The 57,671-nt window shown below is 55.6% G+C and carries 52 protein-coding genes and 1 pseudogene (2 of these 53 running past the window's edge); 22 read left to right on the top strand and 31 right to left on the bottom strand.

Annotated features, from left to right (window positions below; translation table 11 throughout):
• The 10 genes from AC2FIC_RS07735 to AC2FIC_RS07690 all read right to left on the bottom strand — a co-directional run.
• Positions 1-1,652, bottom strand: the 5' portion of a protein-coding gene (locus tag AC2FIC_RS07735; protein ID WP_496691369.1) for a beta-galactosidase. 346 nt of this gene lie to the left of the window's left edge; the window shows 1,652 of its 1,998 coding nt (coding positions 1-1,652); it begins with the start codon at positions 1,650-1,652; its stop codon lies off the left edge, out of view.
• Entirely contained in the window at positions 1,616-3,262 is a 1,647-nt protein-coding gene (locus AC2FIC_RS07730) for an amino acid ABC transporter permease (RefSeq protein ID WP_496691370.1), read from the bottom strand. Before AC2FIC_RS07730 ends, AC2FIC_RS07735 begins: the two co-directional genes overlap by 37 nt.
• A 65-nt stretch (positions 3,263-3,327) precedes the next feature.
• Complete coding sequence (locus AC2FIC_RS07725) at positions 3,328-4,077, bottom strand: basic amino acid ABC transporter substrate-binding protein (protein WP_282027178.1); 750 nt, start codon at positions 4,075-4,077, stop codon at positions 3,328-3,330.
• Between the two features lie 22 nt (positions 4,078-4,099).
• Positions 4,100-5,146 carry a LacI family DNA-binding transcriptional regulator gene (locus AC2FIC_RS07720; RefSeq protein WP_496691371.1) on the bottom strand — a complete coding sequence of 349 codons (1,047 nt, stop codon included), beginning with the start codon at positions 5,144-5,146 and terminating at the stop codon, positions 4,100-4,102.
• On the bottom strand, positions 5,146-5,898 hold the full coding sequence (locus tag AC2FIC_RS07715) for a sugar phosphate isomerase/epimerase family protein (RefSeq protein WP_496691372.1): 753 nt from the start codon (positions 5,896-5,898) through the stop codon (positions 5,146-5,148). The genes AC2FIC_RS07720 and AC2FIC_RS07715 overlap by 1 nt, the downstream gene beginning before the upstream one ends.
• Before the next feature lie 83 nt (positions 5,899-5,981).
• Positions 5,982-7,064: an ABC transporter ATP-binding protein gene (locus AC2FIC_RS07710; protein ID WP_496691373.1), complete on the bottom strand. Its 1,083-nt coding sequence runs from the start codon at positions 7,062-7,064 to the stop codon at positions 5,982-5,984.
• 3 nt (positions 7,065-7,067) lie between these two features.
• On the bottom strand, positions 7,068-8,723 hold the full coding sequence (locus AC2FIC_RS07705; protein WP_496691374.1) for an alpha-amylase family glycosyl hydrolase: 1,656 nt from the start codon (positions 8,721-8,723) through the stop codon (positions 7,068-7,070).
• Between the two features lie 9 nt (positions 8,724-8,732).
• Positions 8,733-9,881, bottom strand: a complete 1,149-nt coding sequence (locus AC2FIC_RS07700; RefSeq protein ID WP_496691375.1) for a carbohydrate ABC transporter permease — start codon at positions 9,879-9,881, stop codon at positions 8,733-8,735.
• Positions 9,882-9,884: 3 nt separating this feature from the next.
• Entirely contained in the window at positions 9,885-10,892 is a 1,008-nt protein-coding gene (locus tag AC2FIC_RS07695) for a carbohydrate ABC transporter permease (RefSeq protein ID WP_282021727.1), read from the bottom strand.
• 66 nt (positions 10,893-10,958) lie between these two features.
• On the bottom strand, positions 10,959-12,227 hold the full coding sequence (locus tag AC2FIC_RS07690; protein ID WP_282021726.1) for an ABC transporter substrate-binding protein: 1,269 nt from the start codon (positions 12,225-12,227) through the stop codon (positions 10,959-10,961).
• A 223-nt stretch (positions 12,228-12,450) separates the two neighbouring features.
• Between AC2FIC_RS07690 and AC2FIC_RS07685 the strand changes: the two genes are divergently transcribed.
• The 7 genes and pseudogenes from AC2FIC_RS07685 (at position 12,451) to AC2FIC_RS07655 (ending at position 18,334) form a co-directional block, all read left to right on the top strand.
• Entirely contained in the window at positions 12,451-13,482 is a 1,032-nt protein-coding gene (locus AC2FIC_RS07685; protein ID WP_496691376.1) for a LacI family DNA-binding transcriptional regulator, read from the top strand.
• 2 nt (positions 13,483-13,484) lie between these two features.
• Positions 13,485-14,786: pseudogene (locus AC2FIC_RS07680) on the top strand (GH1 family beta-glucosidase); the annotation flags it as partial.
• 42 nt (positions 14,787-14,828) lie between these two features.
• On the top strand, positions 14,829-15,809 hold the full coding sequence (locus AC2FIC_RS07675) for a glucokinase (protein ID WP_496691630.1): 981 nt from the start codon (positions 14,829-14,831) through the stop codon (positions 15,807-15,809).
• A 36-nt stretch (positions 15,810-15,845) separates the two neighbouring features.
• Complete coding sequence (locus AC2FIC_RS07670; protein WP_496691377.1) at positions 15,846-16,772, top strand: carbohydrate kinase family protein; 927 nt, start codon at positions 15,846-15,848, stop codon at positions 16,770-16,772.
• A gap of 16 nt (positions 16,773-16,788) precedes the next feature.
• Entirely contained in the window at positions 16,789-17,454 is a 666-nt protein-coding gene (locus AC2FIC_RS07665; RefSeq protein WP_496691378.1) for a D-lyxose/D-mannose family sugar isomerase, read from the top strand.
• A gap of 127 nt (positions 17,455-17,581) precedes the next feature.
• A complete protein-coding gene (locus AC2FIC_RS07660) occupies positions 17,582-17,851 on the top strand; it encodes a hypothetical protein (protein ID WP_271948726.1) in 270 nt (89 codons plus the stop codon).
• A gap of 9 nt (positions 17,852-17,860) precedes the next feature.
• Positions 17,861-18,334, top strand: a complete 474-nt coding sequence (locus AC2FIC_RS07655) for a hypothetical protein (RefSeq protein ID WP_496691379.1) — start codon at positions 17,861-17,863, stop codon at positions 18,332-18,334.
• 3 nt (positions 18,335-18,337) lie between these two features.
• On the opposite strand, the gene AC2FIC_RS07650 is transcribed toward AC2FIC_RS07655, so the two are convergent.
• The 5 genes from AC2FIC_RS07650 to AC2FIC_RS07630 form a co-directional block, all read right to left on the bottom strand.
• A complete protein-coding gene (locus tag AC2FIC_RS07650; RefSeq protein ID WP_496691380.1) occupies positions 18,338-19,510 on the bottom strand; it encodes an acetate/propionate family kinase in 1,173 nt (390 codons plus the stop codon).
• Positions 19,503-20,897 carry a bifunctional enoyl-CoA hydratase/phosphate acetyltransferase gene (locus AC2FIC_RS07645; protein ID WP_496691381.1) on the bottom strand — a complete coding sequence of 465 codons (1,395 nt, stop codon included), beginning with the start codon at positions 20,895-20,897 and terminating at the stop codon, positions 19,503-19,505. The genes AC2FIC_RS07650 and AC2FIC_RS07645 overlap by 8 nt, the downstream gene beginning before the upstream one ends.
• 520 nt (positions 20,898-21,417) lie before the next feature.
• On the bottom strand, positions 21,418-22,494 hold the full coding sequence (locus tag AC2FIC_RS07640) for a helix-turn-helix domain-containing protein (protein WP_496691382.1): 1,077 nt from the start codon (positions 22,492-22,494) through the stop codon (positions 21,418-21,420).
• Between the two features lie 54 nt (positions 22,495-22,548).
• Positions 22,549-23,289 (bottom strand): hypothetical protein, encoded by a 741-nt coding sequence (locus tag AC2FIC_RS07635; protein WP_496691383.1) that lies wholly within the window; start codon positions 23,287-23,289, stop codon positions 22,549-22,551.
• A complete protein-coding gene (locus AC2FIC_RS07630) occupies positions 23,286-23,882 on the bottom strand; it encodes an RNA polymerase sigma factor (RefSeq protein ID WP_496677248.1) in 597 nt (198 codons plus the stop codon). Before AC2FIC_RS07630 ends, AC2FIC_RS07635 begins: the two co-directional genes overlap by 4 nt.
• A 186-nt stretch (positions 23,883-24,068) precedes the next feature.
• Here AC2FIC_RS07630 and AC2FIC_RS07625 point away from each other — a divergent pair, with 186 nt between their 5' ends.
• On the top strand, positions 24,069-24,263 hold the full coding sequence (locus tag AC2FIC_RS07625) for a hypothetical protein (protein ID WP_496691384.1): 195 nt from the start codon (positions 24,069-24,071) through the stop codon (positions 24,261-24,263).
• 151 nt (positions 24,264-24,414) lie between these two features.
• Here the strand turns inward: AC2FIC_RS07625 and AC2FIC_RS07620 are convergent, their stop codons facing one another.
• The 8 genes from AC2FIC_RS07620 to AC2FIC_RS07585 all read right to left on the bottom strand — a co-directional run bounded on the left by AC2FIC_RS07620 (position 24,415) and on the right by AC2FIC_RS07585 (position 34,939).
• Positions 24,415-25,926 (bottom strand): M81 family metallopeptidase, encoded by a 1,512-nt coding sequence (locus AC2FIC_RS07620; RefSeq protein ID WP_496870120.1) that lies wholly within the window; start codon positions 25,924-25,926, stop codon positions 24,415-24,417.
• The gene (locus AC2FIC_RS07615; protein ID WP_496691386.1) at positions 25,926-27,572 is read right to left on the bottom strand and encodes an amidohydrolase; all 1,647 of its coding nucleotides are present in this window, start codon (positions 27,570-27,572) and stop codon (positions 25,926-25,928) included. The genes AC2FIC_RS07620 and AC2FIC_RS07615 overlap by 1 nt, the downstream gene beginning before the upstream one ends.
• A gap of 11 nt (positions 27,573-27,583) precedes the next feature.
• On the bottom strand, positions 27,584-28,507 hold the full coding sequence (locus AC2FIC_RS07610) for an oligopeptide/dipeptide ABC transporter ATP-binding protein (RefSeq protein WP_496691387.1): 924 nt from the start codon (positions 28,505-28,507) through the stop codon (positions 27,584-27,586).
• The gene (locus AC2FIC_RS07605; RefSeq protein WP_496691388.1) at positions 28,504-29,484 is read right to left on the bottom strand and encodes an ABC transporter ATP-binding protein; all 981 of its coding nucleotides are present in this window, start codon (positions 29,482-29,484) and stop codon (positions 28,504-28,506) included. Before AC2FIC_RS07605 ends, AC2FIC_RS07610 begins: the two co-directional genes overlap by 4 nt.
• Positions 29,481-30,338, bottom strand: a complete 858-nt coding sequence (locus tag AC2FIC_RS07600) for an ABC transporter permease (protein ID WP_496691389.1) — start codon at positions 30,336-30,338, stop codon at positions 29,481-29,483. The genes AC2FIC_RS07605 and AC2FIC_RS07600 overlap by 4 nt, the downstream gene beginning before the upstream one ends.
• A gap of 12 nt (positions 30,339-30,350) precedes the next feature.
• The gene (locus tag AC2FIC_RS07595) at positions 30,351-31,289 is read right to left on the bottom strand and encodes an ABC transporter permease (protein ID WP_271948705.1); all 939 of its coding nucleotides are present in this window, start codon (positions 31,287-31,289) and stop codon (positions 30,351-30,353) included.
• An 86-nt stretch (positions 31,290-31,375) separates the two neighbouring features.
• Positions 31,376-32,941, bottom strand: coding sequence for an ABC transporter substrate-binding protein (locus AC2FIC_RS07590; protein ID WP_282021720.1), 1,566 nt, complete (start codon positions 32,939-32,941; stop codon positions 31,376-31,378).
• A gap of 21 nt (positions 32,942-32,962) precedes the next feature.
• Positions 32,963-34,939 carry a CocE/NonD family hydrolase gene (locus tag AC2FIC_RS07585; protein WP_496691390.1) on the bottom strand — a complete coding sequence of 659 codons (1,977 nt, stop codon included), beginning with the start codon at positions 34,937-34,939 and terminating at the stop codon, positions 32,963-32,965.
• Between the two features lie 128 nt (positions 34,940-35,067).
• Between AC2FIC_RS07585 and AC2FIC_RS07580 the strand changes: the two genes are divergently transcribed.
• Positions 35,068-35,829 carry a helix-turn-helix transcriptional regulator gene (locus tag AC2FIC_RS07580; protein WP_281972993.1) on the top strand — a complete coding sequence of 254 codons (762 nt, stop codon included), beginning with the start codon at positions 35,068-35,070 and terminating at the stop codon, positions 35,827-35,829.
• A gap of 151 nt (positions 35,830-35,980) precedes the next feature.
• Entirely contained in the window at positions 35,981-36,130 is a 150-nt protein-coding gene (locus AC2FIC_RS07575) for a hypothetical protein (protein ID WP_496788911.1), read from the top strand.
• Between the two features lie 69 nt (positions 36,131-36,199).
• On the opposite strand, the gene AC2FIC_RS07570 is transcribed toward AC2FIC_RS07575, so the two are convergent.
• Both AC2FIC_RS07570 and AC2FIC_RS07565 read right to left on the bottom strand, forming a co-directional pair.
• A complete protein-coding gene (locus tag AC2FIC_RS07570; protein WP_142636086.1) occupies positions 36,200-38,026 on the bottom strand; it encodes a BCCT family transporter in 1,827 nt (608 codons plus the stop codon).
• 485 nt (positions 38,027-38,511) lie between these two features.
• Entirely contained in the window at positions 38,512-38,721 is a 210-nt protein-coding gene (locus tag AC2FIC_RS07565) for a hypothetical protein (RefSeq protein ID WP_496691391.1), read from the bottom strand.
• Between the two features lie 33 nt (positions 38,722-38,754).
• Here AC2FIC_RS07565 and AC2FIC_RS07560 point away from each other — a divergent pair, with 33 nt between their 5' ends.
• The 4 genes from AC2FIC_RS07560 to AC2FIC_RS07545 all read left to right on the top strand — a co-directional run bounded on the left by AC2FIC_RS07560 (position 38,755) and on the right by AC2FIC_RS07545 (position 42,422).
• Positions 38,755-39,513: an IclR family transcriptional regulator gene (locus AC2FIC_RS07560; RefSeq protein WP_282021716.1), complete on the top strand. Its 759-nt coding sequence runs from the start codon at positions 38,755-38,757 to the stop codon at positions 39,511-39,513.
• Between the two features lie 81 nt (positions 39,514-39,594).
• The gene (locus tag AC2FIC_RS07555) at positions 39,595-40,995 is read left to right on the top strand and encodes a selenium-binding protein SBP56-related protein (protein WP_496691392.1); all 1,401 of its coding nucleotides are present in this window, start codon (positions 39,595-39,597) and stop codon (positions 40,993-40,995) included.
• A gap of 21 nt (positions 40,996-41,016) precedes the next feature.
• Complete coding sequence (locus tag AC2FIC_RS07550) at positions 41,017-41,667, top strand: hypothetical protein (RefSeq protein WP_496702083.1); 651 nt, start codon at positions 41,017-41,019, stop codon at positions 41,665-41,667.
• A 446-nt stretch (positions 41,668-42,113) separates the two neighbouring features.
• Positions 42,114-42,422: a DDE-type integrase/transposase/recombinase gene (locus AC2FIC_RS07545; protein WP_496691394.1), complete on the top strand. Its 309-nt coding sequence runs from the start codon at positions 42,114-42,116 to the stop codon at positions 42,420-42,422.
• On the opposite strand, the gene AC2FIC_RS07540 is transcribed toward AC2FIC_RS07545, so the two are convergent.
• The 4 genes from AC2FIC_RS07540 to AC2FIC_RS07525 all read right to left on the bottom strand — a co-directional run bounded on the left by AC2FIC_RS07540 (position 42,333) and on the right by AC2FIC_RS07525 (position 46,838).
• Positions 42,333-43,220: a LysR family transcriptional regulator gene (locus AC2FIC_RS07540; protein WP_496870100.1), complete on the bottom strand. Its 888-nt coding sequence runs from the start codon at positions 43,218-43,220 to the stop codon at positions 42,333-42,335. The two genes, AC2FIC_RS07545 and AC2FIC_RS07540, sit on opposite strands and share 90 nt — an antisense overlap.
• 201 nt (positions 43,221-43,421) lie before the next feature.
• Positions 43,422-44,105: an IS6 family transposase gene (locus AC2FIC_RS07535; RefSeq protein ID WP_496691395.1), complete on the bottom strand. Its 684-nt coding sequence runs from the start codon at positions 44,103-44,105 to the stop codon at positions 43,422-43,424.
• Positions 44,106-44,392: 287 nt separating this feature from the next.
• The gene (locus AC2FIC_RS07530; protein WP_496709085.1) at positions 44,393-45,460 is read right to left on the bottom strand and encodes a ParB/RepB/Spo0J family partition protein; all 1,068 of its coding nucleotides are present in this window, start codon (positions 45,458-45,460) and stop codon (positions 44,393-44,395) included.
• Complete coding sequence (locus AC2FIC_RS07525) at positions 45,453-46,838, bottom strand: AAA family ATPase (protein WP_496691397.1); 1,386 nt, start codon at positions 46,836-46,838, stop codon at positions 45,453-45,455. Before AC2FIC_RS07525 ends, AC2FIC_RS07530 begins: the two co-directional genes overlap by 8 nt.
• Before the next feature lie 581 nt (positions 46,839-47,419).
• Here AC2FIC_RS07525 and AC2FIC_RS07520 point away from each other — a divergent pair.
• A complete protein-coding gene (locus tag AC2FIC_RS07520) occupies positions 47,420-48,679 on the top strand; it encodes a replication initiation protein (RefSeq protein ID WP_496691398.1) in 1,260 nt (419 codons plus the stop codon).
• Positions 48,680-48,718: 39 nt separating this feature from the next.
• Here the strand turns inward: AC2FIC_RS07520 and AC2FIC_RS07515 are convergent, their stop codons facing one another.
• Both AC2FIC_RS07515 and AC2FIC_RS07510 read right to left on the bottom strand, forming a co-directional pair.
• Positions 48,719-51,025, bottom strand: a complete 2,307-nt coding sequence (locus tag AC2FIC_RS07515) for a Tex family protein (RefSeq protein ID WP_496691399.1) — start codon at positions 51,023-51,025, stop codon at positions 48,719-48,721.
• A 64-nt stretch (positions 51,026-51,089) separates the two neighbouring features.
• The gene (locus AC2FIC_RS07510) at positions 51,090-52,112 is read right to left on the bottom strand and encodes an Ldh family oxidoreductase (protein ID WP_496691400.1); all 1,023 of its coding nucleotides are present in this window, start codon (positions 52,110-52,112) and stop codon (positions 51,090-51,092) included.
• A gap of 157 nt (positions 52,113-52,269) precedes the next feature.
• On the opposite strand from AC2FIC_RS07510, the gene AC2FIC_RS07505 reads away from it, so the two are divergent.
• The 7 genes from AC2FIC_RS07505 to AC2FIC_RS07475 all read left to right on the top strand — a co-directional run.
• Positions 52,270-53,115 (top strand): helix-turn-helix transcriptional regulator, encoded by an 846-nt coding sequence (locus tag AC2FIC_RS07505; protein ID WP_496691401.1) that lies wholly within the window; start codon positions 52,270-52,272, stop codon positions 53,113-53,115.
• Positions 53,116-53,325: 210 nt separating this feature from the next.
• A complete protein-coding gene (locus AC2FIC_RS07500; RefSeq protein ID WP_142640307.1) occupies positions 53,326-53,952 on the top strand; it encodes a hypothetical protein in 627 nt (208 codons plus the stop codon).
• A 73-nt stretch (positions 53,953-54,025) separates the two neighbouring features.
• Positions 54,026-54,625: a hypothetical protein gene (locus tag AC2FIC_RS07495; RefSeq protein ID WP_282021702.1), complete on the top strand. Its 600-nt coding sequence runs from the start codon at positions 54,026-54,028 to the stop codon at positions 54,623-54,625.
• Positions 54,626-54,648: 23 nt separating this feature from the next.
• Positions 54,649-55,242, top strand: coding sequence for a hypothetical protein (locus tag AC2FIC_RS07490; RefSeq protein WP_282021701.1), 594 nt, complete (start codon positions 54,649-54,651; stop codon positions 55,240-55,242).
• 36 nt (positions 55,243-55,278) lie between these two features.
• Positions 55,279-56,586, top strand: coding sequence for a hypothetical protein (locus tag AC2FIC_RS07485; RefSeq protein ID WP_496691402.1), 1,308 nt, complete (start codon positions 55,279-55,281; stop codon positions 56,584-56,586).
• Positions 56,587-56,627: 41 nt separating this feature from the next.
• Positions 56,628-57,308 carry a hypothetical protein gene (locus tag AC2FIC_RS07480; protein WP_496691403.1) on the top strand — a complete coding sequence of 227 codons (681 nt, stop codon included), beginning with the start codon at positions 56,628-56,630 and terminating at the stop codon, positions 57,306-57,308.
• A 5-nt stretch (positions 57,309-57,313) separates the two neighbouring features.
• On the top strand, positions 57,314-57,671 hold the 5' end (the start) of the coding sequence (locus AC2FIC_RS07475; protein ID WP_496691404.1) for a hypothetical protein. Its footprint extends 2,939 nt past the window's final position; the window shows 358 of its 3,297 coding nt (coding positions 1-358); its start codon is at positions 57,314-57,316; the stop codon falls past the right edge of the window.

Genomic DNA, 57,671 nt, shown 5'->3' with positions numbered 1-57,671 from the left:
TTAAAATCAAAGGTTCCGGTGCTCTCGAGGCTTACGGATTCACCCGCCAGATCCGGCAGGGATTCGACGCGTACGACTTTTATCCCTGCAAGATCGGCCAACTCACCGGGAGCGAGATTTTCAGGGGTCCACATGTCCACAGTCTTGCTGCCCGCACGGGCACCGATCAGCAATTTGGCCTGGCTGTGGTGCAATCTCTTTGCCAGATCGGGCGAGATGATCATGTTTTGCGGCAATACGATCAATGAATACCCTGTCAGATCATCATCGGGACCAACGAAATCCAGATCGACCCCCAATGCACGCAGGCCAGCATACCAAACCCGGAAAATCCCGGCATTCGGGAATGCGTCATCTTGCGGCAGGATATCTGCAGCCCAAATGGATTCGTAATCCAACAGAATTGCCACAGCTGCCTTCTGCCGGGTGACTTCCGGCAGGGCAGCACGCTCTTGTGCAACCTGCGCCAGTTCCAGCGCGGCCTGATCCGGGCTGCCATCCGACCGCAGAAGCGCCGTGTGGAATTGTTCCTGCGCGAACTTCGCCTGACGCCATCGGAAGAACATCACTGCCTGTGCACCGTGGGCAAAAGCGGCCCAAGTCCAAAGCCTGACCATCCCATCCGCAGGTGAGGGGTTCTTTTCGGCCCAGTCCACCGGACCGGGCTGTTGTTCCAGAACCCACATTCGGCCCCTGCCCTGGCTGCGATACAAATCGCAGTGAAACCCCTGATAGTCCGGCGCGCCTGTTCGCAGGTATCGACGTTTGTCTTCATCAGACAGCGACGATCCCAACAGGTTGCCAAGCGGATAGCTGTCAAAACCGACTACATCCAGATCCGCCGCAACAGCGTGATGGTCGAACTCAAAGCTGCCTGCCATGAAATTATGGGTAATATCGCGCCCCGGCGCAAACCTGCGCAGAATATCCGCCTGAGCACGATTGAAATCCCGCACCCGATCCGAAGAATAGCGGGCAAAATCCAGAGCATGGGTCGGGTTCGGGCTGGCCACCAAACTTATAGGCAGTTCGATCTGATCAAAATCGGAATAGAGCGACCCCCAAAACACTGTCCCCCATGTTCGGTTAAGCGCCTCAATCGTGCCATAGCGGTCTTGCAACCATCTGCGAAAACCGGTGCGAGCGGCATTGGAATAGCTCAGAACCGTATCGTGATCGTTATATTCATTGTCGATCTGCCAGGCACGAACAAATGGATTTTCGCCATATCGACGGGCATATTCCGTGGTGATCCGACGGGCCTCGGTCAGGTAGATATCGCTGGAAAAACAATAATGTCGGCGCGACCCGAACCCACGCACCCGGCCATCCGGCCCCACTGGCAGGATCTCAGGGCAGTCATCCACTAGCCATTTCGGAGGTGCAGCCGTAGGCGTCGACATCATCACGCGCAAACCGGCATCGCCCAGAATTCCAATTACCTCGTCCAGCCAGCCCCATTCAAACCGGCCTCTTTCCGGCTCGATCAGGCCCCAGGTGAATTCAGCAATCCGAACCCAATCCAATCCCATATCGACCATGCGCTTAGCATCGTCGCGCCACAGCGATTTGTCCCATTGCTCGGGGTAATAGCAAACGCCCAGCTCAAGCCTGCTCATCGGTTTACCCGTGCGCTGCGGCGTTCGATCCATTTGAGGAAACTAGCGCAACCAAGCGTCACCACGACATAGAGGATCGCCGCTGTGTTGAATGGCGCGAAGGGCAGAAAACTTGAGGCCTGAAACTCGCGCATGCGTTGGGTCATGTCGCGAACCGACAGGATAGACAGCAATGAGGTATCTTTGATCATCGCGATAAACTCATTGCCCAAAGGCGGCGTCACGATGCGCAACGCCTGCGGCAGGATGATCAGCCGGGCAGTTTGCCAGCGGGACAGCCCAAGCGAGCCGCCTGCTTCGATCTGACCTCGTGGGATGGCCTCAATCCCTGATCGGAAAATCTCGGCCATATAGGCCGAATACCCTATGGAAATGGCGATGATGCCGCGAGTCATGTTGGTCATGTCGATGCCGCCACCTGTCGCATCCTTGACCGCACCGGCAAGCGGCAAGCCGATATAAAGGATGATGACCAGCATTGGAATGCCGCGAATGGTATCGACAAAAAACTCGGCCCCTACAGCCAGCGGATGCAGCTTGTGCTGTGCGCCTCCGACCGTCAGTGTCAGAAGCAAAAACCCAAAAACCGCAAAAGTCAGCGCCGGGTTACGAAACTTGTCTGGCAGAAAACTGGATTGCCAGATCACCGGATAGCCCTGCGTATGAATGCCAGCCGGAACAAAAGCACCAGATACGCTGTCGACGGTTGTGATCTGATCCAGTGCAGAGACGGCATCGGGGGCGCTGCGAATGCGATACTGTTGGCCTTCACCTCCGTCGAACTCTCCGAAGCGGATCAAATCCGCCTGGGCCTGCGGCGTACCCCGAACAATGGCAATTCTTGCTTCAGTACTGCCAACCAGAACAAAGCTCACCTTTGGTTGCATAAAAAAGAACGCCGACACGGCCAATAGTGTCAGGCTGATGGACCCATAGACAACGGTTGTTCGAGCTTTGGGCTTGAAGGACTGCAAACCGACCCAGACCAGACCCATAATGGCCGCAAAGATATAGGCAAAGATCGCTGCACGGAACGTTATCGCGACCCCGGTCGCAAATTGCCAATGCGCCAGAAACATCAGGTAAAACAAAACCAGCCCGGTCAGCAGTTCGAGTCCAATCTGAACATAGACTTTCATGGATTGTGGGAAACGGGCCGTAAGAGGGATCACCGCAACCACCATCGCAAACCCTACCAGCAGGGCCTGTAATCTCATTTGCACCTTTGCGACGATCTCGGGGAACAAGACCCAAGGTTGCGAAGATCGGTCAATGAACTCAGACGTGTTTTCGCTGAGCGCATTAAAGAAGACGGATTCCGCAAAGGGCATCAGCACCTGAGGCTGGACAAGTCCAAGGATCGCCAACCCGACCGAGGCCGGGATTGCCAAAACCGCCGCAATCCTCAACCAGTTCGGCGCTATCGTTTGAAACCGGATGTGGCGCGCCGAGAGATAGGCCAATATGGCCACAGCCAGTATCAGAAGAAACCCAACAAAAATGGGCCCCGCATTTTCACCAATCCCCAAAATGGCAACCAATGACCTCAGATATTTCGAGGATGAGGCAAACAGGTAGATGATGAACGGGGCAGCGGCGAGCAAAACAAGATTACTCGGCCGGATCGAGCTTAGGCGGATCATGGCGTCCCTCGGGTTATGCTTGACCCGGCAGGTTTTCCCGCCGGGTCAGAAAGGGTTTCAACGGCTCATTCAGTGCCCCAGTATTTGGCAACCAATGCGTCCATCGTACCGTCTGCCTGAATGGCGGCCAGCCCTTCGTTTATGGCGTCAACGGTTGCGTCACCTTCCTGAAACACAATACCCAGTGGATCAGACTGAAGGCCTGTGATGCCTACAGCCAATTCCCCGGCAAATTCCTGTTCATATGCCGATGCCGAGGTTCCATCAATGATCACCCCCTGTACGTCAGCATTCTGCAAAGCCAGGATCGCTGCAGAGAAATTGTCATACAGGCTGACATTCTCGCGTCCGACCAGCTCTTCGGCCAGCTGGGCATTGGTGGTGCCGGTCTGCGCGGCCAGTTTCTGACCGCCTGCTTTGAAGTCATCCAACGTCATGTCGGCATTATCGACCTGCAGCAGGATGGCCTGGCTAACAATGATATAAGGCTCGGAAAAATCCATGTTTTCTTCGCGTTCAGGCGTGATCGAGACGCCCGAGATCACGAGGTCGAACTCTCCTTGCTGAAGCGCGGCGAAAATTCCGTCCCAGGCTGTATTCACGAAATTCGGAACGCAGTTCACCTTTTCGCAGATCGCATTCATCACATCGACGTCAAATCCCACAATCTGACCCGTGGACTCATCGACCGTCTCCATGGGCGGATAGGTGGCATCTGTTCCAATCTTAAGTACGCGCCCTTCAAGATCCGCTGCAAACACAGCAGGCGCGGCAAGCGCGGTCAGGGCGGCGGCGGCAAATAGGTTTCTTAACATCTCCGGTTACTCCTTTGTTGGTTCAGGTGTTTAGCGCCGCTTCCGGCGCGACTGTGTCAGGTTGCCGCTCGATCAAAATGGCCCTGATCTTTTTTTGTGTTTCGGACGGGTCAACCCCATCCAAAGCCTTGAGCATATACTCACCCAGCAATCGACTGGTTTCCTCAATAGGGACGTAATAGGTGCTGGGCGGAGGGACAAAATAACGGCTAAGTTGCAGATCATCGGTCGAGATCACGGTCAGTTCGCGACCGACCTCAACACCCGCCGCATGGGCAGCAGAAAGCACACCCAGGGTCATGGCTTCGTTCGCGCAGATGATCGCGGTTGGCCTATCGGATAGCCGCATCAAAGCTTCAAAGGCATTATACCCCGTTCGCGCGGTCGTAGGCCCGCTGAAGATCAGGGCCGGGTCAACGACCAGACCGGACGCTCTGAACGCCTGGGCATAGCCCGTTCGACGTTGCGTCGCATAAACCAGATCATCCGGCGGGTTCACCAGGGCAATCCGGCGATGCCCCAAGGCTAGCAGTCGTTGCGTTGCATCGTGACCTGCTGCCTGACTGTCGATATCGACATAGGCATGTGATCTGCCGCTGTCGCTCATACCCATGGTAACAAAGGGAAAACCATTCTGTTGCAGATAGGCAATGCGCGGATCGGCGTGGCGCGTACCCGAGAATATCACCCCGTCTGCCAAACCGTTCTGAACGATTTCCTTCAGCGTCGCCATCGTTCCCTGCAGGCCCGCCACGCTGTGAACGCCAAGCTCATAACGCGACCCTTTCAAAGCCCGCGAAATACCCGCGACAATGCGTGTGAATTCGACGCCTTCCCATTCTTCATCTGAATCAGGTGACACGCTGACCAGAACGCCGATGCGATAGGACTTTTTTGTCCGCAGCTTCAGCCCGTCCAGATTGACCCGGTATCCAAGCTGTTCGGCGGCGGACTGAATCTGCTGCCGCGTTTCTTTCTTAACGGTTTCGGCACCACGCAGCGCGTTCGAGACGGTTCCGACAGAAAACCCCGTCTGCTTTGCAATCGACTTGATCGTCGCGCGCGCCACTATGTCACCTCAACGCTGCGCATTCGCATCAACAGGTCATGTCCCGTCTGCAATGTTTGCGCGTGATCGGCAGTTTCATCATGTTCCACAAAAAGGTCAGCGCAGGGACTGTCAGCCAGAACACGCAGGACTAGAGGCCAGTCCACAACCCCCTGCCCCAGATTTCGCCAGCGCTCGTCGCCTTGTCCGGCCAATGGATCGAAGTCTTTAGCATGGACGGAAACGATCCGGTCGGAATAACGGCTCAGCAGTGCAGCGGGGTCAGAAAGCGCCGAATATAGCCAACCGATATCCGGCTGCCATCCAATGGCCTCATGCGACAGGACCATATCCAATGGCGAGCCCTGCCCTAGATCGGCAAGGTCGAAATCGTGGTTATGATAGGCAAGGCGCACACCGTTGGCTGACAGGGCATCAGCCCATTCCGCCAACCGGCCCGACACTGCCTTCCACCCCTCGGCGGTGCCGGGCCGAGCCTTGGGCGACAGCCAAGGCATGACCGCCACAGGGCATTCCAAAGCTTCAAGTATTCTAAGAATGTCATCAAACCGGGTTTCAAATTCTTCCCAGTCAAAATGGGCCGATCGAACAGTGAAACCAGCCTGTCTAACCACATTGGTAACCTGCGTGGGGGTAAGATCGTGGAACCCAACCGTTTCAATATCGGTGAACCCGCAGGCACGCACCAAGTCAAGCTGGGCCGCCAAATCCCCAACCTGCCGGACTGTGTATAACTGCGCTGAAACTCGCATTTCCACTGTTCTACCACAAAATGAAACGTTTCAATCAAGTTGAAACAGCATCAGGGTCTTGTCAAGAACCGTGTTGGAAAGGGTTATTTCCGCATGGAAACACCCTGATGGAACAAATGAACCTTGTCAGGATTCGCAGAGACCATCACAGTCTTGCCCCGCATATTCTTCTGAACGCCCGGAAGCTTGGCAATAAGGGCATCCGTCCCATCCTCGACCGCGAAGTATAACAGCGTCACCTCGCCCAAAGCCTCGGTAAAGTCTACGACCCCTTCAAGGATTGGGTCGCTGTCCACGGACACAAAATCCTCGGGGCGGACGCCGATATTCACCTGCTTGCCTTCGTCTCCAGCCTCGGTTGGTACCGCTGATATCGCCGTGCCGCCACCGTCCAGCTTGACGACTGTCTGTGCGCCGGTCGCGGTAATGACCCCCGACATCAGGTTCATTGCTGGTGAACCGATGAATTGCGCGACAAACTCGTTGTCCGGCGTCTCATACAGCTCCAGCGGCGTGCCAACCTGAGCGATCCCTTTGTTGGCCAGCACGACGATCCGACTGGCCAATGTCATCGCTTCGACCTGATCATGGGTGACATAGATCATCGTGCTGTCCGGCATCGCCTCTTTCAGGCGGGCGATTTCGATCCGGGTGGCGACACGCAGCGCCGCGTCCAGGTTCGAAAGCGGTTCGTCGAACAGGTAAACCTTGGGGTCACGCACAATGGCGCGCCCGATTGCGACACGCTGACGCTGACCGCCGGATAGCGCTTTGGGCAACCGGTCCAGATAAGGTTCAAGCTGTAGGATGCGGGCCGCCCGATCGACCGCGGCGCCGACTTCAGCCACCGGCATTTTGGCTATCTTCAGCGCAAAGGCCATGTTTTCGCGAACGGTCATATGTGGGTACAGCGCATAGCTTTGGAACACCATCGCGATGCCTCGCTGTGCTGGCGGCACATCGTTCATCACCTGCCCTTCAATCTCGAGCGTTCCGCCCGAGATCTTTTCCAACCCGGCGACCATGCGCAGCAAGGTGGATTTGCCACAGCCCGAAGGCCCGACAAAAACGATCAACTCGCCCCGCTCAATCTCAAGATTGATGTTCTTCAGAACATCCACATTGCCATAGGTTTTGGCGACATCTGTGAGGTTTAGCTCTGACATGGTTTATTCCTTCTCCCTCAACAGCAGGCAGAATTGTGCAGCACCCAGAGACACTGTCCCCGTTCCTGCGACGCCGCCCAACTCTTCCCCGATCACGCGCCAGTTCCCGTCTGGCAAAATTACTTCGGAACGTTCGGTACCGAGGTTAAATGCGCAGAACACCTCTTCTGCATGATCTTCACGCGTGAAGGTCAAAACGGTCCCGATCTGCGTCATGTTCTTTTGCGCCCCCAACATCAAAGCCGGATGGGCATGGCGGAATGCAATCGCACGACGATAGTGGTGAAGCATGGACTTGGGCTCAGCCTCTGATCGGTCCACGGCACGCTCGGCCTGAGGGTCACTGACAGGCAACCAAGGCTTGCCGGTGCTAAAGCCCGATTGTTCATCCTGCGCAGCCCAAACCATCGGCGTCCGGCATCCGTCGCGGCCCTTGAACTCGGGCCAGAATTCGACGCCATACGGGTCTTGCAGATCGTCAAAGGCCACGTCCGCCTCGGGCAGGCCCAACTCTTCGCCTTGATACAAGCAGGCCGAGCCGCGCATGCACATCATCAAAACTGCATGCTGTCTGGCGGCTGCATCGTCCAGACGCCAGCGCGACGCGTGACGTTCCACGTCATGGTTCGAAAATGCCCAGCAAGGCCAGGCATCACCTGCTTTGTCCTCGAGCTGATCAAATACCTGCTGTGCATAGCTGGCAGTCAAAGCGCGCTTTTCAAGGAACTCGAACGCATAGCACATGTGCATGCGCTTATTACCGCTGGTGTATTCGCCCATAATCTCAAGCCCACGCTGTGCGTCGCCCACCTCGCCCAGACAGGCGCGACCTTCATATTGATCGGTCAGGGCCCGCAGGCGTTCCAGAAAGGCAATGTTCTCGGGCTGGCTTTTGGAGAAAAGGTGGTCCTGATGGTTATACGGGTTTACCATCGGCGCGATTGAGGCATTGCGCTGCTCCACGGGCAGGGCAGGATTATCTCGCAACTTTTTGTCGTGGAAATAGAAGTTGATTGTATCCAGACGAAACCCATCGACACCCAGATCAAGCCAGAAACTGGCGACATCCAGCAAGGCGTCCTGCACATCCGCGCAGTGAAAATTCAGATCCGGCTGTGAGGTCAGGAAATTATGCAGGTAATACTGCAACCGCCGAGCGTCCCACTGCCAAGCCGAGCCCCCGAAAATCGACAACCAGTTGTTCGGCGGCGTACCGTCCGGTTTTGGATCGGCCCAGACATACCAATCGGATTTGGCGTTTTCACGGCTGGCGCGGCTTTCGCTGAACCAGGGGTGCTGATCTGACGTGTGCGACAGAACCAGATCGATCATCACCTTCAACCCCTGGGCATGGGCGTGATTCAGCAGGTCCCGAAAATCCTCCATCGTGCCGAACATCGGATCAACATTGCGATAGTCGCTGACGTCATATCCGAAATCCTTCATCGGAGATTTGAAGAAGGGCGAAATCCAGATCGCATCAACGCCCAGAGAGGCAATGTACCCCAATCGCTGGGTGATGCCTTTCAGGTCTCCGATCCCGTCACCATTGCTGTCCTGAAAGCTGCGCGGATAGATCTGATAGATGACGCCACCACGCCACCAGTCAGCGGCCACCTTGGTTGCATTGGAAAGTTCTGTTGTGTTCTGCACGTTCATCAGACGCCTCTATTTGACGGACCCGGCCAGCAGGCCTCGGACCAGGTATTTTTGCATTGCGAAAAAGACAGCCAGCGGCACAGCGATCGAGACGAAGGCCGCCGTGGCAAGGATTTCCCAGTTCCCACCGCGCGTGCCCAACAGCTCGACAATCCGGTTTGTCATCACCGTGGTCTGGCCGGAGGCGTCGATCAGGAACACCTTGGCGACCAGCAGATCGTTCCATGTCCAGAGAAACTGGAAGATCGCAAATGACGCCAGCGCCGGAAAGCTGAGCGGCAGGATCAGTTTGGTAAAGATCTGGAACTCGGTCGCGCCATCAACGCGTGCGTTTTCGATCAGATCGCGCGGCAGCCCAGCCATGTAGTTGCGCAACAGGTAGATGGCCAATGGCATCCCGAACCCGGTATGGGCCATCCAGACTCCCAGATAACCTTTGCCTATCCCGATACTCAGGTGAAATTTCAGCAAGGGGATCAGTGCCAGTTGCAGCGGCACCACCAACAGGCCAACAACCGCAGCGATCAACAGCGCCCGACCGGGGAAATCCATCCAAGCCAAGGCATAGGCGGCAAAGGCGGCCACTAGGATCGGAATGATCGTCGCCGGTATCGTGACCGTCAGCGTGTTGAAAAACGCCCGCCCCATACTGTCAGTGCTGTCTTCAGCAAGCAGGACCTTGTGGTAATTGGCCAGGGTGAACTCGGGAGGCAGTTCCGCCGTCACAAAGACGCGCACGCCGCGACTGCCGGTGAACTCTTCGGTGTTTTCCATCCGGTACTTGCCGTCGGCATCCACCGTAATAGTACCGCCCTTACGCAGTTCCGCGGTATCGCCCGGTACAAAATCATCGATCGCACGAGAACTGATGCCCCATTTCGAGATCGCCGCCTGCGCGCCGGTTTCAAACAGGTTGCCTTCGATCATGTAAACGCCATTCTCCAGCACCTGAGTTTCAGGTGCTGCAGCGCGCAGGGTCAGGTTCTGCTCGGATGGGAACAACGACCGCCACCAGCCGCTTGTGGCAATCTGGTCAGCCGTGCGGAAGGATGAGATCAACAGCCCCAGCGTCGGCACCACCCAGAGCACGACCAGAAAAAGAACCGAGGCATGGACAGCCCAGCGAAGGGCGGGTTTGGTTCCTGCTATATCGCTCATGGCCTACTCCATCTCTTTGCGCGCATTGCGCACATTCCAGACAAGGATCGGTGCCACCAGCAGCATGATCACCATGGCCGAGGCCGAGCCCACGCCCCAGTCATTGGCGCGAAACAGCTTGTCATACATGTAATTGGCCAGAACCTGCGTTTCCCACTGGCCGTTGGTCATGGCAAACACGATGTCAAAGACCTTGAGCACGGTGATGGTGATCGTGGTCCAGACCACCAGGATGGTGGTTTTGATTTGCGGCACTTTGATACGGAAGAAAATCTGGAACGGATTGGCCCCATCCAGAATGGCAGCTTCGATGGTTTCCTCGGGAATACCGCGCAGGGCGGCCGACAGGATAACCATGGCAAAACCGGTCTGAATCCAGACCAGCACCACCATTAGAAAAAAGCTGTTCCAGAAAGGGATGGTCAACCATGTCTGCGGCTCTACTCCTCCGAAAAAGATGTAGAGCGCGTTCAGCATCCCGATCTGGTCCTGCTCAACCGGACGGGTGTCATAGACTAGCTTCCAGATCACCGAGGCCCCCACGAACGAGATGGCCATCGGCATGAAAATCAGAGACTTGGCGATGTTGCCCCAGCGGATGCGGTCGGTCAGCTGAGCCACCAATAGGCCAAACGCTGTCGACATTGCAGGCACCACGATCAGCCATAACATGTTGTTGCGCATGGCTTCCCAGAATTTGGGCTCTTGCGCCATCTGGACATAGTTATCCAAGCCCGCCCACTCGTACCCGCCGCCAGGAATGCGCTGCGTCAACGACAGGCGCAGCGTTTCCACCACCGGGTAAGCCAGATACAGGCTTAATGCAGCCAATGCGGGAAACAGGAACAGCCATGGGCGGATCATGCTCGCTCGGTTGATGTTGCGGCCTGCATTGGGACCGCGCGCCGGGAACAGAATTTTGTCCAGAAACTGATTAGACAGGTAGAAATAGCCCACACAGGCTGACACGCCGATTGCGATGGTCAGCAGGCCCTGAAATGCCGGATGCATGACGCTTCTCCCTTGTGACGGTTAGCTTGGGCAACCCGATGGTGCGGGTTGCCCAACCCCGGACGCTTAGTCCAGCGCATCCCAGGATGACTGAATTTCATCCGCCACTTCTTGGGCAGAGGCACCGCCTGCATAATCAACCATTCCGGTCCAGAATGTTCCGGCGCCTACGCCGCCCGGCATCAGGTCAGAACCGTCAAACCGGAACGTCGTTGCACCAAGAAGAATATCGTTCATCTTTTTCAGCGTGGGATCCGAGAAGACCGAAGTATCTACCCCCTTATGCGGGGTCAGAAATCCGGTCAGCGCCATCCAGGTCTCATGCGCTTCAGGTGTTTGCAGATACTCGATCAGCGCATGTGCACCGGGACTGTCATTGGTGATTGCCCATAAAGTGCCCGCACCCAGAACCGGGCTGCCAAGGTCTTTGCTTTCATAGGCAGGGAAGTAGAAGAAATCCGCATCTTCCCCGACGATGGTGCCCTCTGGAAAGAATGCCGGAATGAATGAGGCCTGACGGTGCATGTAACACTGCGGAGGTGAGCTGAACATGCCTTTCGGGCTGTCGCGGAAATCCGTCGTTGCAACAGCACCGGCGCCCCCTGCGACATAGTCTTCATTGCGGGCAAAGGCCCCGAATTCCTCAATGGCCGCGACGACTTTTGGATCGTTGAACTTCAATTCATTGGCAACCCAAGCGTCGTAATCCGCGGGGGATTGTGTACGCAGCATCATATCCTCGACCCAGTCGGTCGCAGGCCAGCCAGTGGCCCCACCCGAACCCAGGCCAATACACCATGGCGTGCCGCCATCTGCCACAATCTGATCGGACAGAGCCTTCAGCTCTTCCATCGTGGTCGGCACCTCATATCCCGCATCCTCAAAATTCTCGGGCACAAACCACACAAGGGATTTCACATCGACCTTGTAGAAGAACCCATAAAGATGATCCTGACCGTCCGGCCCCGGATAGGTGCCGAGATCGACCCAGGATTGCCCGGCGGCATAGTTGTCGCGAATCCAGTCCCCTGACCCTTCTCCCAGTGGCGTCAGAAATCCGGATTTGGCCATATCCGCCGCCAACCCAGGTTGCGGGAAAACGGCAATATTCGGGGCCGATCCGGCCTCAGCATCAATACGGATTTGCGATTCAAAACTGTCCGAACCGACATAAGCGTATTCATGCCCGGTCGCCGCCGCAAACCCATCCAGAACCTTTTCGACATTCTCTTGGTCCGGCCCCAGCCACGGGCCGAATACGGTAACCTTGTCGGCCTGTGCGACGCCCCCGACCAGGGTAAATGCGGCAACGCCAGCATAAAGCGAGTGTTTCATGAATTTCTCCTCCCAACGATATCTCGCGCCTTAGGTTTCAAATTTCCAAAGCGCTTTGGCTGGAGTGAGTTTATGCGCTAACAGCCTCCACCTGTCAACGATTGCTTTGCGAAGGCCCATAAATATAAATATCAAACGAGATGTTCGTAAAATCTGTTGACCACCGGAGAAAATGCCCGCAAAAACAGGAATACGCAGTAATTTGTAGGCGCTTTGAACAAATATGAACCTAAAGCAGCTCTCTGAAATCCTTGGTTTGTCTCAAACAACCGTCAGCCGCGCGCTGAACGGATACCCCGAGGTCAGCGAAGCCACGCGCACAAGGGTTCAGGCCGCCGCAACAAAACACGGGTACCGCCCGAACAGCCGAGCCAAGGGTCTTGCGACAGGTCGATCACACGTGATCGGGCACGTGATTCCCAGCTCATCCCAGCATGAAATGGTTAACCCAATCTTTGGCGATTTTGTCGCCGGGGCTGCTCGTAGATATGCCGAACACGGCTATGACATGATGTTCACCAGCGCCGATGACACATCTATTGAACGCGCCTATCGCGACCTGTTTCAGCGTGGTGCCGTGGACGGTGTCGTTCTGCAGGGCCCCAAGGTGAACGAGCAGCGGATTGAAGTCCTCAATCGCATGGGCGCGCCATTCATTGTGCACGGACGATCTACTGGAATAGACGCGCCCTATGACTGGGTTGATGTGAACAACAAAAGCTCGTTCATGCGCGCCACCCGGTTTCTGATCGACCTGGGGCATCGACGGATCGCCCTTATCAATGGACTTGAAGATATGGATTTCGCCCAACGCCGCCGGGCCGGTTACCTGCAGGCCCTGAATCAAGCCGGTCTGTCACCGGACCCTGAATTGATGCGCAGCGCCGAGATGACAGAGGTATATGGCCACCACGAAGCGCGCGATATGGTGCAACTCAAGGACCCGCCGACCGCCATTCTGGTCTCGTCAATGATTTCGGCCATCGGAGTTCGGCGGGCATTGAACGAAGCAGGGCTGCAGATGGGCCGCGATGTTTCGGTGATCGCCCATGATGACGACCTGTCCTATCTGAAAAACGGGCAGGATGTACCGATCTTCACCGCCACGCGATCCTCGGTTCGGTCGGCCGGTGAAATAGCTGCCGAAATGCTGATCGAACGAATAAATGCGCCCGAAGACCCGGCCAAAACTAGATTGCTGGAGGCTGAGCTGGTAGTTGGCGGCTCGACCGGCCCCGCCCCCAACAGGTTCTGAATATGATATACAACCGCACTGATTTCCCCAAAGATTTCCTCTTTGGCGTCGCAACTTCGGCCTATCAGATCGAAGGCCACGCACAGGGAGGGGCCGGGCAAACCCATTGGGATACCTTTGCCAGGACCCCCGGCAATGTTGTGCGAAATGAAAACGGGGATCTGGCCTGTGACCACCTGAACCGGTTCCCGCAGGATCTGGATCTGGTGCGCGATGGCGGCTTTGATTGCTACCGGTTTTCGACCAGCTGGGCGCGGGTGCTGCCCGAAGGCCGCGGTCAGGTGAATGAGGCCGGGCTGGATTACTATGATCGGCTGGCCGATGCGCTGCTGGAACGCGGTATCCGCCCCTGCGCCACGCTTTACCATTGGGAGCTGCCCTCGCCGCTGTCCGATCTGGGCGGCTGGCGCAATCGCGATATCGCCGGGTGGTTCGCCGATTTCACCGAGGTCATCATGGGCCGCATCGGCGATCGGATGTACAGCGTCGCCCCCATAAATGAGCCGTGGTGCGTCAGCTGGCTCAGCCATTTCGAAGGGCATCACGCCCCGGGTCTGCGCGACATCCGTGCAACCGCCCGCGCGATGCACCACGTCCTTCTGGCCCATGGCAGCGCCATCGACGCGATGCGGGGCCTGGGCATGTCTAACCTGGGCGCGGTTTTCAACCTGGAATGGGCCGAACCCGCAGATGACAGCCCCGAAGCGCGCCGCGCGGCTGATCTATATGACGGCATCTACAACCGGTTCTTTCTGGGCGGCGTTTTCAACAAGGCCTATCCAGACAACGTTCTGGAGGGGTTAGAGCCCTACCTGCCCGCTGGCTGGCAGGATGATTTCGACATCATCGGTACGCCGGTCGATTGGTGTGGTCTGAACTACTATACCCGCAAGTTGATTGCGCCTTCGGAGACCACCTGGCCCAGTCTGCAGGAAATCGCCGGCCCGCTGCCCAAAACTCAGATGGGGTGGGAGATCGAACCCGCCGCCCTGACCCGGTTTCTGACCCGCACCAAGCAGGATTACACCGGGGACCTACCGATTCTGGTGACGGAAAATGGCATGGCCAGCCCCGAACGGCAGCAGGATAGCGACCGGATCGACTATCTGAACCAACATCTATCGGCGGTACAGGACGCCTTGGCACAGGGCGTGCCGATCAAGGGTTACTTCATCTGGTCCCTGCTGGACAACTACGAATGGGCGCTGGGATATGAGAAGCGGTTCGGCCTTGTGGACGTGGACTTTCAGACGATGGAACGGACACCCAAGGCATCCTACACCGCAGTACAAAAGGCCCTGACGGGAGGCACCGTGTCCTTGCCGCTGGCGCAACCGGCAGGGGCCATGCACGACCATTGGAACCTCGTGGCCGATATCGGCGGCACCAATACGCGGCTTGGCGTGATCACCAATGGTGAGCTGACGGATCTGCGCAAATACCCCACCGGCAAGCTGCCCGAATTGCTCGAAGCCTTTCACAGCCTGCGCGACGAGATCGGAACCGACCCACGGGCCGTGGTTGCCGCCGGGGCAGGACCTGTCCGCAACGGTACAATCAGGCTGACCAACGCCCAACTTGATCTGTCAGAGGATGATATCGCTCAGGCAACGGGCGCCCGGCATACCTTTGTGATCAACGACTTCACTGCCGCTGCGTGGTCTGTTGCCGAAATTTCCCATGACAATGTTGAAGTCTTGCAAGGGGCCAAGCATCCACCGACCGGCACACGTCTGGTCGTCGGGCCTGGAACCGGGCTAGGTGTCGGATCGCTGCTATATTCGAATGGCCGCTATCACACGGTGTCCGGCGAAGGCGGCCATATCGGCCTCTCGCCCCGAAATCAGGACGAGGTCGAAATATTCAACGCCGCGCGGCAGGTAGCCCCCGAGTGTTTCTTTGACGACACCCTGACACTTGAGGCGGAAATGTTCCTCAGCGGTACGGGTTTGCCAATCCTCTATCAGGCCATCGAACTGGCAGGGGGTCGGGCAAAGGCCGAGCCCCGAACAGCGCGCGATATCCTTCAGGATGCACGCGACGGAACCGATGTCCATGCCGTCAAGGCCGCGCATATGTTCACCACACATCTAGGCGCGGTCATGGGCGATCTGGCGGTCGTCATGATGCCTTCCGGTGGCGTGTTCCTTGTGGGCGGCGTGGCCGAAAAGAACCGCTGGCTGTTCAAGGACGCCTTCCGAGACGCCTTTAATGCCGGAGGCCGGTTCAGCGAGTTGCGCCGATCCATGAACCTGTATGTCTCGGAACAGGATGAATTTGGCATTGTTGGCGCTAACAATTTCTGTAAAAATGCGCTAAGGCGGTAGTCTGACCGCACGTTTCAGAAACAGAAAGGTCCCGGCATGATCCTATGCTGTGGTGAAGCCCTGATCGATATGATCGAGACGCCCACGATCTCGGGCGAACTGGGGTTTGTGCCCCATTCTGGCGGTGCGATTTTCAACACGGCTATTGCCCTGGGTCGATTGGATACGCCGGTGGGTCTGCTGACCGGGCTTTCCTCTGACATGTTCGGGCAACAGCTTATGACCGCCCTCAAGGCCAGCCATGTTGACTCCGACCGGGTAATCCACTCGGACCGCCCGACAACATTGGCATTTGTACAGCTCAAGGATGGGCAGGCAGCCTACAGTTTCGTCGATGAAAACTCGGCCGGACGGATGTTGACGCCAGAGGATATGCCAACCCATCTGCCCTCGGTCTCGGCGCTGTATCTGGGCGGTATCAGTCTGGCTTGCGAGCCTTGCGCAGATGCCTATGCGGCGGTGCTTGACCGCTTTGGATCAGAGCGCGCCGTCATGTTGGACCCAAACATTCGCCCGGATTTCATCCGGGATCAGACCCGGTATCGCACCCGGCTGAACCGCATGATTGCGCAAGCGGATATCGTCAAGGTCTCGGACGAAGATCTGGACTGGATCATTCCGGGCCCAGAAAGCCTTGCTGAGAAAGTTCCGCTGTTGCTGCAGGCAGGACCTTCGGTGGTGATCGTCACCCGGGGCAGCGAAGGCGCGATCGGGTATCTTGCGGACGGGTCCGACGTTTCTGTTCCCGTAAAAAAGGTCGAGGTCGTCGACACCGTTGGCGCCGGTGACACTTTCAACGCAGGCGTCTTGTCCGCCCTAGATCAATCAGGCCACTTAACAAAACTCGAATTGCGCACATTGCCAGCAAACGCCTTGCGCGCAGCCCTTTCGAAAGGGGCGGAAGTCGCCGCTGTAACCGTCGCGCGCGCCGGGGCAAACCCGCCCTGGGCACATGAACTCTGACCCAACGAAGAAGCCGATGAAACGATCAGACATCAACGAAATCAAATCCGAGGCCGAGGCCTTTATCCGTTCCTTTGGCGCGGTGCTCCCGCCCTTTGCGGATTGGTCGCCCGAGAAAATGCGCAGCGAACAGGCCGCCGGTATCCGTGAACGCGGGCTTGGGTGGGACATAACCGACTATGGCCAGGGTCGGTTTGACGAACTTGGCCTGTTCCTGTTCACCCTACGCAATGGCGATGTCAGCGATCTGAACAAGGGGCAAGGCATGCTCTATGCCGAGAAACTGCTGGTGTCGCGGGACAAGCAGCTTTCGCCGATGCACCGGCACATCGTCAAAGCCGAGGATATCATCAACCGGGGCGGTGGCGATCTGGTGATGGAAATCTACGCCTCAGACCCTCAGGGCGGCATTGACCGCGATACCCCTGTGACCGTGCCTAGCGACAACTGCCCTGTGACGCTTCGACCTGGCGAACTGCTGCGGCTAAAGCCCGGTCAAAGCGTGACCTTGATGCCGGGTATCTGGCACGCGTTCTGGGCGGAAAAAGGCGATTGTTTGATTGGCGAAGTGTCTACCGTCAATGACGACCGAACCGACAACGTCTTCGAACAGCCGATCCCTCGCTTTGCGACAATCGAGGAAGACGCCATCCCGGATTTCCTGCTGGTTGCGGATTATTGACATTGGCGCATAGGCGCGCTGGCACCGGCTTTGTACCCGATAAGCCCCTTTTACTAAATCGGAAAATCAGTCTACCATGGGCGATACTGGCACGCTGATAGTGGTCCGCCGGGAAGGAGCCTGAGCAATGGTGACAAAAGCCGAGCTTGAAACAGAGATCGCAGAGTTGCGACGGCAACTTGCCAAGCAGCCAACGACAAAAAACGCTTCGCCAGATAAAGGGGCTGACGCCCCGCCGCACGAAACCATCGCCGACCGGCTTACAGATAACCTCGAATCCTGGTCCACACAGCTTGACGATATACTTGAGGAATTCGAAGATCTGCCGCACAGAAAATCAATTCTGTTTGCCGCTGGTATTTTTGCCCTAGGCTACATGCTTGGCCGGTCACGCTAGGAGACGCCCATGAGCCGCATATCCCGCAATGTCTCAGTCATTTTGCGCGCTGAACGCTTGATCGCACGCGCACAGCTTGCGATCTCCGTGAAACGGGCCGGGTTTTACATAGCCGCCGGAGTGGCGGTGGGCCTGGCGATCATCATGCTGAATCTCGCCGGATTTTTCTGGCTTTCCGCGACCCTGTCGAAACCCGTTGCTGCGATACTTGTGGCGGGGAACAATCTGGTACTTGCTTTGGTTCTGGTTCTGCTCGCCAATTCGATAAACCAACACGGCGATGCCTCGGCCGCAGTCGAACTTCGGGATATGGCGCTGCAAGACATTGAATCCGAAATCAGGGAATCCCTGGCCGAGGTCCAAAACACCGTAGCCGGAATTCGCCGCGACCCGGTTGGCGTACTGGCGCCCGAAGCCATCACGGCCTTGCTGAGCATGCTGCTGAAATACGCCCGGCGCCGGAAAGAAACGCCAAACGAATAAGACCTATTCCAGAAAATTTACCGCAGCCCGCGCGATCACCATCTCCTCATTTGTGGGGATCGTCAGAATCCGGACACGGCTGAAATCCGTGGACAGAACTGTTCCACCATCGGCATTCCTGGCGTGATCCATTTCGATCCCGATCCATCGCATTCCATCACACACCATCTGCCGGATCTGGGCCGCGTTCTCACCAACGCCACCGGTGAAGACAAGCGCATCAATCCCCTCAAGTGCGGCGGACAGGGCGCCAAGCTCTCGCCGGATACGGAAGACGTAATAGTCGATTGCCTTTCGGGCTTCGGGCGTATCAGCGGCCAACAACGTGCGCATATCCGATGATATCCCCGACAGGCCCAGCAGGCCGGATTTTCTGTACAACATTTCGGCAATCTCTTCTGCGGTCATTCCGTCCTGCTGCAGCATATACAGCACGACACCTGGATCCAGCTGACCGCAGCGCGTGCCCATCGGCAACCCGTCAAGCGCCGAGAACCCCATGGTCGAAGCCACAGCGCGCCCACCTGAAACCGCACACATGGATGCCCCGTTTCCAAGATGGGCGATAACCACACGGCCATCATACAGACCCGGTGCCGTTTCTTTCAGCTTGTTCGAAATGTAGTCATAGCTCAGCCCATGGAACCCATAGCGGCGAACGCCTTTGTCATAGTAGCTTTTCGGCAAGGCAAAGGTGTCGTTTACCCACGGATGGGTGCGATGAAACGCCGTGTCAAAACAGGCAACCTGAGTTGTTCCGGGGAAGGCAGCGCTGGCTGCACGAATACCCGAAAGACTGTAGGGCTGATGCAAAGGAGCAAAGGGAATAAACCCTTCTAAAGTGTTGATGACGGTGTCATCCACGCGCACAGGCTCGGAATAGACCGTTCCCCCATGCACTACGCGATGACCTATTGCGCACACATGAATGTCAGGAAGATATTCCCGCGCCATTTCAAGAAATGCGTGGATCGCTTCATCATGGCTTTTGGTGCTCGACAGGGGACGATCTACTGATCTGCCGCCTGCCGACTGGGCCAATAGGCGTGGTGCATCACCTAAACGTTCTATTTGTCCGCGCCACCGCATGCTGGGACGGTTGTCATCAACCAGTTCGTACAGCGCGAATTTCAGTGATGAGGACCCGGCGTTCAGTGCCAGAACATGGTCAGCCATGGAGTTTGCCTTTACTTGCATATGCATGAAGCGCCGCCACCGCGCAGGACGCCAGACGCGAGTCGTCATCATCCGAACGCGAGGTCAGGATAATCGGAGCAGCAGCCCCGACCACGATCCCTGCCGCCTCGGCATGAGAGATGAATGTCAGCTGTTTCGCCACCATATTGCCTGCTTCTATGTTTGGGGCGACAAGAATGTCCGCAGCACCAGCCACCTCGGACGTAATCCCTTTGGTGCGTGCCGCATTCAGATCGACCGCGTTGTCCATAGCCAGGGGGCCGTCAACCAACCCTCCTGTGATCTGACCCCGTTCGGCCATCTTCGACAGCAAGGCGGCATCAACTGACGACGCCATGCGCGGGTTGATCGTCTCAATGGCTGAAAGCACGCCTACCTTTGGGGTCTCAATCCCGATGGAATGTGCCAGATGGATCGCATTCTGAACAATATCAGCCTTGGTTTCGAGGTCAGGGGCAATATTCACGGCCGCGTCAGTGACCATGATCGGACGCGACATCCCCGGAACATCCATAACAAATATATGTGACAGCCTTCGCCCGGTTCTCAACCCGTTTTCGCGGCGCAGAACCGCGCGCAACAAGTCATCGGTGTGCAAATGCCCCTTCATCAGTGTTTGCGCCCTGCCCTCAACCACCAGGTCAACCGCGCGATGGGCGGCGGCTTGGTGGCCATAGGCCTCGATAATTTCAAATCCGGACAGATCGGCACCCAGTGCCTCGGCTGCGGCAGCGATCTTGCCGGGATCACCCACAAGGATCGGCGTGATAATGCTGTTGCTATACCCCAGCAAAGCACCCCCCAATGAGTTTGGCTCTTCAGGTGCAACAACAGCAGTTGGCATCGGGTCAAGGGGTCTGGCTTTCGCCAGCAGCGCTTCGAAATGTCGGTGGCGTTGTACGATAAGTCCCGGCACCTCGATCGAATCGAATTCCATATGCTTTGCGGGCGGCGTGACTCGGACATCTCCGCTCAGGACCAGGGTGCTGTCGCCAACACGCCGAACCTCGGCGGTGCAGATAACATCACCATCGTCAGATTTTTCTGTAACCCGAACAACTGCGGTCAACTCATCTCCGGCCAGAACGACCGCGTGAAACCGCAGATTGGCCGCTCGGGTCTGGGTTCCCGCGCCCGGCAAAATATTCCCCAAGACGGCCGCCACCAGACCGGCGGGCCAAAGCGCAGGGGCCACCGCCTCGGGGTGTCCGTCGCCGTCACCGTCATAGGCCGCCAGATGCAGAGGATTGTGATCCCCCGATGCCGAGGCGAATGCGTAAAGATCGTCAACCGTGCACAATCGTGTCAGCTGGGCTTCGTCTCCGACCTCGAGCTGTGAAAAGGTTCGGTTTTCCTGGATCTTCATTTGGTCAGGCCTTTTTTCAGACGGTGCATCGGCATGCCTCGGAATTGGCGGCGGGTCGGAGCGGGGCATTCTCGGTCACTATTCGACCTGCGCCAAATCCTCCAGATCGGATGACGGATCCATACCTTCGCCAATAACACGTTAACCTACCTCTAGCCGATCCTCTGCTGACGGCAATAGGCCGGACAATGTTTCAACAGCCCAATTTAAAATGATGGTTTGTTCGACAACAGCACTGCCCGGACCCTCCGAAGGAGTACTGCGCCTGAGGTGGCTTGCCATCCACACCGTCAACCAAGAATAGTTTTCACAAATTGCGAGTTAAACTTTTGATTTAAGAACCACTTTTGACATATATACGATCCGGCCAAACACTTTGCCGCCCTTAGACCTGTTTCCACTAGCCAGTAATGCGGGGGCAAAAATGGGACGGGCATTCACGTCTGCACAGGCAAAAACCTGCGGAAGCTGGTATTCAATGCGGCAGACCGGGCATATTGGTCTGATGACCCTGTTTGGGCTACAGCGCCGCTGTCCAAACTCTGTAACGTCCTTGCCCTGTCACCTCGCGGATCAAGCCCCTCCGGCTGAAACGGTCAATGTTGCGCTGAACCGCAGCGCGTGAGGCTTTAGTCAGCTCTTCCGCCAATGGGGCCGAAACCATTGGCCAAGCCGTAAACACGTCGATCAGTCTTGGTGGTGTGCGCCCGCTCAACTCTGCAGTGGTCTCTCTGGCGCGTTGCTCCCAGGCGCTGACCCGGTCCAGGTGCAGCAAGGCGGACAATACCGCCTGCCCTGTTCCCCTGATCCAGGTAGCAAGCTTTTCTGATGGTTCACCAACACCTCTCAACGCACCCGGACCCGACAGAACCAAGGGCATGAACACAGCCCCGCCCCGCCCCATCTTGGCCGCATGACGGGCGGCAATGATTGCAGCCTCGGTATCCTGTCCGATGCCTTGAGACAGGGCCCGCCAGGCATGAAAACCGATGGCGGCCTGCGTCACCGGGTGCAGCCCCTCGGAATTGCGCATGACTTCGGCAAGATCGGCGATGGCTTCGGGGACTTCGTCAATCCCCTGCGCAATTCGATCTAAAAAGGCTGTCAGGCCGGTCTCCCACCCGCCATCCGATGGCGCGGCGCCGGATGTTAGCCGCCGTACGGCCCAACCCGCGCGGTACAGGGCCTGCACATCATCCCCGGTTGCACCAATGCGAAGCCCGGTCCAAAGCGCCAGCCGATCAACGCTGATCCGGTCGCCGGTCCACCATCCCAAATCGGATACATCCATCAGCGCCAGCCGGTGTGTCCACCCATCCGGACCGGCGCGCAAACGTTCGTCCAAGGCGCCAAAACTAACTGCCAGATCGGCCAGTTCCAACGACAGATCTGCCTGCGCCGCACGCCAGTCCCTGGGATCAAACAAAAGACTGCGGTCGACCCTTGGACCGGGCGGCAGGAAATCCTCGACGGCCTCTTCGTCAGGTGGCAGGAACCACAGATCATCCTCATCAGCGTCGTCATCATCATAGATGCTGCGCGGGCCGAGGGGGTCCTCGTCCTCATCCGGATTGGGAATGACGGGTGTGGTGGTCATGTCCGCTATATTTCTGGTATTTCCGCAGGTTCACAAGGCGTTTTTGACGCCACCTCAGCTTGCAAAGGTCGCGGTCAGAATATCCAGCTTACTTTCCAGGTCAGTCTGATCGCTGTCACCAATCAACATATAGCCATAACCGTCTTTGGACCAGGTGGCCGTCGCCAACCCGCTGAGCACTGCCTCTTTCAAATCCTTGCTTGGCGCGCCTTCACCCTGACGAATGACACAGAAGGCAAAAGGCTGGCCCTGTTCATTCGCAAAGACCACTTGAACCAACGGTTTGCCCCTGAAAGACAACACCTGCGCACGCTTCAATTCCATCCCCGGCAACGCCTCAAGAGTGTCACGTCTCAAGGACAGACCCAGCTGTGCCTCGGCCTGATCAAACTGAGTTGTCAACGCCTGTTCCGAGCTGTCCATCCCCGCGATCGTGTCCGCCGCATATAGTGATTGATAGATCGCCGCCTGCTCAGCCCACCCCATGGGCTGAGGCCTGGTTACCAAATATGTGGCCGACACAGAAATCACCGCGACAGATGCAGCTACGGCCAACAGGCGCAGAGGACCGCTACTGGTTTGTATCTCGGCATTTGGGTCAGGCAAAACCATCCGGGGCATCTCGGCCGGGACATGTTCAAACACCGCTTGTACCACCGGTGCGAATGGATCAAGCCCCATCAGGCGCGCCTCAAGCTCGGGTTCGGCCGCAACCGCAGCTTCTATCGCCTGGGCCTCGGCTTCATTCACTTTGCCTTCCAGATACGCTTTGAGAACTTCATCGGAAAACTTCATTTGCGACTCCGTCGAACGGCATCTGCCGCCTCATGCTGCATCACGACTTTCAGTTTTTGTCGCGCATTGGACAGCCTGCTCATGATCGTTCCTATTGGCACCTCCAGCAATGCTGCGGCCTCGCGGTAGCTATAGCCTTCGACATAGACCAGCATCACCGTTTCTCGCTGTGCTTCTGGCAACTGCATCACTTGGGTAAACACTTCGGCGGCGAATATATTCGTTTCCGAGTCCGGTCCGGATGCAATCAGCTCTGACTCTGGGGTCAACGACAGTGCCTGCGCTTTTCGGACCGAGCGGGCACGCAGCTCATTCAACCAGATTGAACGGCAGATCGTCATCAACCAACTGTCCAACCGCTCAAATGACGTGACCTGGTGGTGGCGTTCAAGCGCACGCAGGCAAGTAGCCTGCAACAGATCATCGGCCACATCGGAAGCACCCGACATGGCAAGCCCAAACCGCCAGACGCGCCTCGAATGCGTCTGGATCGCGCCGCGCACGGCCTGCTCGGAACTCAATTCACCGACCATAGTTTGCTTCACGACCTCTATCATTTTCACGAACCAGGTTCGCTGGGTCAGGCCTGACATACCCTGCGCGGGAAAGAAATGGAACTTATGTTGAAAAGGAAAGTACCATGCTGTCTTTAAAATTGCCCGTGATCTGATCGGAAATCCGCAGGCTCTGATCGAAACATCCTCACTTGGAACGGAGTCTACATCCAGACAGCCGGATCAAGGAGATGGGTTTAGGTCACTAAGATACACGTACATAACATGTTCGACATGCAGGCTTCGGTCGATTTGATGCTTGCGATCAAGGACACGATGAAACCCCTCGTCGATCAGGGCATGTCCATGGATGAAGTCCTGGCGCAAAATCCGTTATCCGTCTTTGAGAAGTTCGCCTGGTTTCACATTCCAACCGAGCGGATGACGATGATCATCTATTGTCTGCTGGCAGAGAGCTGAAACTCTCTTGGCCGAAATCACCACCTAGACTTTGGCCGTCGAGAATAAGGGCACAATGCGAGGCAGTTAACCGCCTCGCTCAAAACCCCACACAGCCCGCAAAAGGCGCGCTTCACAGATGATAATGGACCCGCAAGATCAGCGGAATTCGCTAGCCTGTGCCAGTTGAGGCAACGGTAGCGCAGCGAGTGTTAACCAGCCTTCTGGAGATACAAGTGTAGGGGATTTCTTCCAGGTTGCAGAGAAAGGCACCTGGCGAAGAAACGGAACAGATATTTCCTGCAATAGGTTCGAAGTCCGCTCGGAAATGTACGGTGCTTTTTACACAGATAACCGCGTAGTTCTTTGGGTCTAGTCCGATATGAGTAAAATGTGCGCGATCAAGACATTGGTTCCGTATACTTGTGACAACAAGGTCAATACTTGCCTCGTGCCCAACCAAACGTAGGGCAGCTGTCTCGCCCAGCGTAGCTATCCCACCGCCATACATTTTTCCGGTATAGCGACAAAGGCCATCGCCCAAAGCCAGAACTTCAAACTCTGCTTTGACTGGAACGTGCCCAGCCAAGTTGGACTTTGCACCGACCGCAAGTTTTACCCGTGCACCTTCTCCGGCCTCATGGGCTTGTTTTGCACTTTCAGGGTCATGGAACAGACCCATTAAGACACTCTTTGTCCCGCCCTCAATCAGTGCTGCCAGCAGGCCAGTAGTATCTGATGTCCCGCCCGCACCAGCGTTGTCCTGGACATCTGCGACAACAATGGGTTTTCCCCGCCTCTCGCGACATATCGAAACCGTTTCCTCTAGAGACAACATTGAACAATCAAGATCGGCTTCGCGAGATACGAACAAATGCACGACTTCTTCCGCGGCAGCAGCAGCTTTCTGGGCGGTGGCCGCGTAGGCAAGACATGATGGGCCTGTGTCTGAGAAATCCGCCGCGGTGAAGCCGAGGGCAATTTCTGCCAGAATTTCCTGCTTCTCAAATCTTTCGGGCAACTGATAGATCTCGCTGAATGGCTTGGAGCCCGTATGTTGCGCATGCAGAGGGATGAGGTAAGGCACCGGTTGGAAAGCCTTGTAGAGCGTTTCGCCCGCTAGCAACCGCTGCAGGACAGGAACGCATCGTGCGCCCGTTTCCGCCATATCCAAGTGGGGATAGGTTCTGAAAACAGACAAATAGTCTGCATTGTCGACCATCTCAGCCGAGATGTTGGCGTGAAGGTCCAAACTTGCGACCACTGGCACTTCGAAGCCCACAACTTCACGTACACGACGCAGAAGCTCTCCCTCACCGTCAGCGAGGCTTTCGGTGACCATTGCCCCATGGAGATCGAGATAAACGCCATCAATGTCGCCCACATCCCGGATGCGATCCAACAACATCTCGCAAATTGTTTCGAATGCGTGATCGGTTACATGTGCAGACGGCTCGGCAGAACACCACAGGGTTGGTGCGACTTCAAATCCTGCTGCCGCTGCAGCCTTCGCAAAACCGGCGATAGGTAGGTTCATGCCAAACGTTTCCGATATCACCTGCGCACCGTGCAACATGCCGGGCCAGGAATCGGCCATCTCAAACTCGTGCAGACCGGCCTGCGTCACACCAAAGCAATTAGTTTCATGCTGAAAACCCGCGATCGCAATACGCTTGGTCGCCATCATGTGTGCTCGATTTCTTGTTCGGCATGGGGTGCAGAAAAAACACTTTGGCCATTGCGGATCGTTTCAAGCACCCGCGTATCTGTCAAGCGGTCCGGATCGTGCAGTGGATTACGCGAAAGGACAACAAAGTCAGCAACTTTACCCGGTTCGACAGAACCGCGCTGCTCGTCCTTGAAGACTTGCCAAGCAGCGTCGATGGTCTGAGCGCGTAAGGCTGACAGAACGCTGATCTTCTGATCTTCACCGAGCACGCGACCAGAAACGGATTTTCGATTTACCGCACAGTGGGCCAGATGGATCGGACGCGTCGGCGTGACCGAGGCATCATTGTGGATTGTATATCGCAAGCCAAACCGTTCAGCAGACGCCGCAGGGGATATCCGCTCGGAGCGCTGCGGCCCCAAGAATGTATCGTAGTGGCGATCACCCCAAAAATGTATATGAGCCGGAAAGAAGCTGACGGTGAGTTCAAGCTGGGCCATACGCTCCAACTGATCATCCCGCAGAGCCTGACCGTGGATAATGGTGTGGCGATGATCTTGGCGAGGATGCGCAATAAGCGCCTTTTCCACCGCATCTATGAACATCTCGGCACCGGCATCACCATTGCAGTGGCAATGCATTTGGAAGCCCTTGCCATGGAGTTTTCTGACGTCGGCATCTAACTGTTCTTGTGAGGTGTAAACCATCCCACAAGGGTGACAGGGATCGGACGGCTTGAAATACGGGGTAGACAAAAACGCGGTCTGCAACTGAAAAGCCCCGTCCGTGAACAATTTGCGCGGACCCAGTGTGAAATGCGGGTTGCCGGGCCAGTTCGTACCGATCCAATGCTCGGACAATTCGGGTTCCAGACTTCCGACGGGTAAGAGCTCAATGTCTATTCCCGGATCCAGATCCGCGGGCTGGCTGGCAAAGTGTTCCAACATGGTTTGCGACGCCCAGGCGTTTTGGGCATAGGTCACACCATAGGATAGGTATTCGTCACGACAGGCCTCAAAGCCTTGCCAGAACCTTTCGCGGTCGATCAGAAAATCAGTATCGCCCATCTCGCCCATGGCCGATAATCCTTCGATCAATCCCGTCAGGGCTCCGGTCTCAGGATCACGGCCAAAGCGGCCGCCTTCTGGATCCGGTGTTTGACAGGTTAACCCGCGCCTCTGAAGGGCAACAGAATTGGCTACGCCACAGTGCCCCGACGCATGAATAACCCAGATTGGATGACGCTGTGATACATCGTCCAGCTCAGCCCGCGTGGGCATGCGGCCTTCGCGAATGGCAGTATTATCAAACAACACGCCCATGACCCACTCACCCTCGGGCGTCTCGCCAGCCTTTTCCCGAATCCTAGTCAACGCCTGCGCCATGTGTTTGCAGTCCCCTAAAGGAGGCGAAGATAAGTCGACACGGAACAGCCGTATGAACCCTGGATCCGGGAAATGCCCGTGCGGGTCGATAAACGCCGGCATCAGTGTACGACCCTGAAGGTTATACTCATGTGAGTCAGCCGGCATGCGTGCGCGCAGATCTGCTTCAGCACCGACGGCCTGAATTCTTTTGCCCTCGGTCAGAACAGCCTCTGGAGAGGAGTTCTGTGCATCCATAGTCAGGATTGTGCCGTTAAAATATAGTGTGCTTGGCATTGGGTTTCCTACTACGACAGCGGGGCCAGACAACGCAGCCCGTGGCCGCCATTTACTTCCCATTCCGGAGTCTGGGTGCAGATATCCTTGGCAAAGGGACAACGCTCGCGGAACTCACAACCGGACGGGCGTTTGAGCAAACTGGGGGGCTCACCTTTGAGAGCAATCCGTTCCAACCGCGCATCCGGGTCCGGCTCTGGGTTGGCACTCAACAGGCAGCGGGTATAGGGATGGCGCGGCTCGTTAAAGATGGCCTCGGTTGTACCTTCTTCAACCAATCGGCCCAAATACATGATGCCCATTCTGTCAGCCACATGGCGTACGACGCTAAGGTTATGCGTGATAATCACCATCGCAAGCCCCAGCCTTTCGCGCAGGTCGTTAAGCAGGTTCAACAGCTCGCCCTGAACCGACACATCGAGACCTGCAGTGGGCTCATCCGCAAGGATCAATTTGGGTTCCAGTGCCAGTGCACGTGCCACTCCCACACGCCGAGCTTGGCCACCAGATAGCTGATAAGGATAGCGGTCCGCGAAATGCGTGGGCAAGTTGACCATTTCCAAGAGGCGCTTGGCTTCGGCGTCCATGTCACGGTCCTTCATGCCCTGAATGCGGTAAGGCTCGGTAATCAGACTGCGGATGGTCAGACGCGGCGACAGGCTTCCAACCGGGTCTTGAAACATCATCGCCATGTCTTTGCGCAACGGGCGCATGACACTTTCGGGTGCGCCCCGAATTTCCTGACCTTCGAAGGTGACCGAGCCATCTTGCGCAGGTGCTAGCCCGGCAATGGCGCGAATGACCGTGGTTTTACCAGACCCACTTTCACCAACAAGCGCGTAAGTCTCTCCGGGTTCTACGGTAAAGCTGACACCCGCCAGTACATTGACCGGGCCATAGCTGGTATTGAGGTCCTCAACGTTCAGCAAGCTCATGATGCGACCTCCTGATGGTTCAGCCAGCACGCAGCGTGATGGCCTTCTTTCAATTGATCCAGTGGCGGCACTTCGGTGGCGCAGCGCGCCATGGCCTGATCACAACGATCCCTGAAAATGCAGCCACCCGGCAGGTTGGCCAAGTCGGGCACTTCGCCGGGGATGGTTGGCAATACACGGGCACGCTCTTTGATGTGACCGGGGTCGCATTCGATCAGTCGGCGTGTGTAAGGGTGTTTAGGATTGTGAAAAATCTCCCGCACGTCCCCGCTTTCAACAACTGCGCCAGCATACATCACAACAACCCTGTCGCAGAGTTCTGCGATCACGCCCAAATGGTGCGAGATGAACAGGATGGCACAGTGAAACTCGCGCTGCAGCTCTTGCAGGCGCTCAATGATCTGCACCTCCAGCGTCGCATCCAGTGCAGTTGTCGGCTCATCCGCAATCAAAAGATCAGGTTCGGACATCAACGCCATCGCGATGGCGATCCGTTGACGCATCCCGCCAGAGAATTCATGCGGATATTGCGCCAGACGCGCCTCAGGGTCAGGAATGCCAACAGCGCCCAACAATTTGGCCGCGTGCGCCAACTTGTCAGCCTTGGACTGTCTGGATCGGTGCTGAATATCCAGCATCTGCTGACCGATAGTCAGAACCGGGTTGTGCGTTTGCATCGGATCCTGAAAGACGATGGATATATCCGCCCCGCGCAGGTCCCGCATGTGCCGATCAGAAGCTTGCAGCAAATCCTTCCCCTTGAACCTAATTTCTCCTTCACGGAACCGGGTATTGGGCGCGGTCAAACGCAGAATGGATGAAATCAATGTGGATTTACCACAACCGGACTCTCCCACGATGCCAACGATTTCGCCTTTGTTGACGTTGAATGTGATGTCCCTCAATGCCCTGAGGTCGCCACGGCCTGTTTCGTAATCGACGCAAAGCTGGTCGATTTCCAGAAGTGTCTCGGTCATCGCTGTTTCCTCAGTTTCGGGTCAACTACATCGCGCAGGCTTTCACCCAGAAACGTGAAGCCAAGCGTTGCCAGAATGATCGGCAGGCCTCCGCCAACAACCAACCAAGGAGTTTGGCGGATCAGGGAATAGCCATCCTTAAGCAAAGAACCCCAGCTCGGGGTCGGAGGCTTAACGCCCAGACCCAGGAAGGACAGGCCGGCCTCAAGCGCGATGACTGTAGGGATATCCATTGCCGCCAACACAGCCAGAACGCCAATGATGTTGGGCAGCATATGAACGCCTAGAATGCGCGCCATGCTGGCCCCCATTGAACGTTCAGCCAGGATGAACTCAGAGTTGCGGAGTGTCAGCGTTTGGGTCCGCGCCACACGCCCATATGTTGGGATCGAGGTCGCCATGACGACAAACACGACCGTCTGCAGACTGGGCCCGATCAGGGCCACAACGGCCAGCGCGAACATCACTGTCGGAAAGGACCGGATGGTATCGAAGAACAGCATTAGAAGATTATCGAGCCATTTCGGCCCATACCCTGCAATCATGCCCAGTGTCAGGCCAATCGCCATTGCTCCGAACACAGCGGGCAATGCCACCTTGAGCGCTACTTGGCCCCCCGCGATGACCCGCGAAAACGTATCGCGCCCTAACTGATCTGTGCCCAGCAGGTGTGCTGTGGACGGTCCCTGCAAGCGGGATTTGATATCCATCGCAATCGGATCATAGGGTACGATCCAATACGCAAAGATTGCGCAGAAAACGATGACACCGACGATGATTAAGCCCATGAGACCAAGCGGGTCGCGCGCAACGCCGACTATGATCTGGCCCATTTCGGAACGAGATTTTTCCATGTGCCTGCCTCCTCAATGAGCCGTGCGCGCGCGTGGATCAAGCAGCGCATTGATCAGATCGGCCAATGCGGTCGACACCACGAACAAAGCTGTTGATACTAGGACAGAGCCCATCACAATCGGGTAGTTTCGGGTCGTAATGCTGTCGATGACCAGTTTGCCCAAACCAGGTCGGGCAAAGACGATTTCAGCGAAAACCGCCGAGCTGAGAAGAAAACCCATCCCAACACCGATCACGGTAACCACGGGCAAAATGGCGATCCGCAGCGCGTACACCATGACTACGCGACGTTCGGCGATACCAAAGGCTCGGGCCGTGCGGACATGGCTTTCACCCATAACCTCCAGCATCGAGGCGCGTACCAACCGGGCAATATAGCCAACCCAACTGAGCCCGATGGCAAAGGCGGGCAGGACCAGATGGTCAAGACGGTCAAGGAAGCCTTCCCCGGCACCGATCGCGGGAAACCACTGTAGATGCACCGCAAAAACCAAAAGAGCCAGGAGCGCGACAACAAAGGCCGGAGCGGCCACAAAACTGACAGATATCGCGGCGGCAACCCGGTCGATCAACGTATTGGGATGCGCAGCCGCATAGGCGCCGAGTGCGATGCCCAGCGTAGCTGACCACAGGATCGACGCGAAAATCAGTTCCAATGTGAATGGTAGTTGCTGGAACACGATGTCAGTCACGGAACGACCCGAAAAGACATCGGTTCCCAAGTCACCCTGCAAGAGGTTTCCGTAAAAAATCAAAAGCTGTTTCCAGATTGGCTGATCCAGCCCCAACGCTACTGTGAGTTGGGCCTGAAGCTCGGGCGTGGCGCGTGGACCGAGCATGATTTGGACCGGATCGCCTGGCACGGCGCGGATCATCAGGAACATGACGGTGACCGCCACGAACAGGATAAGCAGCGACAGCCCGAAGCGACGGGTTGCGAATTTCAGCATGGCCAACTGGCTCCTTTTGGCTTGATGGCGTTGGTGTTGGTACGGCGAGCGTTACGCACCCGCCGCACCCGGTCGACCTGGGGAGATCAGGTCGCCTTGCCAAAATAGCGAAGCAGGGACAGGCCATCTGGCCGCAGCGCTGGAATGACGCGTGCGCTGTGAATTACCGGTGTCGCCTCGTGAGTGATAAAGCGATAAGCACCGCTTTCTTCCATCAGATCCTGCGCACGCTGATACATTTCAGCTCGCTTTGCGATGTCCGTTTCAGCAGCCGCAGATTCATGGATTTCGTTAAATTCCGGGCTGTTAAACCGTTCCCAGTTCCATTTCCCGATCTGTTCTGGTGTGAACCACGACGTCGCATAATACGGATCAGGCGTCATCGAGAAACGGTTCAGAACAAGCTGTAGGTTCTCATTGTCACCGGACGCCCAGAATGCCCCAGATTCCAGAACGTTAACCTCAACCGTGATTCCGATCTGCGCCAGCGTCGCCTGAATAATCTGTGCAGTTGTTGTAAAGGTCGTCTTGTTCAACGTATCGAGGGTTAGCGTGACATTGGTTTCACCGGATTCCGCGAGCAACTGCGCGGCTTTCTCGAAGTTCGCCTCAGGTGGTACCAGCGAAGATGGCCGATGGCCAGCAAGGCCCGGTGCGATGATGCCGGTAGCCGGTTCAGCAGCTCCAAAATATGCTGCCTCCAGGATGCTCGGAACATCCACTGCGTGCTGAATCGCCTGCCGCAGTTTCTGATTTTGCAGCTTCGGATGCTCGACGTTCATGCCCATCCAGACGTAGTAGAGCGAAGGTTTCTCAACCAGCGACCCACCATTGGGAACCCCGGCGCGATACCGCTCAACCGAGCCCAGCGACACGCGAGTTACGTCCAACTCGCCTGCCTCGAACGCAATCTCGGCCGTGTTTTCATCATCGATCGGATAGATCTCGACGGTATCCCAAGCGGGGGCATCCCCTTTCCAGTCAGGGTTGCGCTTTAGAACGGTCTTTTCTTTGGGCGACCAACTGTCTCGCAGATACGGGCCGGATTCCGCAACCGGATCAGCACCGATCCGGCCACCGGCGGCTTCGACCGCTGCTTTCGAGACGATGTTTCCAGTAATATACGGCAGGGCAATCGACCAGATCGGGGCAAACGGGCTGTTCAGAACGATTGTCCCTTCACGGTCTCCTGTCACTTCAACATGGCTGAATGGCCCTAGGTCGGGCTTATTCGGACTGTCGGTCGTGTCGTCCACGATCCGTTCCATGCTGAATTTGACGTCTTCAGCAGTCATCGCGCCAAATCCGTTGGTGAATCCAATATCGTCACGCAATGCGAACTTGATATGGGTCGGGTCAACCTGCTCGATCATAGTTGCCGCATCCATTTGCCAACCCCATTCCTCGCCCGGCTTGTATTGGATCAGCTTGTTGTAGATGGAGGCATGCACTTCTTCTTCAACGACACCAACGGAATGTGCTGGATCCATGTTCTGTGCATCACCATAAGCCCGCACCCGCAGAACACCGTCATCTGCTGCAAACGCGCGGTTCGCCCACCCCATCGGAAGCGCTGTAGCGGCCCCTAGCGCAGTTGCGCCTTTCAGAAACCTCCGGCGACCAACATTGGCCTTTGTCCATTCGATCTTCATAGTATCCTCCCTTAGATTAAGTCAGAGAAGTCCGCGTGGAACGGTTTCGGACCATTCCCTTGTTAGGACTTCGATTTCATTTGCGCCTTCAGTGGCGCATAGTTTGCGGTAGAGATAGAAATTCTCGGTGTCACAGCTCATGCGGCACTCGGTCGTGATGGCGACCTGCCATTCTTCGCGCTCGAACGAAAAACTCCAAGCGGTCTCGAAATACGCGGTTGTCGGATCATCGGGGTGAATGCGGTAAAGCATGCGTACGTCGCTACCAACAATCAGATCGTGGTAGGGATCGCGCGTTTTACCATAGTCATCAAACGTTTCCAGAACCACGCAACCGCTTTCGGTCACCGTGCGTTCTGATTGCGCTGAAGGTAAACGCAACTGCTCAGCTGCCAGAACCGGATACGCCTGCGCCGGGCCGGGTTCAGAGGCTTGAATTTCATGCGCAACTTCGCGCACCGGCAGATGCAGAGCACAATTCAGCAAGTGTAAAGTTACCGTGGCCGATTGAGGTGCTGGCCAGACAATCGGCCAGTAAGACGTCGTCAACGCCAGTCGCAAAATGTGGCCCTCGCGCAAATGGTGCGCACATTCGTTCAGCGTGATTTCAGCCTCGTAGATCTCACCTGGCTGTAGGACCTGCGGCGTCTCATGACTGTGGTAGTGACACAGGTTCAACGGACGATAGCTGATCCGCTGTGACACACCTTCGGGTGAAACATCACACAGCCGCGCGACAAGCTGGGCAACAGGCTGATCCACTGAAAACTGGAACTTTAGCTTTGCCCGACCCAGCAGCTCGAGCGGTGCTTGCAGCGGCGAGCTGTCAAAACAGACCGATAAGGCATCATCACCGGCCTGATCCCCTGCAAGTTCATTGTCGATACGCATGCCCGCGCAAAAATACCCGCTGTCTTCACCAACATAGCAAGGCGATGCGACAGCGACCGCACCAACCACCGGGTCCCGCGAAAACCCACCAGGAACCAGATGCCAGACCCGTTCTGAGACATGAGATGACGGCCATGCCGTCTCTGCAATCCAACGACCTTTCCGAGGACCGTTTTGCGCAGTCGGATTGAAGTGTTCCTGCATGTATGTCCGATAGGCAGGCAAGTCCTCGGCGCCGTTTTGTTGTCCCTTCAGCCAGCGGTCAAACCATCCAACGACTTCGGAATGAAAATCTGCGGGATCAAGCTTTGAGATGTGCGGATAGCGGTGTTCCCACGGCCCAATGATAGCTTTGGTTGGCGCCGTCAGGTTGGCTGCCAAAGCCGGAGGCGCATTGATGTAAGCATCTGCCCAGCCTGTAATCGCCAAGACAGGGGTTTGGATCGCGGTCCAATCCTCGCAAACTGAGCCGTGCTTCCAATATGGGTCGCGCGTCTGATGTCGCAGCCAATCTGCAGAAGAGAATGGGACGTTTTGCAGTCGGGCAAACCAGTCCTGTCGCCAATCTGCGCGAAGCTCTGGATCAGCTGGGCGCGTCAGATAGGCAAACATCTGACTGCCCCAATTCATGTTGTCACTCAGCAGGCACCCACCCATGAAATGGATGTCATCGCCATATCGATCCACAGTCGAAGCGACACTGACGATGGCTTTCAGTGCAGGTGGTTGCCTGAAGGCCAGCTGCAGACCATTAAACCCGCCCCAAGATATCCCAATCATCCCGACATTGCCGTCACACCAATCCTGCGCGGCAATCCAGGCTATGACTTCCTCACCATCATGCAGTTCCTGTTCCGAGTATTCGTCATCGAATTGCCCTTCGCTGTCCCCGGTGCCAGCTATGTCGACCCGAATACAGGCATAGCCCGCCTTTGCAAAAACCGTGTGTGTTGTTTCGTCTCTGGGCGCGGTGCCGTCACGTTTGCGATATGGCAGATATTCCAGAATGGCCGGTGTGGGGCCTGTCTCGGGCAACCAGAGGCGCGCCGCAAGCCGTCGCCCATCGGCAAGTGTGATCCATGTGTTTTCGATTGTTTCGATTGGCATCTGAAGCTTGTCTGTTACGATCTGATGCTGAAGAAGAAACCGATTTGCAGATAAATCAAATTGTGCAATCTTATGCGAGTTGACGCAGTTTGCAGTGATATAGCGTCAAAACGCGAAAGGCTTTTCTTGTGTCCGAGTATTTTTCTGCCAACTTACGATCGTTGTGCGCAGAGCATGGAAACATTTCGCAGATTTGCCGCGAAATCGGCGTCAATAGACAGCAATTCAATCGCTATTTGAATGGCTCCAGCCTGCCCTCTGCCCATAACATGCGCCGCATTGCACGTCATTTCGACCTGACCGAAGCACAGCTTTTCGAGGAAACTGCAAGCTTCGAACGAATGCTAAGAGGCGTCCTGCCACAAGTTGGGAAAACGCCCACAGATGCGTTTTTGGAACCCTTCCGGGGGCAACAGAAGAACCTGAGGCGCTACATAGGTTTTTATCATTCCTATTTCTGCACGCCATCTTGGGAAGGAAAAATCTTCTGTTCATTGATCCGCATTCAGGAAGTTGAAGGGCTAATCACGATCCGGTCCCGTGAAATTGCCACGTCTCCAGACAAGAGCATGCATCAGATTTCGCGCTACGCTGGCTTTGTAACTATGCGCGGGAACAGGATATTCGTGACTGAACACGAGCTCGCGCGCGAAGGCAGCGTTTCAAATACAATCTTGTACTCGGCGCATCGCCAGCAACTGAAGTATTTGCGAGGGATGACCATGGGCGTTGCTTGGCGCCCATACCCCCATCCATACGCAGCCAAAACAATCTGGAAACGTCTGCACGAACGCGTAACTGCGCGCGAGGCGATCGCAGCTTGTGGCATTTACCCAATTCAAAGTAATAGGATTGATCCAACTGTCAGAAAGCACCTGACCGAGGTTTGAATCGCCGGATTGACATAAGCGGCAGCACCGTTCTTTAGGTGCTGACTCCAATTCCGATAGCAATTTTTCGTCCAAACTGTACGAGATCAATTCGTACCAGTTCTTCGAGACAGCACTGACAATGCCGCAAGTCTAGCTCGTGCAACGGGTAATGTTCGTCTCTGATTGCAGCGAAGAGGCGGACTATGGCCCAGGCATCACCACCGATCTGGCATACCATGTGCGCGCAGTAGCATTTGTGCTGCTTCTGCAAACATGCTGCCTGTCTGACGTCTGGCACGAAACACTGGTCAGAACTTAACCCACCGTTGCACGAAAACGCCGCCCCCGATCAAAGGGGCGGCGCAAGGTTCGTAACGCTATAGGTTGATTACTCGGCAGCCTGTGTGCTTGCGTCAGCATGCTTGTCACGCTGTCCGTCGCGGTAAAGCGCTTTGGTCAGCGAGACCATCATCAGGGCCATCACCATGGTAAATGGCAATGCACCGATGATCATCGCGTTGCGCAACGCATCCATCGGGTTGTTTTCCCCTGCAGCAAGGATCAGCGCGCCGATCACAGCCGTCAGGATCACCCCCCAGATGATGCGGTGCTTGATGCCGGTCTCCTGGCTGCCGCCGGACATGATGGTGTTCATCACCAGAATGCCCGAGTCAGCTGAGGTCACCAGGAAGGTCATGATCAGGATCACGCACATGACGTTCAGCATGGACAGCAGCCCTCCGTCGATCATGTAGGACAGGGTCACGAACAGCTTGTTTGTGTTCGAGGCACCAATGATCGCGCCTTCTGCGGCACCGGCCAGTTCCAGATCAATCGCGGTGCCACCCAGTACAGTCATCCAGGCGAAGCACACCAGTGCCGGTGCAAGCACGCATCCCAGAATGAACTCACGCACGGAGCGACCTTTGGAGATACGCGCCAGGAACAGGCCCACAAACGGCGAGAACGCAATCCACCAGGCCCAGTAGAACGTGGTCCAACCGGCCTGCCAGCCGAATTGACGACCCTGCTCACCAGCGGCATATGCCGCGGCCAGCGTAGCCTCGTCCAGTTCAGCTGCTGCGCCCTCCAGACCGCTCTTGAAGCCATCAAAGCTGCCCCAGGCGTTGGTTGCGCCACCCATCAGGGCATCCGCATGTGCCTGCGCTTCGGCAGGCAGAGCCGCCGCAAAGGCCTCGGCTGACAGCGGGCCATAGGCACCAAAGCTCAGCGAGAGGAAGTTCAGAAGGTAATCAACCAGGGCTGTACCATAGGTGGTCATAGCAAAGACAAAGGACCCGAAGATCACAAACGTGCCCAGCAGGATGATCGACAGGACAAGGTTCAGGTTCGACAGGTATTTAACACCCCGGCCAACACCCGACACCGCCGAAATGATGGACAAGCCCATGATAACGACCAGACCAGCAATCAGACCAACTTTGCTTGGCGTCGGAACATCTCCGCCAAAGTCCATGATCCATTCCATGCCGGTGATGGCATAAAGACCGTCGATGAACTGGCTGACGCCAAAACCGATAGTCACGGACACACCCAGGATCGTTGCAACAACGCCCAGAACGTCGACCACATGGCCAAGGAAACCGTTCATCAAACGGCCGAACAGCGGTGTCAGAGCCGCGCGAATGGTCAGAGGCATGTCACGGGTATAGGCGTAATAGGCCAGCGACAGGCCGGTCACCACATAGATTGCCCAGGCGTGGAAGCCATAGTGCAGGAACGTGTACCGATAGGCCGACTGAACGGATTCGGGATCGTTGCCAGCAACTGCACCGGAGACGACCTCGGGGTTTGATCCCCACAGGCCCAGCGGTTCAGCGGTCGCAAAGACCATCAGGCCGACACCCAGACCGGCGCCAAACATCATCGAGAACCACGAGAAGTTCGAGAACTCGGGCTTTTCGCCAGGTGTTCCCATGACCCGCTTCCCTGTCGACGGCAGGATCGCCACAATCACCAGGAAGATGGCAAACAGGCCAACAATGACAACGTAGAAGCTGTTGAAAATTTCCAACAGCTTGCCATTCCAGCTACCGAGGGTGCTGTTGGCATTGGCCGGGAAGACAAGCGCCCACAGTACAAGGGCAACCATGATGCCCTTGCTGATCAGCGCGATCGGTACGCTGTAATTCTCATAGAAACCGGCATCTGCCGTTTCTATCTCTAGATCCGTAAATGGTTCAGGTAATGACATAAGGTTCCTCCCAGTTGTCACTTTTTCATTATTTTTCCGCACAGGTTAGTTGGCTTTGTACCATGAACCCGACGGGCCTTTGGTTCGTACACACGTGCCGATCTTCTCATGCAGCGTGGCGGTTAGCGCTACGTCTCCGGTAGCGGCACATTCAAGGATTACCGACGGTTCACATCTGGCAGGCGAGCATTGCTCGCCGACTGAAACGACGCGATCAGGTTCAGAAGTGGTCACGTCTGGCTCCAAATTCGGCAATTCCGATTCAGAGCAGAATGCAGCTAGAGAGCGATATCAGTCAAACTCAATTAGCTTTAATTAACTTCAATAAAGGTGAAGTCGGTAACTTTCCATGCCAGAATTCGAAAACCGCAGGGATCTACTTAGGTGCATGCATAGGGTCGACACTAATGATCTGAACCGCGCCAACAGGTCGTAACCTTTGAATAGCGTTGGGCCTATCCCGCCCTATCCGACGCGAAACCGGTTCAGTCAATTTCGGCCTCGGCCGGATTGGCAACAGCTACAGTCCCTGTCGCATAGATCTCTATCAGGGCTTCGCCAGCCTGTGATCCTTCTAGCTCAACCTCAATGATCTCAAGGAATTTTTCGGTCTCAATCGCAGCCGCCGCCACTGTCCGCATATAGATTTCCCAAAGATTATACTTGCGTTTGGGCGAAAGATTCTCATCATTCAATATACAGTCTCGTGTTGTGAGAATTTCATTAACATGCACCTAGAACGTCTGATCCAGATACTTGAAATCATCGCAGTCGTCGGACGCCCTGTTTCAGTGGCGGAGGTTCAACGTGCAACCGATCTGCCCAAGCCCACATGTTACCGGCTCATTCAGTCACTTGTTGAACAAAATCTCCTCGACGAACCCTCTGATGACGGAAAATACATCATTGGCGAGCGGATGATCAGGATTGCCTTGCTTGGAAAGTCCGATGCCGATGTCCGACGCTGTGCAGCCCCCCTCATGCGCCTCGCAGCGACAAATTTTAATGAAACGGTTTTTCTTGCGCGCTTTCGCGACAACAAAGTTGAAATCATCCACGTAGAAACACCCGATGATCCCGCTCGTGCCTTCATTCATCCGGGCTTGGGCGTACGTCCCATGCATGCCTGCTCGTGCTCGAAAGCCATTGCCGCCTTTGCGGAACCGGAATTTCGCGAAAGCATCATGTCAGGGAGCCTGAAGGCGTATACTGAACACACCAAGACGTCCGAAGATGAGCTACGCCGCGAATTCGAGATAATTAGCGAACGCGGCTTTGCCGATTGTGATCAGGAAATCGACATCGGAATTGCCAGCGTTGCGGCACCGGTATCGATCGGCAACATCGGAGCTACGTTCAGTATTGGTGCGGTTGGCCCCATTCGCCGGTTCCGCACCGAATACCGAATCGAGATCGGCGAGAAATTGAAAGGTTTGTCCAAGAAGGTCAGTGGCGCAATCCAGCTGTGCAACGTGACGGATACATAACGAAACGAACAACTACCGGCCCTTTTGGCAAAAAGGATGACACTGAGAATAGGAAAAATTCAACAAACCGGAGGAAACCAAATGAACCTGAGACCAGATCCAACGTTTCACGCCTCGCCTAAGCTTGCAATGCAGGCACCGGTGGAAAACTACGCCTTCACTGTAATGCTCAGCCCGGACGGATCGCAATCTGATGGCATCGCGGTCATTGACCTCAAACCGGACTCAGACACCTATGGCCAGATCGTACATCAGATCATTGTTCCCAACAAAGGCGACGAATTTCACCATTTCGGCTGGAACGCCTGTTCGTCATCTCTGTCTCCTCTGACCGGACACGCCTTTCTGGAACGACGTTATCTGATCGTACCTGGAATCCGATCCTCACGTATTTACATCATCGACGTGAAAGACCCGTTGAAGGCCAAGATCCACAAGACGATCGAACCCGAAGAACTATTTGCAAAAACCGGTTATTCGCGCCCGCACACCATCCACTGCGGTCCCGAAGGGATCTATGTTTCCTGCCTTGGAGGTGGCGGCGAAGACGGCACAGACGGACCTCCGGGCATCTTCATTATGGATTGCGAGACGTTCGAAATTATCGGGCAATACGAGATGGATCGCGGCAAGCAGGACAAGCACTATGATTTCTGGTGGAACCTGCCGCAGGACTACATGGTTAGTTCCGAATGGGGTTTGCCGCCGCAGTTTGAAAACGGCGTGGTGCCCGAGGACCTGTTGTCGAACAAGTATGGCCATTCGATCCACTTCTGGGACTTGCGCGCGCGCAAGAATATCCAGACGATGGATTTCGGCGACAATTACCAGATGGCACTGGAAATTCGCCCTGCGCATGACCCGACAAAATCTTATGGTTTCTGTGGTGTCGTGGTGGACACCACCAACCTGCAAGGCGCAATTTTCACATGGTGGCGCGGTGACGACGGCAAATGGCAGTCCAAGAAAACGATCACCATCGACCCGCGCCCCGAAAAGCCCGAGAACCTGCCGCCACTGTTGCAAGGGTTCGAGGCCGTGCCGCCGCTGGTCACCGATATCGACCTGAGCCTAGACGACAAATACCTCTATGTTGCGTGCTGGGGGCTGGGCGAGATGCATCAATACGATGTCAGCGACCCGATGAACCCGAAGCTGACCGGAAAAGTCGAGCTGGGCGGCATCGCCCGTGGCACCAAGCACTCCAACGGCAAGGATTTTGCCTATGGCCCGCAAATGGTTGAAATCAGCCGCGACGGCAAGCGCGTCTACTGGACCAACTCGCTTTACTCCACCTGGGACAACCAGTTCTATCCCGACGACGAAGGCGGACAAATGGTGATGGCCGATGTGGGCGAAAACGGGGGGCTGACGCTGAACAATGACTTTTATGTCGACTTCCCCAAAGGTCTGCGCAGTCACCAAATTCGCCTGGAAGGCGGTGACTGTTCGACCGACAGCTTCTGCTATCCGTCCGTCTAAGAAATGGGCGACATAACAACAATGACAGCCCTTTGGTGGGCTGTCATTTTTTCTGGACTCTACCACGGTATCAACCCCGGAATGGGTTGGCCGCTGGCCGTTTCGGCGGCGTTGATGGAGCGAAAGCACAGCGCCCTGCCAAAAGCGCTGGCAATGTTGGCCACGGGGCATTTCCTCGCGATGATTGGCATCTTGTTGCCATTCTCACTGATGATGTTCCTTGTTCAGTGGGAAGTTCAAATCCGCGTGGTCGCCGGGCTTTTGGTTATCGCCATGGGCCTCTATCTGCTGATCAACCGAAGACATCCGAAAATTCTGGCGCGCGTGCACCCTGCCCGGTTGGCGCTCTGGTCATTCCTCGCTGCGATGGCGCATGGGGCTGGTTTGATGCTGGTGCCGATTTTTCTGGGCATCTGTGCGATTGGAGCGAACGAAACCGGTCATGCCGCAGCACAAACACTTATGAGCAGCAACGTGACGACTGCGTTTCTTGTTGCAGCAGTACACACGTTGTCGATGACAATTGCTGGCGGCACCATCGCAGTTGTGATCTACCTTTGGCTGGGGCTCAGGTTCCTCTCAAAGACATGGTTCAATCTTGATGTCGTTTGGGCACTCAGCCTCATCGCCGTCGGAGCATTCGGACTCTATGCAGCACTTTTTGGCCATTGAAATCGGTTACCCGACCAAATGCCACCTGTTCACGAGCTGGCAGAAACCAGCAATCCCGGCAGTTAATCTTTCAACGCATCTAGTGGCACCTGAAGCACCGCGTTGCCGGTTTAGTCAGGTGGAATTTCTCCTGCAGGCTCTGCCGCAAACTTTTCAACTTGATTGCCTGGAATAACCCCGACCGGCATGATGCGTGAGTCAATCTGCAAAGCGGATGCTCAACACGCTCTCGTTCAAAGGATGCCATTTTCCAAAGCACATCGTTGTCCACGCAATCTACTTTTACTCACGATACTCAGTGCCTTAACGCGACCTGGAGCAGATATTGGCTGAGCGGGGCGTTGCGGTTGATCATGTGACAATCAGCAGATTGGGTGGTGAAATTCTCGCCCCAAGTCAAGATTGAGACGCACAAATGCAAGCGCCCTAGTGCAGTTTCATGGCACATGGACGAAACCTATCTCAAAGTGCGCGGCCATTGGAAGTATCGGTATCGGGCGGTTGATCGCGACGGCGAAACCCTTGATATTATGCCGTCTGAAAGTCGTGATACCGCGGCGGCCAAGCAATTCTTCGCCGAGGCATTGGCCAACAAAGGCATACCGTTGCAGATCGTGGTCGACAAAACCGTCCCTCTCGCTGCAAAATCTGTTTTCATCCCAAGATCAAACATCTTCTTTAAACTGCTTACGCAACCAGTCCACAAAGATCTCGACCTCTGGTCGTACAGCTTTTTTGGAAACAGGTTGCATTAGGAAATGTGCATCCGGGTGTGGCAGCGGTTTGCCGGCAAATCGAACGCCCGAGGCGAGCCCATTTTCGGCATTGACCAGTCGCGAGAACACTAGGGCATAGCCACCGCCACTCGCGACAAGTTGCAGCGCCGAAATGGTTGTGTCTACCAGGTATTGCGGGGCGTCTTGCGGCTTGGTGCAGTCATATGCGCTCAAGTATCGTTCCCAATGGCCTTCATGGCCTAATATGTGAACAAATGGACCAGACAGCAGATCCTGCACTTGCTTTGCACTGTTCTTCCGGCCTTTGGCGCATATCGGGACGATCGCTTCATCAGAGAGTTTCTCGGAGAGTGCGTCGGTCCAGTTGCCACGACCCAAGCGCAGCTCTACGTCGATCTCTTCTAAATTGGTGGTCTCTGTCCAGATATTTGTCACAAGGCGAAGATCTATCGTCGGGTGGTCTTTCTTGAATGACGGAAGACGGGGCGCAAGCCAAAGTGAAGCGGTCGATATCGGCGCCTTGATCGTAACTGTCTTCGTCGCCATCGACCCGAAAAGGTTTGCCGAGGCCATATCGATATCAGCAAGCGCCTGCCGGACAGTTGAGCAATAAGCCTGACCAAGCTCTGTGAGAGAGAGGTGTCTTGCGCGCCTCACAAATAACTTGTGCTGCAACTGCTGTTCCAATGATCGGATGTGCAGGCTGACGGCAGCCTGCGTCAGCCCCAATTCGACGCTTGCACTGGTAAAATTCAGATGTCGGGCCGCGGCTTCAAAGCTACGCAGCCAGGTTAGACTTATCTGGTTGGACGGCATTTACCACCACGAAAAATTTACGATAGATCGTTTTATCTATCAATTTTCTTCTATCAGCAAGTTCCCAAATTTGATCTTGTTTTGTTCTTTCACTCGACCAGGAGATACGGGCATGACTGAAAAAAACATAAATCAGCAGGTAATTGGGGTTCTGTCGCAAACTTTTTGGATGGCAGAACATCAGTGGAATTGATTAGCAGTTTACCCCGCCAGTTGGGCAAACTGCTGAAACGGACGGAGTTTGGGTGTGAATTGACCTTTGCGGATCATGTTGACCAGTTCTATGCCTGCCAGGACAGATGCGGCTGAAGCGAAAGATTTGAAGCCCAGCATGGGTCTGATCCTTCGTTTGATGAAGCGGTGATCCTGTTCAATGATGTTGTTGAGGTATTTCCGCCTGACCATATCGATCGGGATCGGACAACCAAAGCCTTTCAACATCTTGTTGATCGCCTTGATGCCAGCAGTATTGGCACCACTTTTGTCGATGACGATCTTGCGTGGCAATCCGTTCAACTCGAGAGCGCGGGCGAAGAACCTCGTCGCAGCGGCTTTGTTCCGGCGCTCGGACAACATGAAATCCAGGGTCTTGCCGTGTTTGTCGATCGCTCGGTAAAGATAAACCCATTCGCCTTTTACCTTCACATAGGTTTCATCCATGCGCCACGAACGGTCTGCGGGACGCTTTCTATACCGCCCTGTTTCAGCAAGGGGACCTGCATATCGACTGACCCAACGGTTTAGCGTCGTATGATCCAGATCAACGCCACGTTCCGCCACGATTTCTTCCAGATCCCGGTATGAAACACCGTAGCGGAGATAGAAGAAAACCGCGTGAAGGATCACGTCTTTCGGAAAATGCGCGCCCTTAAATGAGATCTTCACGGCCTGCTCCTGTTATGTTCCAGCACGCGCTACCAGAAATGCACTCGAACTGACAGGTGGGGGCGAAGTTTGCGACAGAACCGCGTAAACGTTTGCCTCAGCGACATTAGCATTTACCCAAATTACTCTAGCGAGCACCTCCAAAGGATCTTGAATCCATAATGATCATTTATTCCTCATTTTGATCATTACCTTGACAGTAGTAGAATTCGCCTCTGCGAACCAATCCAGTCAGCTCTTTGATTTTTTTGACGACGAGACCGACCTATCCCGGTCTCGTCACAGGACTAACCCAGATGGTTGCCAATCTGGTCGATCAGGTTTTGAGCCTCATCAACTGAAATTTCCCTCCCGCGTATCCTGAGGCGGAGTTCCCCAGATGTCACCTCGGCCTGAATTGTGCCGCCTGTGGGAATGATAACCGGTGTCAAGCGTTGCACCTGCTGCGGGCGCCCGCCGCGCGATTTTGCTTTTTCCGCGTCCGGCACGCCCTTGATCGCAGCTTCAAGCAGACCCCATTCGGATTTGGAATCCAACGGGCCGGCGCCAGCCAATGCCTGGCGCAATCTGGTTTGTGCCCCGTCCCGCAATGCCGAAGCAAGCTTGAGCCCGGCCTTTTCTGACAACGACACGGGATGCTGCAGCAAATCCCCCAACGCTTCATGCACCATAGCAAAGCTACGGACCTTGGACCGTTTGGCTTTGGACGCTGCAGCAAAAAGCACATCGACAGCGGCCTCGGTTGAAGCAAAAACCCCCTGCCCCGCCGCCAGAACCGCGACGCGCCCGCGTTCATAAGGGCTGAGGTTCGAGCGCAACTCATTCTCTTCCACCATCGAGACGTAAGCGCCCTGCCCTGTTCCAGCCTCACGGACAAATGCAGGAATCTCGATGAACCGAGCATCACTTTGGGACAGCCGCTTGAAGGCCTCCAGACGCCGATAGCCCGAGATCAGGCCAAAACTGTCACCGACCCGGCTCACCTCGATTGGCGTTCTCAAGCCGTGAACGCGCAGCGATTCCAACAGTTCCGCCATGGCTTCTTCGTCTTCAACCATCCGGTCACGGCGGATGAAATCCGGATCAATCTGATCCAGCGATATTTTTTCCGCAATCAAACCGGCGGTTTGTGCATCGCGCCATCGAGCTGCATCACCTTGGTCCTGGGCCAAAGCGACTCTGTCTGTCACGGACGCCATGCCACCCAAGGTAGCGGCCTCCGCCGCAACCTGAGCTATTGGAGGTGCGGACGAGCTTGCTTCAAACGGGCTGATCGACGGTTTCGCGGCGAAACCCGCTTCAAGCTGTTCGAGCTCTGTTGTGTCCGGTGCGGTCAGTCTTCTGCGTTTAGCCATCTGCCTCTCCTCCCATCTGAGCGTCGCGCCACCAGCAACCGATCAGAACCTCTTTGAATTCTGCGTAAGTCCGGTCAAACGTTTCCCGACCCCGAACATACGTATCCCGGTTAAAATCACGGTAGTCGGCTTCGTAGATCCCATTCACCTGCTCACCAGCCTGCCCGACCAAAGCAGTATAGTCCTGCCGGTAGGCATTCATGAAATCCCCGAAATAGGCCTGAATTACGTTCGCCATGTCTGTTTGCTGACTGGCATCAAACCGGGTGATGATTGCGCGTACAACATCCCATTCGAACTTGAGCTCAGGCAAGCCAGCTGCGCGTTGTGCCGTGTTTTCACCATCCTCGATACTGGCGAAGGTCGTATAGAGCATGTCGAAGAACCGACCCGTTGAATCAAACTCCAGAAACGAAGCTCCAAGCGGAACCAGAAGGATATCTGCAGCAGCCAGTGCATTGATCGTAAGGTACCCAAGTGCAGGAGGCGTATCGAGAAAGACGATGTCATAATCGTTGAGGATACCTTCATCTTCGAGGAAATTGGTCAGGCCGTCCCACAAAGGCCAACTTCTCAGCCCCATCCTCCACACTGGGATCTGGAACTCGGCCCAGTAAAGGTTCAACTGCGCACCTATCAGATCAATATTTGGCCAATGGGTGTTCTGAATTACATCGCCAGGGGTCGTTTTAAGCGCCTCTTGCAAGGTCTCATCCAATGGAATTTCAGGTTGGCCCGCCGCATTGCGCACGCGGTTTTCCTCCTGCACGGCCCGAGCATAGTCCTTTGCGATCAAGGGGAACACAGTTTGCCATTCATCTGCGACGGACCCGCCAAGGATCGACGTCATGGATCCTTGGCTGTCGAGGTCGATTACCAGAACTTTGTACCCGTCCAAGGCGGCGGACATGGCCAGATGGGCGGCGGTCGAGGTTTTTCCAACACCGCCTTTGAAATTTGCAACGGAAACAACCTTTGCCGGAAGCCCTTCAGGCCGGTAGGGAAGATACTCCTTCGTGCTCACGCCTTCAGCCGCAAAATGCTGGCGCAAGGTCAGGACCTCTTCCAAAGTGAACCATTTTGAACCGGCTTCTCCTTCGCCTTGAGGAAGATCAGGATGTGCTTTGAGGACACGGCGGAGATGCGCAGGTGCAACCGGAATTAGGTACTTAGTTATTTCCCAAATTGAAAACCTACGCAGCCGCTTTTCCCCATCAGGAGCATAACCTCGGCGAGCAAGATCCTCACGGCCTTTGGCGCAGAATGCCGCTGCTTTTGCGAATCGAGAGGTTCCTATAGGATCAGGTAACTTCCCGGCCGCTGTTGCGGGATCAAGATTCAGATATGGCGGTAGCGGAGGTTGGTTTGATTTGTTCACTGTCGTTGCCTCAGAAGATGTTCGCCTTAGCGGCGTATATTTAGGAATGTAGCGAACATTATCTTCTAAAGCTATCCTGCGATCGGAAGTTTTCCACAGTTTTTGCGCGCAAGGCTGGGTTTCGCCACGAAACTCTAGAAAAATGAGAGAGCACGCCAACAAAGAGTTTATTATTTATAGAGTCTTTAAGAGATTTAGATTAAGAATATGATAATTATAACAACAAGTTAGATCACCTTAGGGACCCATTTACAGTTCCTAGGGTATCCGATTCCGGGATCAAAGGTGCCCAGATACGGGACCAAGGGAACCATTCGACAGGAACAAGGGCACCGATTCGCAGGGACGTGGATCTTCGACGCTATTAGACACTTACAAAGCCGTTTCTAGTACGTTCGATCCTGTCTGAGTCGTTCTTATGACGGGCTCGCGATGATGGGTCTGGGGATAAGTTTCGGTATATCTGATTAGGGTACCCGTATTCGGGATGAGCCTGATCCTGTATTTGGGCACCTAATAGAAGTTGATTGATAGGTACCTTTCATGGCAGAAATGCAAAAAAAGAGCAGTCAGGCAGAATCATGCCGGAAACACAAATAGACATGGATCACCTTTCCGGAGCCTTGCGAAGGGAAACGGTGAAAAAGAACGTTGCCGCGATTCATATCAGCGGTAAGTTGACATTGCTTCAGCGAAAGCTGTCGAATGTCCTGCTTCTCAATGCCTATGATGCGCTGACATCTGCACAGACCCATACCATCGATGCACGAACTCTGGCGATGATGGTCGGCTATAACTCGAACGATTTTGATACCTTGCGTGCAAGCCTGCGCGCCCTGGCCGAGACTGTCGCTGAATGGGACATGTTGGATGAGCAGGGGCGTCAGGAATGGGGTGTTTCCTCTCTGCTGAGTTTTGCCAAGCTCAAGAATGGTGTTTGTGAATATGCCTACTCACCGGCGCTGGCGCAGAAGCTGTATGATCCCAAAATCTATGCGCTGATCAACGTTCAGATTCAGCGCAACTTTAGTTCTGGGCACGGATTGGCACTGTATGAAAACTGCTATCGCTTTGTGCGCATCGGGTCGACAGGTTGGTGGGCCTTGGACGTTTTTCGAAAGCTCATGGGTGTAGATGGCAGCGACTATTATACCAGCTTTAAACATCTCAACGCTAAGATCATCAAGCCGGCGGTTGCCGAGGTGAACAAAAGCTCGGACATTCTGATCGAACCCGAGTTCCAAAAGAAAGGCCGGACGGTCACCGATATTCGCTTTCGGATTAAGGGAAACCCGCAAAAGGCGATGTTCGAAATTGATGACAGCGACGGTGCTCGGAATATGCAGGTGTACACGAAGCTACGTGATCAAGGGGTCTCGGATCGTTTGGCCCGACAGTGGATTTCCGAACATGGTGAAGACTACGTTGCGCAGAAACTCGATTACGTAAGGCAAAAGGGCGGAGTGAAATCCACATTGGGCTATCTGTCGGCCGCATTGCGCGATGACTATCAGCCACCTGAACCGGAACAGCCAGCGAAGCCCAGCCCCGAAGCACTAGAAGAAGCGCAGGCGAGGCAGGCCCAAGTGGCGGTTGAAGACAAAGCCTATGCCGAACGGGTAGCCGAGCGGGAGGAGCGGGCGCGGAAACTCTCGATCGTAGAAGAGCTGGTTTCGCGGCGAAACCCGACACAGAGGGACGCAGATAAAAGACTGTTTCTTGCCGGTCTAGACAACGACCTTGACCGCGAGCATTTCCGAGCGCATGCGTGGCGCTCGGGGCTGAACGCAACCGCAATCTTCGAATTCTGGCAAGAACTAGAGCCAGACGCTTTCGACTGATCGCGGTAAGGGCAGGGGGGGTGCACACCCTTTAGCAGATTATTGTTTTTTGAACGCAGATTTCAGTGCATCTGCAAGTGCCCCCTGCTGCGCATTATTGCCGTTTTTTGCGCGTTGTGATTCTTTTTGTTTTGTATGGCTTTGCCGCGTTTGGTCGCTGCCTTGAACGCGCTTTTGCCGGGTTTCAATGCCACCATCCTTGCGCATCGTCAGACCGATGCGTTTTCGCGGCGCATCCACCTCGACGACCCGTACCTTAACTACCTGGCCGGTTTTGACAACATCATGGGGATCTTTGACAAACCGATCTGCTAGTTGGCTGATATGCACCAACCCGTCCTGATGAACACCAATATCAACAAAAGCGCCGAATGCCGCGACATTGGTAACTGTGCCCTCCAGGGTCATTCCAGGTTTCAAATCGCTGATCTCTTCCACGCCATCAGTGAACGAGGCAGTTTTGAAATGTGGCCGGGGATCACGACCGGGTTTTTCAAGCTCGGAGAATATGTCCTGAACCGTGGGCAGGCCAAAACTGTCGTTGACAAACTGTTCGGCGCACAGGCCTTTCAGGGCGCCTTCATTCCCCAGGATTTGCCGAATATCCCGCCCACATGCGGCGACAACGCGTCGGGCCACGGAATAAGCCTCGGGGTGCACGGAAGACGCATCAAGGGGCTCCGCCCCATCGCGTATTCTCAAAAAACCCGCGCATTGTTCGAACGCGCGGGGACCAAGGCGCGCCACCTTCAGCAACTCTGAACGAGATTGAAAGGCACCATTCATGTCGCGGTGCAACACGATGGATTCTGCCAGCCCCGGGCCCAACCCGGACACATGCGACAGCAATGGGGCAGAAGCAGTATTCAGATCAACCCCAACGGCGTTCACAACGTCTTCAATGACAGATGCCAATGATTGCGAAAGCTTATATTGATCGACATCGTGCTGATATTGCCCGACCCCGATGGATTTGGGTTCGATCTTGACCAGTTCCGCCAAAGGGTCCTGTAAACGACGGGCGATTGAAACTGCGCCCCTAAGGGAAACATCCAGGTCAGGGAACTCTCGGGCGGCCAGTTCGGATGCGGAATAGACCGATGCTCCGGCTTCCGAGACCACGACTTTGGTGGGAGGAGTGACGGTTTTGGGCAAATCTCCGAGCGTGTCGCCGACCAACTTTTCGGTTTCGCGGCTGGCTGTTCCGTTGCCGATTGCAACAAGCTCAATGCCGTGCTGGGCGATCAGGCGCAGGATTGTGGCCTGCGCGCCTCGAAGGTCATTCTTGGGTTGGAACGGGTAAATTGTTTCAGTTGCAACCACTTTGCCAGTTGCATCGACAACCGCTGCTTTGACACCTGTTCGTATTCCAGGGTCCAGCCCCAAGGTTGGGCGGGCGCCAGCTGGCGCAGAGAAAAGTAAGTCCTTAAGATTGCGAGAGAAAACGGAAATCGCCTCGTCCTGGGCACGGCTGCGAAGGTCGGCCATCAGGTCAACCATCATCGTCAGCGAGAGCTTTACCCTCCAGGTCCAACCGGCCACCTTGCGTAACCAAGTATCGGCAGTTGAATCCGTGCGGGTTAGCAGATGTGATGCGACGATCGCTTCCGCCCGAGCAGCGCCGGTCTCGGGGTCCGGCGCGATGTCCAATGTCACGATGCCCTCTTTTGAAGCGCGAAGCATCGCCAAAGCCCGATGAGACGGCGTTTTGGCCCACAGCTCGGAATGGTCGAAATAGTCACTGAATTTCGCGCCATCCTGTTGTTTGCCATCAATCACCTTCGAGGTCAGCAGCGCCTCGCGCTGCATGAAGCTGCGCAGTTCGCCTAACAGGGTGGCGTTTTCGGTTAGTCGTTCGGTGACAATGTCGCGGGCACCGTTCAGGGCATCCTTGCCGGTCGGAACGGCCTCGGACAGGTAGGATTGAGCAAGGGTATCGGGATCGACAGACCGGTCTGCAAGAATTGCGTCAGCCAGAGGTTCCAACCCGTTCTCGCGTGCGATCATTGCCTTGGTGCGCCGCTTGGGTTTGTAGGGCAGGTAGATGTCTTCCAGCTGTGCTTTGGTGTCAGCCAGCGCAATGGATTTCGCAAGATCGTCGGTCAGCTTGTCCTGATCCTTGATCGAATTCAGAATGGTTGCGCGACGGGCGTCCAATTCGCGCAGATAGGTCAGGCGTTCTGACAGGGTGCGCAGTTGGGTATCGTCCAAACCACCTGTCGCTTCTTTGCGGTAGCGCGCAACAAAGGGCACAGTCGCGCCTTCGTCCAACAATTTTACTGCGGCCCCTACCTGATCGGGTCGGGCGTTGATCTTGGTGGCGATGGTGCGGGCGATGCGGTCCAATGGGGCCTCCTGACAGTCGTTCGGAGAGACTTCTTAGCCAGCTGCTTTGCTGAGGGGAAGGGGGCTAAATCTGTTGGGCCAACTCTTGCAGATCGTCATAGAGGGTTTTGGCAATCTCAACATATCCGCGTTCGATGTTGCGGGCTCGGGCGGCAAACCGGCGTTGCGATGGCAGGCGCGCGCCCTGATCGGTGATGTCAGCGAACAGGCGTTCTGCCCTTGCATCATTCGGGTCTATGCGGCCACCGCTGAAATGCCTCGGATCGAAGGCCAGAAGGATTTCACCATGATAGGGGGCGCCGCCTGAGTTGCCGGCAAACTCCATGCTTTCCAGACTGGTCAGGTCGTCGATCAACGGACCGGCCAAGAGTTCGATCATGATGGACAGGGCCGAACCCTTGTAGCTGCCGAAGGTCAACATCGCACCCTCCATCGCAGCCTGCGGATCGTTGGTTGGGTTGCCGTCCTTATCGATTGCTACGCCATCGGGCAGGGGCTTGCCTGCGCGGCGATAGAGTTCGATTTCGCCACGGGCAAAGGCGCTTGTTGCGAAGTCAAAGGTGAAGGGATCCTTGCCCTGTCGCGGCCAGCTGAAGGCCAGCGGGTTGGTGCCCAACGAACCGCGGGTGCCGCCGGCAGGGGCAACCCAGGAATGGCTTGGTACCATCGCCATCGCCGCAAGGCCGGCAGCAGATAGCCGCTCCACTTCGGGCCAGAGGGCAGAGAAATGAAAACAGCGATTGATGGCCATGGCTGCAATACCATGGGTTCGGGTTTTTTCGATCAGAATTGGAAGTGCCTCATGAAATGCCAGCAGGGACATACCTCCGCGAGCATCGACCCGAACGATGGCGTTATCCGATTGGGTAATGGCTGGCGAGACATTTCCGTCAATCTTGCCTGCCTTCATGGTGTCATTGCACATGAACAGTCGGAACAGGCCGTGCGACTGGCAATCATCAATCTGACAGGTGACCAGCATATCCGCGATGGCCGCTGCATGGTCCGGCCCGTATCCGGATCCGGACAGGATGTTCAGGCTTAGGTTTCGTATTTCATCCAGTGTCAGCTTGACCGCTTCGCTCATCTGCCATGTCTCCCATTGCGTTGGCAGAAGAAGGCATAGCTTGGTCTGGCTGGCAAGGAGAACCCTTGGCAATTTGCCATTCATTTATGGTTAATGCCGTATTGGATTGGTCTAATAATGCAATATGTGAATAAGTTAACAGAAGTTCCCAGACCTTTTGTACTCAATCGAAAGTTGTGGTGGCGGCACAGCGACTCAAGTTGATTTTTCAGATCAGCAGAGGTCGCACCCTGCGTGGCGCCCTACAAAATTTTCAGAAGTTTTTTGGATGGGGAATTTTATGCATAGTCCTTATGATCGTGACCGAGTGATCTGCTTGGAGTTTACACCGCGCCTTTTGTCCGAATTTCGCAGCATAGTTGAAAGGTCTATGGGATACCGCGTGTCGAACGATGCAGAAAGCACAGGCATTTCTTACCATGAAAAAGCAATCGTTGTACGTCAGTGCCTGAAGCGTTTTGTGCCGGCCAATGCCCCAAAACCTGCCGGGTCGCATAAGCGCCAGCACAGTTTTGCACTGATCAACCTGGGTTTGTCGACGGCGCGTGCCGAAGTATATTCGCAAGGATACAGCGACTATATTGCCTATCCATTTGTCACCAGCGAAATCCAGCACAGATTCAGTGCGGCGCAAGCATTGATGAAAGAGGATGTCTCTGCCGAGTACTTTTCAAAAGATACGTTGGTCAATGCTGCTTGTAATTTCCTTTCTACCGAGCCCGAATTTGCCGGCGGCATTGACGCCTTGGCGCAAGTGGTCGGGTCAAACCGGAACACCTTGTCCAAGCGGTTCAAGGAAGAGTTCGGTGTTGGCCCCATGGCTTGGTTTCGGCGCTACAGGTTGAACTATGCAGCGGCCCTGGTTCTTGAGGGGCAGCACAGCATTCAGGACATCGCCTTCAAGGTTGGCTACGAGGATGCGAATAACTTTTCGACCGCGTTCAAACGGGAATTCGACGTCTCGCCGTCGGAGTATCGGCGCTATCGCAATTCGATGAATTAAGCCTCACCCAAAACACGTCCTGGATGAGCATGCTCCTGCGCGCGCGAGGCTGGCCAAAATGTGCACCGGTTACCGCGGGCAGGGGTCTAACAGTGCAAAGATCAAAGGAAATGATGATTCCTGCAAAGATCGAATTACAGAGTTCTCAGCTAGCATTGATTCACGATTTCGTCGTTCTCGACAAGAACCGCTAATGGAAGGAATCTGAAATTGGTTACCGAAAATATTCAACTCAGATTGGTCAATCACTCGGATGATGCCAATAATTCATCGATCGTTATTTTCCAGCAAAACGTGGCCGAAGATTTCGGCGAACTCGCTATCGCGTGGAAAGTCATCAAAAACCTGGGGCGGCTGGATTATCACCCCTTCAAATACCCGCTGAAGTTTCAGGTTTCGGCCTCGGACAGCTATGGGAACTATACGCCGCAGATGACGGCCTATGACGGTCAGGCCTATGAAATGGTCAAAGACACCAGCGGGGATATCTTGCGCCTGGCCAAAACCCCGGCAACGTCGCCGAATGAGGTCGAGCTGCGCAACAATCTGACCATGGGATCGATCAACGCGAATATCTATCGCGAAGGCAAACTTCTGGCCGCCAAGACCAACCTTGCGCCGGGGCAGAAGGGCGTCTTTCAGTTCCACCCGACCATCTATATCGGCGTGGTGTCGCAGATCGAAGAGGGCCAGGTCATGGACTCGGCGATCATCAGTCAGATCAACACCGAGATCAATCTGTTCGGCATCCAAAGCGCTGATATCGTGATGTCGGGCGGCGGGCCTGGCAAAAACTCTACCCCCTTTGATTTCCAGCTGGCAAACATCAATGCGTAAACGCGCCCTGCGGCGGATTACTAGCCGCAGGATGCACACCGCTTGACGGAGCTATGGAAAGAGGAGGTGTGTCATGACCAAAACTGCCGACACAACAATCGCCCTAAAACGCAAACGGTCTAAGGGCGACGAAGACAGCGATCAGAAGGCTGCCGCTGATACCCCGACGCCGGTAAAGCCCGCGAATCCCAAAAAGCCGGATTCGAAACCCAAGGATGACGCGGACAAGAAAGACAGTTTGAAGCCCATCAAACAGGTTTGGCAATCTGGCGATTTCCATAAGACCGGGCGCAACAAGCCCCCCTATAACGGGCTTCAGATTTCGGTCCAGTACAAGGTGGACGATGCCGGGAAATTTGAGGACGTGGCCGTCACCTTCACGGATTTCACATATTCCAAGGACGGGGTTTCATCCAAAATTCAGGCTCTTGCGGTCAGTGATGGCTGGGTTGAAGTTCCCAAACCGGTCAAACCCAAGTCCAGCAGTGATACCAAGGCGTCAACGTCCAAGGGCGATAAGGGCAAAACAGATTTCACAGTGGTCGGCCACGTCAAAATCAGTGGCGAGCCGGATGGAAAGTTCTTGAGGTTGCGTCTGAAATCCGGCCTGGAGCCGGGGTTTCAACAGCTTGGTTTTATCATGAGGCTGTCGCCGCCGCCGTCGAGTTCATAACACAGATTCGTCAGGGTGGCGCGATGACAACCCAACTCGTATTTGAGAACCGATCATTAAACCCCAATGTGCGCAGGGTTGGCCTGTTCTGGGACTGTTTGGATCACGACCAGCACATTAGGCCGTTAACCTGGCAGGTTGTTCTGCAATGCCCGTATCGCTGGTACCGAAGCTTTCAGATTGACCTGACCCTGTCGGTCAGGTTCGTCACCCGCGAGGGCAATATCTCGCCCGATGTTCTGGTGGATCGCAAAGTTGTCTGTGGCGAGGCAACGATCGAACCCCGGCGCAAAGGCGACGGGATTGACCTGACCATCACGGTTCCAAAAGGGCATCGGTTGCACAAGGTGCAGGTCGTGCGCTGCGGCTTTCCCCTGACCGAAACCCGCCTGCCTTTGCAGGGAGAATGCGTGCTCCGGGCTCCGGACCGGCTGAACTTTGCGGCCGATATGACAACGCGGCAGGGTTTTCGGATCGACCGCCGGGAAATAGGTCCGGGTGTGGCCAGTTTTGATCTGCACCAGGTCCAGGCAATGCGCGTCGCCATGTATGGCGGCACGCCGGGTCCGAATTCCGATCCGATCAATTTTGTTGGTTACGACATTCAATATTCATGACGCCCAAAGCGGGCGAAACTTTGGAGGAGTGAATTGATGGCTTACAGACGTACATCCGGAATTCTGACCGACGGCGGTGCCGATCCCAAGCGTGAGGCGGACTATATTGTTGCCGCCGCCATCGTAGGTCATTCGATCGAACAGATCCGCGCCAATGTCGATGTGCAGTTTTCAATGGAACCTTCTGACGAGATGCCCAGGCCCGACAAATGGTCCCGCGAATGGGATCAGCTTCAGCAAGCCGCCCAGAAAATCGGACAGCTGGCCGCTTTGGAAATCGACATGCAGGGCCATTCGGTCAGGGCAGGGACGGCCGTCGATCATAAAACCGGCGCTGTGATCGTTGGGGTTTATGGTTTGGCCGGGCATGAGCCTCCGACCGAGGGCGATATCCGCCACCCCGAACACCACCTAAGTGACAAGGGGCAGGTGCTATATGATGAGATCAAGCAAAGGGATCGCGACCCCGCTTATCAGTATATCGGGCTGGGGGCCTATACCGGGTTTGTCGATAACGGAAATGTCGAAGGCGACACCGATCCGGTCGGTCCGATGCCAAGCGCGCGGTTCCATATCCCTGATCTGGATGCGGGCGATCATGACGACAATATTTTCGAGGGATGGTACCCTCGGTGGTTGCCGCCCGAGGATTCTGCCCTGTGGAACCCGCGCGTTCGTCGCGATACCCATGACCATGACTGCGTTGGTTGGGGCATCATTGGCGGCGATCTGGCGCAGGATGCTCCGAAGGAAGGGGAACCCGACCACGGGGCGACAAACCGGTCGGACCAGATCACCAATATCATGCGCTTTGATCAGGGTATGAATTTCGTCGATGAAAGCGGGGACGAAGGCGTTAAGGGTTATACCCATGGCATGATCCAGGCGATCTACAAGGCCTATCATCTGGGCCCGCATTGCACGCCTTATGAAATTACGGTTGGTGACTGTACCACCAAGCTGGCCTCGTGTTTTGGCTGTACGATGTTCATGACCGCCAATGGCTATCCGCCCACCTCGACCCATCTGGGGCGCGCCGAAAGCTGGGTGCCACTTTACGAGCCCTACAAGCCGTCGACCTCACCTAAAACCGAGCGGATCGTGATCAACGACCTGAACGCCAGCTTTGCTGCCTATTGCGACAAGGTTCTGCGTACTGGGATGCGCGCGCTGAGCGTCGACAATATCGCGGATGCCTATGACCGCTGCCCGGCTGCGCTGGAGCATGTTCTGGGCGGGCATTATTCTGCGGATAACCGGGTTGCGGTCTCTCTGTTTCTGGATGCCCTGACTGTTCATGACCGCGAGCTGAGCCGCGTCCGTCGCGTATTGGGTTTGGACTAAGTCACCAACAGCCCGAATTAACATATCGGAGGAGAAGACACATGGCCTTTCAGGTTTATGCACTCGTACATACCCGCTCTGGTCGGTTTCTGATGTTTCGTCGACCTATCCTGACCTTTTTCCAGCGTGGAAATGGGGGGCAAATTTTCCCCGAAGGTCAGAAACTGCAGGGCGGCGGGCGCTATGCTCTGCCATACGCTCAGGTTGATCCTGAAATCGCGATTGAGCTTTGGGAGGATGATAATTTCATTGCCGAAGCCGGCCAACAAATTCTGATTGATTGTTGCGGTGCGCTGATCGAGTTCCTTCCACCAGAAGCGGCAGACAAGGGGCCAGTGTCAATCGAGGGCGAGCATGAGATATTGCTCGCCCCGGCGACCGAAGTCGTGACCCGTTTCGATGAAGATGGCACGCGATCTGCGGTTTATTTCGCCGAAGTGTCCGACGCGGATCTGGACCGCATTCGCGACTATATGGTTGAGGTGTTGGCCGAGGCTCGAGCGGCGATGTTGGCCGTGATTCAGGACAACCTGTATGAATACACCGAGATCGAGGCATTCTTTCCGCACGCGCCTTTTGACAATATCCATACCGGTGTTGATGTCTGGCAACTGGATATCGAACGTCTGGAAATCAGTGGCCTGAAATCCAGCAAGCTGACCAAGGGTTCACTGCAGGCGATCAGCGAGCTTGAGGTCGTGTTAGCGGTGGAAGACGCTTAACGGGCATGACCAGCCAGGACCCTAAACTCATTTGGATGGATGCGCCGTTCGAGGATCTGCGTAACCAGTTGGTGGCCAATTTCGAAACCCATCCGCATGGTGCCGATCCCCCGGAATTCGTGACCGTCCAGTTCTTTTTCACCAAGACACCGGGCAAGGCCGTGCGCGGCCCTGTTCTGAGGTACAAGGAAAGAACGCCGCTGAATGTGCTGTTCGAAACCGGTGAGCGGTTGACCGGTACCCTGACTTGGCAAAGCGGGTTGAGTACGCCGTTGTCCCAGCAGGTCCTTGGGGCTTTGGCTCTGCAAGAACCCGAGACCGGTCGTGTCTGGCGCTTTCAGGGTTTCATGTCTGAATTTGGCA

The organism is Ruegeria sp. CDSC079 (genome assembly GCF_059610505.1).
This window is presented reverse-complemented; position numbering and strand designations above follow the sequence as displayed.

Bases quoted from the DNA above. Each gene is read 5' to 3' on its own strand.
- AC2FIC_RS07730 (WP_496691370.1), bottom strand. From the start codon at position 3,262: ATGATCCGCCTAAGCTCGATCCGGCCGAGTAATCTTGTTTTGCTCGCC.
- AC2FIC_RS07725 (WP_282027178.1), bottom strand. From the start codon at position 4,077: ATGTTAAGAAACCTATTTGCCGCCGCCGCCCTGACCGCGCTTGCCGCG.
- AC2FIC_RS07715 (WP_496691372.1), bottom strand. From the start codon at position 5,898: ATGCGAGTTTCAGCGCAGTTATACACAGTCCGGCAGGTTGGGGATTTG.
- AC2FIC_RS07710 (WP_496691373.1), bottom strand. From the start codon at position 7,064: ATGTCAGAGCTAAACCTCACAGATGTCGCCAAAACCTATGGCAATGTG.
- AC2FIC_RS07705 (WP_496691374.1), bottom strand. From the start codon at position 8,723: ATGAACGTGCAGAACACAACAGAACTTTCCAATGCAACCAAGGTGGCC.
- AC2FIC_RS07700 (WP_496691375.1), bottom strand. From the start codon at position 9,881: ATGAGCGATATAGCAGGAACCAAACCCGCCCTTCGCTGGGCTGTCCAT.
- AC2FIC_RS07695 (WP_282021727.1), bottom strand. From the start codon at position 10,892: ATGCATCCGGCATTTCAGGGCCTGCTGACCATCGCAATCGGCGTGTCA.
- AC2FIC_RS07690 (WP_282021726.1), bottom strand. From the start codon at position 12,227: ATGAAACACTCGCTTTATGCTGGCGTTGCCGCATTTACCCTGGTCGGG.
- AC2FIC_RS07685 (WP_496691376.1), top strand. From the start codon at position 12,451: ATGAACCTAAAGCAGCTCTCTGAAATCCTTGGTTTGTCTCAAACAACC.
- AC2FIC_RS07675 (WP_496691630.1), top strand. From the start codon at position 14,829: ATGCACGACCATTGGAACCTCGTGGCCGATATCGGCGGCACCAATACG.
- AC2FIC_RS07670 (WP_496691377.1), top strand. From the start codon at position 15,846: ATGATCCTATGCTGTGGTGAAGCCCTGATCGATATGATCGAGACGCCC.
- AC2FIC_RS07665 (WP_496691378.1), top strand. From the start codon at position 16,789: ATGAAACGATCAGACATCAACGAAATCAAATCCGAGGCCGAGGCCTTT.
- AC2FIC_RS07660 (WP_271948726.1), top strand. From the start codon at position 17,582: ATGGTGACAAAAGCCGAGCTTGAAACAGAGATCGCAGAGTTGCGACGG.
- AC2FIC_RS07655 (WP_496691379.1), top strand. From the start codon at position 17,861: ATGAGCCGCATATCCCGCAATGTCTCAGTCATTTTGCGCGCTGAACGC.
- AC2FIC_RS07650 (WP_496691380.1), bottom strand. From the start codon at position 19,510: ATGGCTGACCATGTTCTGGCACTGAACGCCGGGTCCTCATCACTGAAA.
- AC2FIC_RS07645 (WP_496691381.1), bottom strand. From the start codon at position 20,897: ATGAAGATCCAGGAAAACCGAACCTTTTCACAGCTCGAGGTCGGAGAC.
- AC2FIC_RS07640 (WP_496691382.1), bottom strand. From the start codon at position 22,494: ATGACCACCACACCCGTCATTCCCAATCCGGATGAGGACGAGGACCCC.
- AC2FIC_RS07635 (WP_496691383.1), bottom strand. From the start codon at position 23,289: ATGAAGTTTTCCGATGAAGTTCTCAAAGCGTATCTGGAAGGCAAAGTG.
- AC2FIC_RS07630 (WP_496677248.1), bottom strand. From the start codon at position 23,882: ATGTCAGGCCTGACCCAGCGAACCTGGTTCGTGAAAATGATAGAGGTC.
- AC2FIC_RS07625 (WP_496691384.1), top strand. From the start codon at position 24,069: ATGTTCGACATGCAGGCTTCGGTCGATTTGATGCTTGCGATCAAGGAC.
- AC2FIC_RS07620 (WP_496870120.1), bottom strand. From the start codon at position 25,926: ATGGCGACCAAGCGTATTGCGATCGCGGGTTTTCAGCATGAAACTAAT.
- AC2FIC_RS07615 (WP_496691386.1), bottom strand. From the start codon at position 27,572: ATGCCAAGCACACTATATTTTAACGGCACAATCCTGACTATGGATGCA.
- AC2FIC_RS07610 (WP_496691387.1), bottom strand. From the start codon at position 28,507: ATGAGCTTGCTGAACGTTGAGGACCTCAATACCAGCTATGGCCCGGTC.
- AC2FIC_RS07605 (WP_496691388.1), bottom strand. From the start codon at position 29,484: ATGACCGAGACACTTCTGGAAATCGACCAGCTTTGCGTCGATTACGAA.
- AC2FIC_RS07600 (WP_496691389.1), bottom strand. From the start codon at position 30,338: ATGGAAAAATCTCGTTCCGAAATGGGCCAGATCATAGTCGGCGTTGCG.
- AC2FIC_RS07595 (WP_271948705.1), bottom strand. From the start codon at position 31,289: ATGCTGAAATTCGCAACCCGTCGCTTCGGGCTGTCGCTGCTTATCCTG.
- AC2FIC_RS07590 (WP_282021720.1), bottom strand. From the start codon at position 32,941: ATGAAGATCGAATGGACAAAGGCCAATGTTGGTCGCCGGAGGTTTCTG.
- AC2FIC_RS07585 (WP_496691390.1), bottom strand. From the start codon at position 34,939: ATGCCAATCGAAACAATCGAAAACACATGGATCACACTTGCCGATGGG.
- AC2FIC_RS07575 (WP_496788911.1), top strand. From the start codon at position 35,981: ATGTTCGTCTCTGATTGCAGCGAAGAGGCGGACTATGGCCCAGGCATC.
- AC2FIC_RS07570 (WP_142636086.1), bottom strand. From the start codon at position 38,026: ATGTCATTACCTGAACCATTTACGGATCTAGAGATAGAAACGGCAGAT.
- AC2FIC_RS07560 (WP_282021716.1), top strand. From the start codon at position 38,755: ATGCACCTAGAACGTCTGATCCAGATACTTGAAATCATCGCAGTCGTC.
- AC2FIC_RS07555 (WP_496691392.1), top strand. From the start codon at position 39,595: ATGAACCTGAGACCAGATCCAACGTTTCACGCCTCGCCTAAGCTTGCA.
- AC2FIC_RS07550 (WP_496702083.1), top strand. From the start codon at position 41,017: ATGACAGCCCTTTGGTGGGCTGTCATTTTTTCTGGACTCTACCACGGT.
- AC2FIC_RS07545 (WP_496691394.1), top strand. From the start codon at position 42,114: ATGGACGAAACCTATCTCAAAGTGCGCGGCCATTGGAAGTATCGGTAT.
- AC2FIC_RS07540 (WP_496870100.1), bottom strand. From the start codon at position 43,220: ATGCCGTCCAACCAGATAAGTCTAACCTGGCTGCGTAGCTTTGAAGCC.
- AC2FIC_RS07530 (WP_496709085.1), bottom strand. From the start codon at position 45,460: ATGGCTAAACGCAGAAGACTGACCGCACCGGACACAACAGAGCTCGAA.
- AC2FIC_RS07520 (WP_496691398.1), top strand. From the start codon at position 47,420: ATGCCGGAAACACAAATAGACATGGATCACCTTTCCGGAGCCTTGCGA.
- AC2FIC_RS07510 (WP_496691400.1), bottom strand. From the start codon at position 52,112: ATGAGCGAAGCGGTCAAGCTGACACTGGATGAAATACGAAACCTAAGC.
- AC2FIC_RS07495 (WP_282021702.1), top strand. From the start codon at position 54,026: ATGACCAAAACTGCCGACACAACAATCGCCCTAAAACGCAAACGGTCT.
- AC2FIC_RS07490 (WP_282021701.1), top strand. From the start codon at position 54,649: ATGACAACCCAACTCGTATTTGAGAACCGATCATTAAACCCCAATGTG.
- AC2FIC_RS07485 (WP_496691402.1), top strand. From the start codon at position 55,279: ATGGCTTACAGACGTACATCCGGAATTCTGACCGACGGCGGTGCCGAT.
- AC2FIC_RS07480 (WP_496691403.1), top strand. From the start codon at position 56,628: ATGGCCTTTCAGGTTTATGCACTCGTACATACCCGCTCTGGTCGGTTT.